Origin of the sequence: Achromobacter marplatensis, from assembly GCF_002209535.1 — a bacterium.
Taxonomy (GTDB): Bacteria; Pseudomonadota; Gammaproteobacteria; order Burkholderiales; family Burkholderiaceae_B; genus Achromobacter; species Achromobacter marplatensis.
This window is the reverse complement of record NZ_NJIG01000024.1, coordinates 1-54,968: the sequence shown is the minus strand read 5'-3', so window position 1 is coordinate 54,968 and position 54,968 is coordinate 1. Positions and strand designations below refer to the sequence as shown.

The following is a 54,968-nucleotide window of genomic DNA, read 5'->3' as shown; positions in this document are numbered from 1 at the left end:
CCAAGGGCACGCCGCCGCAGGTGGTCGATAAGCTCTATCAGGCTGCGCGCAAAGTCGTGGCGGAGCACGGGGCCGAGGTGGACAAGACGCTAGCTGGCCTGGGCGCAGAAGTCAGCGTGCTGGGACCAACGGAATATGGCGCCTATCTGCAGCAGCAGCGTGCGCTGTTCTCGCGTGCGATCGGGCTTATCCGCGAGTAGAGGCCATGCGAGGGCCCCGCCGCAAGCCGGGGCTCAGGCTGCGTCCAGGCAGTTTCGTTCGGTCAGATGCTGCAGGAACATCCTTGAGAGCGTCCGCTCGGGGCGCAGCGTACTCCACAGCACATGGCTATGCACCTGGATGTCCGGCACCAGCGGCCGATGCGTCAGGCCCGGGATCGGCAATGCGGCAAGCAGGCTGGACTCCACCAGCGCCACGCCGGCTCCATGGAATGCGAGCACGATGCCCGTCATGGAAGTCGATACTTCCAGGCGGATGTCCAGGGGGCGGTCCATGAAGGCGCTCAGGCGATGCCTGAGCAGGGCCTGTGGCACGTACGTGATGATGGGGTAGGGCGCCAGGTCTTCAATCGAAATCGCGGCCAACTGCGCCAGCGGATGCGTCTGCGGAAAAATACAGCTGAGCATCGCGCCGCCGACCCGCAGCGATTCGATGCCCTGGCGGTCTCCTTGCGTGAACGCCACGCCCAGGTCGATCTGTTCGTTGATGAGCCGTTCGGCGATCAGGTTGGAATCCATCGACTGCAGAGAGATGCGGACCTTGGGGCGCGTTTCGACGAATTCGGCGACCGCCTGCGCCAGCCACGCATTGGCGATCGGCGAGCTGGCGGCGATCGACAACGACCCCTGTATGCCCTCGGCCAGGTCTTGGCTGAAGCGCTCCAGGCCGGTGACGCGGCCGAAGATGTCCTGCACTTCGGGCAATAGCGCGCGCGCTTCCGGCGTGGGCTCCAGGCGCCCGCCCTGGCGCCGGAACAGGATAAAACCCAGGCGTTGCTCGAAGTGCTTGATCGTCGCGCTGATGGCGGGCTGCGTGACGTTGAGCAGCGCGGCCGCGCCGGTGATCGAACCGGACATCATGACGGCGTGGAAGGCTTCCAGGTGGCGTAACTGGATCCGGGACAGCATCGTGGCGTCTCCATAAGCAGGCTTTATGGCCGGCATCGTTTTCGTGATTGGCTCCCATGTTAGGCCACTCCCTAGAATCCCGGAACGCTTCATTTTCTGCAGGAGTCCCCATGTCAGCCACCCAGCAAACGGTCTATCGTCCCGAACAGGAAGACCTCTACTTTCCCGCCTACCCCACGTTTGATTCGATCCCGGCAGAGCGCTGGCATCGCCGCCAGAGACTGGCGGCGGTATGCCGGGTTTTCGCCAAATTCGGCTACGAGTACGGCTTCGCCGGCCATGTGACCGTGAGGGATCCGGAGCATCCGGATTTGTACTGGACGAATCCGTTCGCGATGGATTTCGGACGGGTCCGCGCCAGCGACATGCTGCTGGTCGACCATCTGGGCACGGTGCTGGAAGGACGCTGGGCAGTCAATCGCGCAGGTTTTGTTCTGCATTCGGCGATTCATGAAGCGAACCGCGACCTGGTGGCGTCCTGTCACGCGCACACCACCCATGGCATGGCCTGGGCCGCGCTGGGCCGCGAACTCGATCCCATCACCCAGACCGCCTGCGGATTCTACGAAGACCAGGCCCTGATCACCGAAGAAGCCGGCGCGGTGGTGGTCGAAAACCTCAAGGGCCATGCGGTGGCCCGGGCCTTCGGAAATGCCAAGATCGCCATCCATCAGAATCACGGCCTGTTTTCGGCCGGACGCGAATCGGTGGAAGAAGCCGCCTGGTGGTTCATCGCTGCGGAGCGCGCGTGCGAAATCCAGCTCAAGGCTGAGGCCACGGGTAAGCCCCTGAAACTGATCGGCCGGGAAGCTGCCCTGCATTCCAAAAAGCATCTGGCGACCCCTTTCATGGCCTGGCTGCACTTTCAGCCCATTTATGACGCAATCGTGCGCCAACAGCCCGACTGCCTGCTCTAGCTCGCACGCGGGCCCACGCCTCAAAACAAGAAATAGACTGAACTCAAGGAGACAAACCATGGCAATCGCCTTTCATCGGGGCGCCCTGCGCGCCGCCATCCTGACCGTTGCGGGCTTCTGTTCGCCGGCGCTGGCCGCCTGGCCCGGCGACAAGCCCATCGAACTGGTGGTCGGATTCGCTGCGGGCGGGGAAACCGACGTGCTGGCCCGCACCTTGGCGCCTTACCTGCAGAAGCACCTCTCGGGCGCCGCCAACCTCATCATCGTGAACAAGCCTGGCGCATCGGGCGCGATCGCCAACGCCTATGTGCAGCGGGCCGCGAAGGACGGCTATACGGTCGCGATGGTGAATACGCCTCCCATGAACTTCATGCCGTTGGTCCAATCGACGCCCTACGACCCCGACAAGTTCGCTCTGATCGGCCGCGTCGTCAGCGACCCGACGCTGTTGGTCGTGCGCGCCGACAGTCCATACACCTCGTTGAAGGACCTGGTGGCAGCGGTCAAGGCCGGACGTGCCAACGTCAGCATCGGTCAGAACGGATTGGGCAGCAATGGCGGCGTGGCACTGAGCATCTTGACGCAGGAGAGCGGCGCCGCGTTTACCGAGGTGCCATTTACGGGAACCGGCCAATCGAAAATCGCGTTGATCGGCGGCCACGTCGATATGATTTTCTCCAGTCATACGGCGGTGCCCAACCCGGCCGCAGAGCAGACCAAGCTGCGCGTGCTCGCCCAGTTCGTCGACAAGCGCGCGCCCATGCTGCCGGACGTGCCCACCGCCAAGGAAGAAGGGTTTGATGTGGTCGTCCCGTCGGATCGGGGGTTGGCAGTAGACAAGGACGTGCCGCCCGAGATTCGAGACCGCTTGCAGGCGGCGTTGGAGGCCGCGCTGAAAGATCCGGAGTTCCTGGTCGCGGCGCAGTCCTTTTCGGCCATCTTGGCCTATAAGCCGGGCTCCGCGTGGCAGCAGGACATCGATGCGGCCAAGGCGCCGCTGGCCAAGCTGGCGGCCAGCCTGAAGCAGCGCGCAGCAGGTCGCTGAAAGGGGCGTGCGCCTTGCGCGCACGCGTGGCCCGCTGCTACCCCGCTGCGGGCAGCAGCCGCATCCCGGTCCGTCTCACAAACTCTTCATACGTGATCGGCGGGCCTTCCTTTGTGCTGGCGCTGTTGGCCTGCCAGTGTACCCACGAGCGTCCCGTCGTGGCGTCGTACACGAGCTTGAAGAGATGGCTGGGCACCGCCACACCGGATCCGATCGTCTTGGGCTTATCGCCGTAGACGGGGCCGGTGAAGATGTAGACATCGCCCGAGGCGCGCATGACGTACTTGCGCGTGTCTTGCTCGATGCGGCTCCATGCTCCGCTATTGTGTATCTGGTCTTGGGGCACCATGTTGGCCAGCGAGAAGCTCTGCGCCATGGTGTCCTTGGAATACATGTCGGCGGCGGGCGCCATGTGGCCACGCGAATAGCCGGATCCCCGGTAGTCGTCCAGGTTGGCGCGTTCCGCGCTGGGCAGGCGCGCTTCGGCGTAGAACTTGTCGGTTCGCTGCAAGCCTTGGGCCTGGGTCAGCATTTTCCGGTTCAGCCGTTCGGCGACGAATACCGATGTCTTGGTCTGGCCGTTGTGCAGGATGGCGAAGCCGGAAAAGCAAAGTTCGCGCAAATTCTGACGCGCGGGGACCGCAGGCAGGTTGCCCCGTGGGAAGAACTGCGGACATTCCGCAAATCGCGTCTGGGTCAGCGCGCCGTTTTGTGCCGCCACCGGCGCATAGGTTTCCTGGGCGGGCCAACCCAAGCGGTCCAGGATGGCTTGCGGGGTGAGTTGCGCCGGCCATTGCGGCTTCAGGACATAAGTGGCTGCGCCGAAACTCGCCAGCGACGAGAGAAGGAGGGCTCGCAGGAATCGATAGGCGCGATTCCCCGCTTTGGATTGGGACCGGGCTGCCGGGCGTCTTTTGGTTGAAGCTGTTTTTTTCGCGCGAGTCATGCTGCCTGTGTGTTGCTGCAGGCCGGCGCCTTGGTGAGGCCGGCACGTCATCGGATTGTAGATGACGCGTCGCGTGGCCCCCTACAGCACCAGCTTGAAGCCGATGGCCAGCATCGCGACCCCGACACAGCCGTCCAGTACGCGCCAGGCTTTCGGGTTGGCGAAGAAGGGCCGCAACAAGCGCGCGCCGTAGCCCAGCGTGAAGAAGAATACGAACGACGCCGACATGGCGCCCAGCGCGAACGCGGTCTTGGCGCCTTCGTATTGGCTGGAGATCGACCCCAGCAGCACCACGGTGTCCAGATAAACGTGCGGGTTCAGCCACGTGAAGGCCAGGCAGGTGGCCAGCGTGGCGGCCAGGCCCGCCGTCTGTTTGGTGGAGGGAGACAGGCTGTCGTGCTGCGTTCGGAATGCCGAACGCAGGCTGCGCGCGGCGTAGACGAACAGGAACAGGGCGCCGCCATAGCGCATGGCGGGTTCCAGCCAGGGCAGGGTGTCGACGGCCAGTCCGAACCCGGCCACGCCGGCGGCGATCAGAATTGCGTCCGACACCGCGCAGGTCAGACAGATGGCGAAGACGTATTCCTGACGGAGGCCTTGGCGCAGGACGAACGCGTTTTGCGCACCGATCGCGAGGATCAGGCCAAGACTGAGCAGGAAGCCGGGAATGAAGGCGGTTGTCATGGATCACCCTGTAAAAGGGCGACAGACTAGCCGTTGCGAGAAGGTTAGAAAAACTAAATAGCCTAAACCAAGTTCAGTTTTGCTTAACAGGCGGCGCCATGCGTGCGCTGCTTAATGCGGGCGTGCCGCAACCAGGGGAGCATTCAATGTCCGCAACTGGGTTTGCAAGGATTCCAGCAGCAGCTGGATCTGTTCGGAGGTCAGCGCGTAGACCCGACCGCGGCTCGCTTCGTCCGGGGATTGAGCGGCTTGCGTGATGAAGTCCAGGCGGACCAGCAGCGAATCGTATTCCACGACGGGCATCATCGCCCAGCCTGTCACCGGCAAGACCGGCTCGCCATCCTTGAAATCTCTGTCCAGCATCTTGAAGTTCCTCTTCCGGGTTTCAGGCGGGAGCCCATGCGGGAGGGGATTTTAGGCGTTCAGCTTGGTGTAAGCAATGGGCGGACGCCGCGATAGCTGCCCGGGGGCGGCCCGGCCTGTATCGAGATGCGGTTCGAACGGACGGTGGCGTACTTCCGTTTCTGAAAAGCGAAGCACGCAACCGTCGTCAACGGTGCAGGCGGCTCAGCCGCCGCCTTGGTCCGCCGCACGCAGCAAACCGTACAGCTTGTCCTTCAACTGCAGCTTTTCCTTTTTCAGCACCTCGATGTTGGTGCCGGAGCTCGGCACGATGCCGTCTTCCATATTCTTGATTTCCTGGTCCAGATCGTTATGACGTTGGAACAGCGCCGAGAAATGCGCATTCTCGGATTTCAGCTGGGTAATGAGTTGGCGATATTCAGGGAACATTGGGGCCTCTCTTGGATACCAGTTGACGGGACCGGTGTCGCGCCAGGCACGACGCGCATCGGCGTCAATTCCATGACACGCCAACGCCCGCGCCTTGTCAACCGCGGAACCTGCCGTCACACGCCCGGCATTGACGCTACGCAAGGCGCCCCGCGGCGACAGCAACTCTGTCGCGCATGCTCACGTTTCATTACATGGGTGTTTCCGCCCGGCGATACACTCGCTTCCCCGTGGTCAGCCATAAAAGTGACATGAAACAGCGCGTGCCTATCTATCGGCAGGTCTTTGAACTCTTCCGACAGGACGGACGTATCCACGCCGGCACAGGGATGATGAGCGGCGTGATCGCGCTCTTCCTGGCGATCCTGTCTGTACTGGGCGTGCTGGCCTTCCACTTTCCGGCCTATCTGACCACGCCGGAACTGCGCGCGTTCTACTCCGTGGACGCGATGCGCACCCTGCTGTTCGGCGCGCTGCTTGTCTCGGGCTCGATCGCGCTGGCCAATACCGTGTTGGGCCGCCAGCGCTGGCTGAACATCACCGCCTTCGTGCTGGTCTGCAGCGCCGTGGCGGCCGGCGGCAGCCAGATCGTGGTGACGACGACCAATACCGGCAATCACCCCTATCTGGGTCTGGACTGGTTCATCCTGGATCTGCTGGCGTCCAGCACGGTCTTCATCATTTTCGAGAAGCTCACGCCGCTCTACCCGGGCCAGCCAGTGTTTCGCGGCGAGTGGCAGGTGGACATGAAGCACTTCCTGTTCAACCACCTGTCGGTGGGGGCGGTGCTGCTGTGCATCAACTTCTTCATCCACCGCCTGTTTTCGTGGGCGGCCTACGAACCGCTGCAAGCCGCGATCCAGTCCATGCCGTATCTGCTGGAGCTGTTCGTGGCGGTGCTGGTGGCTGATCTTGCGCAGTACGCGGCGCACCGGGTGTATCACGAGGTGCCGGTCATGTGGCGCTTCCATGCGGTGCATCACAGCACGCGCACGCTGGATTGGCTGGCAGGCTCGCGCCTGCATATCGTCGAACTGCTGATCACGCGTGTCGCCGTGCTGGGCGTGCTGTTCGTGCTGGGCTTTTCGAAGTCGGTGCTGGACGCCTACATCATCATTGTCGGTTTCCAGGCGGTGCTGATCCATTCCAACGTGAAGCTGCCGTGGGGATGGCTGCGCTACATCATCGTGACACCTGACTTCCATCACTGGCACCATTCGTCGGATACGGAAGCGATCGACAAGAACTACGCCGCGCATTTCTCGTTCATCGACTATATCTTCGGCACCGCCGTGCGCGGCGTCGGCAAGCGCCTGCCCGAGAATTACGGCATCCTGGATAACGACATGCCGGGCTCCTTCCTGGCGCAGCAGGCGTATCCCTTCCTGCGCAAGAAGTAAGCGCTTGCGCGTCCGGGCCACTGCGCCCGGAGCGCACTTTCTACAGCATCTTGACCGCGCGCCCGATGAACTGGATGGGGCCCGTGGGCTTGCCGATCGGCGAACCCGTCTTGGGTTCCAGCGTCAGCTCGAAAAGCTGATTGGGCTCCAGCGGCGGCAGCTTGTCCAGCGGGATGCGAACCGCCTCGCCGGGCTTGATCAGGCCCAACGACACGGGGCCGGCCCAACCGTCGGCCTTGGTCCAGAATTCCAGCGCGCGGTCCGCCGGGACTTCGGTGGCGGCGAGCGGCACCAGTTGCACGGCGTTCTGGCCGGCCTGAGCCTGCACCACCCAGCCCGGCGCCTGCGATTGCGGCGCCACCAGCACCACCACATATTGCGCAGCCCCCGGGGCGGGTGCTGGCTGCAGCGCCAGCGTGCTGCCCAGGATCAGCACTGCGGCCATGCCGCCGGCGGCCAGGCTGCGCCAGAAGAGCAGGCTGTCCCAAAGGCTGGACGTGGGGCGTGCGCGGGAGGGTTGGCGCTGGGCGGTTTCCGCATCGAGCGTGCGGGTGATGCGCGGCCAAAGACTGGCTGGCGGTTCCACGGGGGCGGACAGGTTCGCAAGCGGCAGCAGCCGTTCTTCCCAGCGGGCGATGGCATCGCGCAATGCGGCGTCGTGCGGCAGGCGGGCTTGTACCTCGCGGCGCGCCTGGGCAGACAAGGTGCCCAGCACATATTCGCCCGCCAGGTCGTCCAGGCTATCGGGGGATTCGTGGGCGGCGTTCATGCCAGGCACTCCTTGAGCGCTTGCAGGCTGCGCTTGATCCAGGCTTTGACGGTGCCGAGCGGCGCCCCCAGGCGCTGGGCGATCTCGCTGTGAGACAACCCTTCCACATACGCATGCAGTACGCAGTTGCGGCGTACAGGCTCCAATTGCTCCAGGCACGGGCCGATCTGGCCGGCGCTGGCGCGCCAGTCGAAGGCGTCGCGCGTATCGTGCCAGGCTTCGATGGCGTCGCGGGCATCCAGGGCAGCAGCCGTATCTTCATCGACGCCGGTCTCGCGCGCGGTGTCGCGCAGCGCGTTCAGCGCCAGATTGCGAGTGATGCTGTAGACCCAGCCGCGCCCCGACCCGCGGGACGCGTCGAAGCTGCCTGCCTGTTTCCAGATCCTGACGAAAGCGTCATGCACGATGTCCTCGGCCCAAGCGCGGTCGCGCAGCAATCGTTGGGCCACGCCAAGCAGGCGCGGGCCTTCTTGCCGGTAAAGGGCTTCCAGTGCGGGCCGGCGGCCGGCGGCGCACTCCTTGATGGCAGCTTCGTAATCGAAATCCGGGGTCAGGCGGTTCGGCATGCGAGAGCGGGAGCGGGAAGTGGGCGGCCGTGCGGACAGGGTACGCACGGTGGTCGGTTGCGCCATCTTACCGGACTCCCTTGACGCCGCCCGGGCCGACCGCATGCGGCCGGCCCGGGCGGGGCTTTTAGTTCGCTTTCCAGAAGATGTAGTCGGCCTGGTATTGCACCTGGCTCTTCTGGCCCAGCGTGGTGGGCGTGCAGGGCGTCTTCGGCGCCACGCCGCCCTTGAGCGCCACGCGCTGGATGTAGGTCACGCCCGTCAGCGCGCCGGCCCCTACGGCGGGGTTGGCCTTCACCAATTGATAGGGCAGGTTGCCGTCGCCCGATGGCGCAACCGCTACTTGCGTGCCGGTCAGCTTGGATCCGTCCATGGCTTCCCAGGTGGCCGGGGGGCCGTAGTAGGAGCCCACTTGCTTGCCCTGGCGGTCGTTCAAGACCGCCTTGGGGCCGGCGAAGACCCATTCGGTCTGGCTTTTCATGTCGGCCTTGGCGCGGCACTCATAGGTGATTTCACCCACGCCTACGGTTTCCCAGGCCACTTTGTTGCCCGCGGGCACCTGGACGCTGGCGGGAAGGTCGGTCTGCGAGTAGGCCATGGACTTGGCGCTCATCGAGCCGCAAGCGGCAAGGAGCGACACGGCGAACAGGCCGGCAACGGTGGGAATGCGATTCGAACGTTGGGTCTTCATGAGCGGTCTCCAGCGGCGTGAAAGTGCCTGTAGACGGCGCGCACGATGCGCGCCGGTACAGGTACTACACGCGGGAGGCCACATCGGATGCAGGCCGGACGCAATTATTTTGCGTCCGGCCTGAGGGGCAGGGCGTGATTACTTGGCCGACCGGTTGGCCGAGTAGGAAGCCATCAGATTGCGGTAGTCGGGGATGTGGTTGGCGAACAGGGTGCCCAGGCCCTCGACGTCATTGCGCCAGTCGCGATGCAGTTCGCATGCCACGCCGAACCACGACATCAATTGCGCGCCGGCTTGCTCCATGCGGCTCCAGGCGGCGTTGCGGGTGACTTCGTTGAAGGTGCCCGAGGCATCCGTCACGACGAACACGTCGAAGCCTTCTTCCAGGGCCGACAGCGCGGGGAACGCGACACACACTTCGGTGACCACGCCGGCGATGATCAGCTGCTTCTTGCCGGTGGCCTTGACGGCCTTGACGAAGTCTTCGTTATCCCAGGCGTTGATGTTGCCGGGGCGGGCGATATAGGGCGCCTTGGGGAATTTGTCCTTCAGTTCCTGGACCAGGGGGCCGTTGGGACCGTCTTCGAAACTGGTGGTCAGGATCGTGGGCAGCTTGAAGTATTCGGCCAGGTCGGCCAGGGCCAGCACATTGTTCTTGAACTGGTCGGGTTGGAAATCGCGCACCAGGGAAAGCAGGCCGGCCTGGTGGTCAACCAGCAGGACGGCGGCTTCGTTCTTATCCAGCTTCACATAGGGTTTGGTCATGGTTTGCTCCGTTATGTCGTCAGGTCGTGGTGCGCGGTGTGGCGCGGGGTTGAACACGTGAGTGCATGAACAGAATTCTAAATACAAGCCAATAAGCCCGGTAGACGGGATTTTCGCGCCTCAGTGTTCTATAAATCGGACGACGAGAGACCGCTTTTCAGGAAGGGAATGCCGTGGCGTTGCTGGGTCTCGTATTCGCGCCGGGCGCTCTCACGGTACTCCGCGTTCATGAAATCCAGGAGTTCGCGCACGGCGGGCAATAGCCCTCGCCGCGAGGGGAAGACGGCATGGACGGCGCCCGGCTCCGGATACCACGGCGCCCCGACCGGTACCAGCGTGCCCGCATCCAGTTCGTCGCGGATCATCATCAGGGGCAGGGCCGCTACGCCCACGCCGCGCAGCGTGGCTTGCTTGAGCGCCAGCATGTCGTCCGTGACCAGGCGGGGGGCGAACGGCACGTTCTGCCGGGCGCCCTCGGGGCCATCCAGGCGCCACTGGCATTCGCGCTGCTCGGTGCCCAGCGCCAGCGTGGGCAGTTGGCTGATCTGGCTGACGTCGGCGCCGGCGGGCAGCGTGCGCGCCAGCGCCGGGCTGGCCGCGAGAGTCTGGCAACTGGTGCCCAGGTGCTTCATCACCAGGTCGCTGCTTTCGATCGGTCCGAACCGCACACGCACCGCCAGGTCGAACCCCTCGCGCAGCACATCGACCGGGCGGGAAAAACTCTTCAGGTACACGTGCACCTTGGGGCACTTTTCCATGAAGCGCGCCACGACATCGCCCAGGAAGTAATAGATCAGCGCGGGCGGCGCGCTCATGCGAATGGTGCCTTGCGGCTCGGCATGGGTCCGGTCGATGACGTCTTGCGCGGCTTCGGCGCCGGCCAGCATCGACAAGCATTGGTCGAAATATTCCTGGCCCAGTTCGGTCACGGCGAAGGTGCGAGTGGACCGCTGGATCAGGCGCACGCCCAGGCGGTCTTCAAGCAGGGCGATGCGGCGGCTTAGGCGTGACTTGGGAATGTCCAGGGCGCGCCCGGCCGGCGCGAAGCCGCCGTTCCTGACGACCTGGACAAAGTAATAGAGATCATTCAAGTCGTGCATGGACTTTCCGCTGTTCTGATAATGGGACGTAGCGGGGAGCATATAACGCCCGCCACGTCCCCAGGCGGAAAGCCTGCGGGCAATGCCGCTTGCCGACGCTCGCCGGATCAGGCCGGCGCGCCGGCCGATTCCTCTTTCCAGCGCTGCTTGTCGCGCAGCGGCGGCGTGCCGAACAGGCGGCTGTATTCGCGGCTGAACTGCGACGAGCTCTCATACCCCACGGCGTGCGCGGCCAACGCGACGCCGGCGTCGTCGCTCAGCATCAGGCGGCGCGCTTCCTGCAACCGAAGGTGCTTCTGGTATTGCAGCGGGCTCATCGCAGTGGCCTGCTTGAAGTGGTGATGCAGCGACGACACGCTCATGTGCACGTCGCGGGCGATCTCCTCCACGCGCAGCGGCTGGGCGTAGTTGTCCCGCAGGATGCGGATGGCCTTGGCCACACGGTTGAGCTGGCTGTCCTGCAGCACCGTCTGGCGCAGCACCACGCCCTGGCCGTTCATCAGCAGGCGGTAGAGCAGTTCGCGCTTGACCATGGGCGCCAGGATGGGGATGTCGCGCGGGGTGTCCAGCAGCCTCAGCAGCCGCAGCACGACGTCCAGCAGGGACCCGCCCAGCGGATTGACGCACAGCGCGCGCGACGCTTCGGCCGGCAACAGCGGCGGCAGATTCTCGTCGCTGATCAGTTCCGCGATCTCTTCCGGGTTCAGATCCAGGCGCAGGCCCAGATACGGCAGGGTGGGACTGGCGACCGACACCTTGGCCACCACGGGCAGGTCTACTGACGAGATCAGGTAGTGGAAGGGGTCGTACTCATAGGATTCGTCACCGATCAAGACGCGCTTGGACCCTTGGGCAATGACCGCCAGCGCGGCTTTCTGCAAGCCGGGTTTGGCGCCGGTGGGCTGGGACAGGCGGTGCAGGTACAGGCCCTCGATGGGCGTATCCAGCGATCCCTCCAAATCCCCCGTCATCCGGTCCAGCGTGCAAAGCAGCTCGCGCCGCGCCGGCTCGTAGGCGATGTCCAGGGGGGCGGCGCTGGCGAAATCTCCGGGTCGAACGGTAGTAATAGGCATGGAGGCTCCTGAAGGCGTGCCGCCCGCGCGGGCGGCCGGCGGAGCAGAGGATTAAGCGGGCTCCAGTGTATGCCCAGCAACGGCGGGCTGGACAGTCGTGATTTCGGGGTGTGGAGAAATGGGCAAAAAGTTTGGAGGATCGGGCGCATGCCTGATCCTCTGCCGCTACTGCCAGAGAATCAGGCAAAAAAGGGGCAGGATCAAGCAGCGCGCGGTCGGCCTTCCGGACGCATACTGTCTCCACCCCGGCAAGCCAGCGTCCGGCGCTCCATCCCGGGGCGTGCAGGCCGGCTGCCCCCAGAAGGAGTGCAATCATGCGGTACAAGAAATTTGGCAGCACCGGCCTGTTCGTCTCGGAACTCTGCCTGGGCACCATGACTTTCGGCGGCGAAGGCGAGCTGTGGAGCAAGATCGGCGCCCTGCAACAAGAGGACGCGAACCGGCTGGTAGGTCGGGCATTGGATGCGGGCGTCAACTTCATCGACACGGCGGACGTGTACTCCGAAGGCCGGTCGGAAATGATCACCGGGCAGGCGTTGCGTGACCTGAAGGTGGCGCGCGACGACGTGGTCATCGCCACCAAGGTCTTCGGCCAGACCGGCGCCGGCGTGAATGCGCGCGGCAATTCGCGCTTGCACATCCTGGACAGCGTGAAGAAGAGTTTGTCGCGCCTTCAGCTGGACCATATCGACCTGTACCAGATCCATGGGTTCGACCCGGCGACGCCGGTCGAGGAAACCGTGCGCGCCCTGGACACCCTGGTGCAGCACGGCCATGTGCGCTACGTGGGCGTTTCCAACTGGGCCGCCTGGCAGATCATGAAGGCGCTGGGCATCGCCGAACGCCTGGGACTGGCGCGCTTCGAATCGCTGCAGGCCTATTACACGATCGCGGGCCGCGACCTGGAACGCGAACTGGTCCCCATGCTGCAAAGCGAAGGGGTGGGCCTGATGGTGTGGAGCCCGCTGGCTGGCGGCCTGCTCAGCGGCAAGTACGGCCGCGACGGGTCGGCAGAAGCCGGTAGCCGCCGCGCCGCGTTCGACTTCCCGCCGGTCGACCGCGACCGCGCCTATGACAGCATCGACGTCCTGAAAACGGTCGCTGATGCGCGCGGCGTGTCGGTCGCACAGGTGGCCTTGGCCTGGTTGCTGCACCAGCAGGTGGTGACCAGCGTCATCATCGGCGCCAAGCGTGTCGATCAGTTGGACGACAACCTGGCCGCCACCGGCATCAAGCTGACGCAGGACGAACTGGCCGCGCTGGACAAGGTCAGTGCGCTGCCGCCCGAATATCCCGGCTGGATGCATGTGCGCCAAGGCGAATTCCGGCGCAAGCAACTGGCCGAATCGGGCGAGGCATAAGCGCGGCGGCGTTCAGGACTGGACCGGGGACCAAGCGTCGACAGACGTCTCCAGGTCCAGCTTTGCCGCTAAATTGCATTGGCGTGGCAAGCGTCACGGCGGGGGCGGCATCTGCGCGGTAGTGGGCTAGTAGAATCTTTGCAGCGGCAACTCCGAAGATTTCCCATGAGCGACTCCTTTTCCCCCGATGAATCCCGCGCGCTGCGCGAGCATGGCATTGCGCTATTCGCGGATCGCGTCCTGATCTCCGTGCAGCCGCCCTTGGCCGAGACGCGCATCGCAGAAATTGAAGCAGCCTGCGCCGGCCCCTTGCCGGACGCGCTACGCGACTTGTGGCGCCTGACCGCGGGCGGCGAGCTGGCCTACGATCTGCGCGCAACAATGGACGGCAATGAAGAGGCGCTGAGCTGGGCCGAATTGTTCTATGACGGCAGCGACCACTACCGCGATCTGCAAGGGTGGATCGAACACGAACAAGCGTGCGCCGAAGAGGCTGCCGACGAAGACGGCGAAGCCTGGAACGGCAAGCTGCGCTATCTGCCCATCGGTGGTTTCGAGTATTGCGACCGAATTTATGTCACCGTCGAACCGGGCCCGCGCGCGGGCAGCATCGTGGCGTGGAAGAAAGGCTTGCCGGGCTGGACCCATGCCTTGCAGCAGGACGGCATCGCAACCATCGCGCCGGACCTGCACGCGGCATTTGCCGCGCTATGCCTTGAGACGGACCCGGAACAAGACGAGGACAGCCCCGGCGTGCGCGTGCTGGAGTACCTGGACGAACGGGTCTCGAACCACGGCATGCCGCAGGCCCTGGCGGACAAGGTGACCGCGTTCTACCTGCGTGCGAGAGTGGACTGGCGCGGCCCGCTGGCCGCCGGCACGCTGCTTGAATCACCGGGCCTGGCCAGCCTGGCCCTGCAGCACGCGCTGGCCCACGATGATGCGGCGCTGGTGCGGCAACTGGCCGAGCAGGGCATGTCCTTTGATCTGCCCCTGCGCGGCAGCGCCAAGCCAGTCGAAGTCGCGTTGATGCAGCATGCCTATGCGGCGGCCGACGCCTTGCTGCAAGCCGGCGCCCCTGTCAGCCCCACGGCGACCCATCGTTTCGACCGCCAGCCTTCGCTCCAATTGGTTCAGGGGCTGCTCGCCCACGGCGCCGTCGCCGACGCGTTGGGCGTGGCGCGCTGCGTGGCCTGCGGATCGCCCGAGGCCGCGCGCCTGGTCGCCCAGGCCTGCGGAACAGGCATTGAAACCGCTTACGCCGACGTGCGGGATTCCATGGCCAATAGCTACGAGGAAGACCTGCGCGGTGTGCGTGCGGGCAAACTGGGCCATTATCTAGGGGCCGAGGGTCTGGCCGAGCGCGTCGCCAACCTTCGGGAGTTCTCGCTGTGACGTTCAACGATCCTGTTTTGAAGGAACAAGGGTGGCCATTCCGTATTTGCGGCGGTTGACGGCCGTCAGCCGCAGCCCGCAAGCCAACCGGCATCTTGCCTACTTCCTGACCTTCACCGCCGGGGCGGTCAATGCCGGCGGTTTCCTGGCCGTTCAGCAATACACCTCGCACATGTCGGGCATCGTTTCGATGATGGCCGACCACATGGCGTTGGGCGGCATGATCGTGGTGCTGCAAGGCCTGGCCGCATTGCTCTCCTTTCTGGCCGGCGCGGCCAGCTCCGCGTTCCTGATCAATTTCGGCCGACGCTCCCATCTGGCCAGCGAATACGCCTTGCCGCTGTTGCTCGAAGCCGCGCTGCTGCTGGGCTTCGGGCTGCTGGGCGCCAACCTGGAGACCTTGCGCTGGTTCTACGTGCCGGGCACGGTCATGCTGCTGTGCTACATCATGGGCCTGCAAAACGCGATGATCACCAAGGTGTCGCGCTCCGAGATCCGCACGACGCACGTGACGGGCATGGTGACCGACATCGGCATTGAACTGGGCAAGCTGTTTTACTGGAATGTGGCCAAGGGCGATGCCCAGACCATGCCGCCCGTGCGGGCAGACCGCGCGAAGTTGATCGTGCTGAGCCTGATGGTGACGCTGTTCTTCGTGGGCGGCGTGACCGGCGCCTATTCGTTCTTCCATTTCGGCTTCGGGTCTACCTGGCCGTTGGCGCTGCTACTGACGCTGCTGGCGGTGGTGCCGATCGCGGACGACATCCGCAGCTTCATCCACCGCGCCTAGCCACAGGGGGGCTATCGCTTCGCTTTGCTCGCGGTGGAGTGGATCAGGAAGACCTGCAACGCCGCCAGTGTTTCGTAATGCAGCCGCTTCAGTCTGGCATCCTTGACGGGGTCGACCACGGCGTAACCCTTGGCGTCCACCGGGTAGGGCTCGCCCAGCAAGCGGGCGATGTCGATCTGGTAGTAGCTGGCATCCCCGTACGGCCGTTTGCCGTCGATGTACGGCATCGGCCAGAAGCGTTCGCCTTCACGCAGCACGGCCTGCAGCGACGTCGCATCCACCTCGCGCCAGACCGCGGCGCGCAGCAGCGTCAGATGCGCTTGTTGCAGCGTGAACTCGCCTTGCGCGTCGACACCGCTTTCCGGGAAGTCGAACGCCTCTTTCATTTCGGCCGGCACGGTGTAGCGCCCGGGGTGCAGCATGCCAAGAGACCCTACGTAGCGTGGCAGCAGACGGCAAACTTCCGCCAGGCGGCGAACGGCCAGCGCGTCGTCCGTGGTCTTGAGCGCGTTGCGGGCGAGGGCCAGCGTGTCGGCGCCGCCCAGCAGCGGTTGCTCGAAATCGACGGTGGGCGCGCCGGACTCGACGGGCATCCACAGCACGCGCAGCCGGCGCATCAGGGCCGCATGCTGGCTGGTATAGGCCAGGGTGTCGGACGGCCCCCCATACACCTGCCGGATGATCGCATCGCGTCCGGGCGAGGCAATGGCGCGCAGTGGGGCAACGGTCAGGCCGGCCAGAGCCAGGATCAGCGTCCGGCGTGTCATCGGATTTCCAGGCATTGCGGGCTCACTTCGGCATGCTGTTCAATTCGGACTCGGCCAGCGGGTATCCGGGTTGCAGGCGCAGCGCGCCTTCATAGGACAAGCGCGCGTCGCCTAGACGGCCAAGCCGGCGCTGCAGATTGCCCATATTGGTCAGGATCAACGCACTGGCGGGCTTGGCCGCGACGGCCTTCTGATAGGCGGCAAGTGCTTCCGCTTCGCGGTCCAAGGCGTCCAGCAACGAGGCCTGCAGGTTGTAGCCAATGCTCCAGTCGGGAAATCGTCGGGTCAGTTCCTGCGTGGTGGCCAACGCGTTAGGCAAATCGGACCGTTCGGCTTGCACGCCAGCCTTGTTGATGTAGGCCCACTTATTGTCGGGGTTGAGCTTGATGGACTGGTCGATCAGGTCCTGAGCGGCGGCGGGATTGCCCTGCTGGCTTTGCAGCTTGCCCAGGAACAGCAGGACATCCGCATTGCGCGGGTCCCTGCGCGCCATCTCTTCGCCCAGACGCTGCGCTTGCTGGCGGTCACCTGCGCGCAACGCCGCGGACACCTGCGCGTTCAATTCCTGCATGGCAGGCGGAAGCTGTTGAATGCGGGCGCGCAAGGCCTCGTTGTCGGTCTGCAGTTCGGTTTGATAGGCATGGTCCAACTGCGAGGCCGTCTGCGCCCGGAGGGCGGACGGCGCCAGGGTCAGCGCCAGTGCAAGCAGCGGCGAATACAACAGTACGGATGGCAAACGGCGGCGCAGGGTCGCAAGCATGGGGGGCGGCGGTTCCGAATGGATGGGGACAGGTCAGGTCCCTACGATACCGGAACCGCGGCCGGCGGCAAAAGCCCGGCGCGATGGCCGGGCATTTGCTCTGCCGGTTTGCCGTCGCAATCACTTCGGCATCAGCACCGTGTCGATGACGTGAATCACGCCGTTGGACTGGTAGACGTCATAGGTGCTGATGGTGGACACGCCTCCCTTTTCGTCCTTCAGGGTCAGGTTGTGTTTGCCGTTCATCATCACCCACAACTTGCCGCCGCTGGCGGTGGTCAGTTCGGTAGAGCCCCCGCCCTTCTTGATCTTGGCGGCCAGCGCGTCGAAATCCAACTTTCCGGGCACCACGTGGTAGGTCAGGATCTTGGTCAGCGTCGCCTTGTTCTCAGGCTTGACCAGGGTATCGACCGTGCCGGCAGGCAGCTTGCCGAACGCGGCGTTGGTCGGGGCGAACACCGTGAACGGGCCCTTGCCCTGCAGCGTGTCCGCCAGGCCCGCGGCCTTTACCGCTGCGACCAGCGTGGTGTGGTCCGCGGAGTTCACCGCATTGGCCACGATGTTCTTCGAGGGCATCATCGCCTGTCCGCCAACCATGACGTCGGCGGCATACGTGGGCGACAGGGTCAGGGCAGAGCAGGTGATGGCAATCGAGGCTAGCAATTTCATGACGATCTCCTTTTGTGTGGCCGTCATGAGCAGATACGGGGCGGGCACGCGATTGGATGCGCTGAGTTTCCTAGGTGTAAACCCGGATCGTACCGCCCCGGGCCTGCCGCGCGCCCATCGGTTTTACCCGGGGCGGGGGCACTACAATGCCGGGCACCGGATTGCGCGGAATCAAGCGCGCCGGCGGCGATACCCGCTACGCTGGGTGCGCCAAGGCGTCCGGGCCCCGGCCGGCCCGGTAGAAGCGATTAGCTTGCAACCGAAATACAGGAGGAGCAGACAACGTATGGACGCAGAATTCTGGTTGGAACGCTGGCGCGAAGGGCGCACGCACTTTCATCAAACCCGGATTACGCCGCTCTTGCAGAAGTACTGGCCCACGCTGGCCGTACCGCAGGGTGGACGGGTGTTGGTGCCGCTTGCCGGAAAGTCGCTGGACATGGTCTGGCTGGCGGCCCAGGGCCATTCGGTGTTGGGAGTCGAACTTTCCCAGCTCGCGGTGGACCAGTTCTTCGAAGAGAACGAGCTTCGACCCGCCACGCATGAATCCGTCTACGGCAAGCACTACGTGTCGGGCAACATCGAAATCATCTGCGGCGACATCTTCAAGCTGGATGCGCAAGTGTTGTCGCACTGCGTGGGCGTCTATGACCGCGCCGCGCTGGTCGCTTTGCCCGAGTCCATGCGCGCCGAGTACGTGCGCCATGTCTATGGGCAGTTGTCCCCCGCTTGCCGGGGCTTGCTGATCACCCTGGACTACCCGCAGGAAGAAATGGCGGGGCCGCCGTTCTCGGTGGTGGACAGTGAAGTCCAGGCGATCTTCGCAGGCGTCTCGCCTGCGAAGATCATCGACCGCCGCGACATCCTGGACAAGGAACCCAAGTTCCAGAGCGCCGGCGTCAGCCGTCTGGACACGGTGGTCTACCGCCTGGGCGTGTAGGATGGGTGAAGCGCAAGAGTCCTTAAGCTAGAACTCGGCTATTGAACGCGCGCAACCCATCATCTCGCATCAAGTCATCAGCCACCCACCGGCCACGTCCAGCACTTGGCCGGTGACGAACCGGGCCTGATCGGACGCAAAGAACAGGCAGGCGTCGGCCACTTCCTCAGGCGTGCCCAACCGGCGTAGCGCGGTCACCTGGGCCACGGCGTCATTGATGGCTTTCGGCACGCTTTTCAGCAGCGGCGTGCTGATTCGGCCCGGCGCCAGTGCGTTCACCGTGACGTCGTATTCGCCCAGTTCCGCGGCCCAATGGCGGGTCAGGCCGATCAGGCCGGCCTTGGTGGCCGCGTAGTGCGCCGCCACGATGTCGCAGTAGGCCTTGCCGGCCACCGACGACATATTGATCACGCGCCCCTGGCGCTGCTTGACCATGTGCGGCGTGGCCAGATGCGTCATATAGAACACGCTGTTCAGGTTCACCGACACCACGTTGTCCCATTCCCCGGGCGGCATCTCCCAGACCTTCAGCGCGCGGCCGTCCGTCTTGGGCGAGATGCCCACGTTGTTCACGAGGATCGTGGCTGCGCCCAGTTCGGACGTGATGCGGTCGTAAGCCGCCTGGCATTGGTCGTAATGCGCCACGTCGGCGTGCACGAACGCGACCTGATGGCCGTGCTTACGCAGTTCCTTCTCGAACGCCTGGCCCGCCTGTGAATTGAAATCGACGAGGCCAACCCGGCCGCCTTCGGCGAGGAATCCCTCGACGATGGCCGATCCGATGCCGCCCACCGCGCCGGTGACGATGGCGACCTGGTCCTGGAAGCGGCCGCTCATGCCTGTACCTTCAGCATGATCTTGCCGATGTGCTTGCTGCTTTCCATCAATGTATGCGCCCGGGCAGCTTCGGCCAGCGGGAACACTTCGTGGATCAAGGGCAGGCATTGCCCTTGCTCCATCAGCGGCACGACCTTGCCGGCGAGCGACCGCGCGATGTCGCCCTTGTCGTCGTCCGAGCGCGGACGCAGCGTCGACCCTGTGAATTGCAGCCGCTTGATCATGATCGGCAGCGCGTCGATCTCGGCCTTGCTGCCTTCCAGGAAGGCGATCTGCACCAGCCGCCCATTGACGGCCAGCAGGCGGATGTTCTTGTTGATGTAGGCGCCGCCCACCATGTCCAGGATCACGTCTACGCCGGCGCCGCCGGTGGCCTGGCGGATCTCGGCTTCGAAGTCCGCCTCCCGGTACAGCACGGCGTGATGCGCGCCGGCCTTCAGGCAAGCGTCCGCCTTGTCCTGATTGCCGACCGTGGTCCAGACCTCGGCGCCGAAGGCGCGGGCCAGTTGGATGGCCGTCAGGCCAATGCCGCTGGAGCCGCCATGCACCAGGAACTTCTCGCCGGCCGACAGGCGGGCGCGGTCGAACACGTTGGTCCAGACCGTAAAGTAGTTTTCGGGGATGGCGGCGGCGGACAGCAGATCCATGCCGTGCGGCACGGGCAGGCAGTGGCGTTCGTCGGCCAGGCAGTACTGGGCGTAGCCGCCTCCCGGCGTCAGCGCGCACACGGCGTCGCCGGCCTTCCAGGCCGTGACCTCCGGCCCCACGGCGATGATGGTGCCGGAGACTTCCAGGCCCAGATAGGGGGAAGCGCCCGGCGGCGGGGGATACGAGCCCGAACGTTGCAGCACGTCGGGGCGATTGACGCCGGCGTAGGCCACTTCGATCAAGACTTGCCGGCCGGTGGGGGCGGCCATGTCGCGCTCGGCGACGTGCATGCAATCGGGCGCGCCGCCCTTGCCGTGGTCGATGAATGTGCAGCGTAGAGTCATAAGAACGGGTCCTGGTCATCAATGGCCCAGATAGGCCTTTTTCACGTGAGGGTCGCTAAGCAGTTCGGCGCCGGTGCCGGTGCGCACGATGGCGCCGTTCTCCAGCACGTAGCCGCGGTCGGCAAGACGCAGGGTGCGGAACACGTTCTGTTCCACCAGCAGCACCGTCACGCCGTGCGAGGTGACGTCGCGGATGATGTCGAACATCTGCTGCACCAGCAGCGGTGACAGGCCCAGCGAGGGTTCGTCGAATACCAGCAGCTTCGGGTCGGCCATCATGCCGCGCGCGATCGCCACCATCTGTTGTTCTCCGCCGGACAACGAGCCGGCGTATTGCGTCAGCCGTTCTTTGACGCGCGGGAAAATGCGCAGCACCTCATCCAGCTTGCGCTGCACGATGGGGCGAGCGGCGCGCTTGTAGGAACCCATCAGCAGATTGTCGCGTACGGTGAAGTGCGGGAACAGCTGGCGGCCTTCGGGAATCATGGTGATCCCAGCGTCCACGATGTCATAGGGGTTGCGGTTGGTCAGGTCGTGGCCTTCGAATTCGACCTTGCCCTGCATGGCGGGGATCACGCCGCACAGGGTTTTGAGCGTCGTCGTCTTGCCGGCGCCGTTGGCGCCGATCAGGGTGACGATCTCGCCTGCATTGACCTCGAAGTTCAGGCCGTTCAGCACCTGGCTCTTGCCATAGCCCGACGACAGATTCGTCACCTTAAGCATCCTGATACTCCTTGCCCAAATAGGCTTCGATGACGGCGGGATTCTCGACCACGTCCTTGGGCGCGCCGCTGACCAGCACCGCGCCTTCGTTCAGGACGATGATGCGGTCCGATAGCGCCATCGTGGCCTGCATCATGTGTTCGATCAGCAGCACCGATACGCCCGAGTCGCGGATGCGGCGGATCATCTGGATGGACTTCTCGATGTCGGTGGGATTCAGCCCCGCCATCACTTCGTCCAGCAGCAGGATGCGCGGCTTGATGGCCAGCGCGCGGGCGATTTCCAGCCGCTTCATGCCGCCCACCGTCAGGCTGCGCGCTTCGGTATTCAGATACTTGACCAGGTCCGTCTGCTCGGCCACCTTCAGTGCGATCTGCTCGGCCTCATCGCGGCTGGACGTGCGGATGAAGGCGCCCAGCATGATGTTCTCAAGCACCGTCAGACCGGTGAACGGCTTGGCGATCTGGAAAGTGCGGCCCAGGCCCTTGTGCGCATACTCGTCCGGCGTCCTGCAGGTGACCCAGTTGCCGTCCGCGTCCAGCATCGAAATGCCGCCCTTGTCCGGCGACAGAAAGCCCGACAGCAGATTGAACACCGTGGTCTTGCCGGCGCCGTTCGGTCCGATCATGCCCAGGATCTCGTTCTGGTTCAGCGTCAGCGACACATCATTGGTGGCGCGCAGGCCGCCAAAGCTCTTGAACAGCTTGTCGGCCTTCAGCACCGGCTGCTCGGAACGGGTGGCGTTGTGCAACCGAAGTTCGTCGGCCAGCTTGAGCTTCTTGCGGGGCGAACCCAGATAGGGCAGGCGCGCCAGCCCGCGTTCGATGGCGGGGCCGAACGCGCCGGCCAGGCCGCGCGGAATGGTCAACACCACCGCCACCAGGATTAGGCCATAGATCAGCCCGTGCATGCCGTTACCCACGCTGGACAACCAGCCGCGCGCAAGTTCCGCGATCGGCAGCACCAGGAAGGTGCCCGCGATCGGACCGGCCACGGTGCCCAAACCTCCGATCAACGCGAACATGGCGACCTGGATCGACAGCTCCAGCGAGAACGCCGAACTGGGATCCACGAAGGTCAGGTACGTGATGTGGAAGGTGCCGATGATGCTGGTCAGCATGGCCGACACGACCGCGGCGATGATCTTCACGCGCACCGTGGGGATGCCCACGGCAAGCGCGGCGTCTTCGCGTTCCCGGATGGCGATCAGGTAATGGCCGATACGCGACTTGCGGATGTACCACGACACCCACGTCACGAACAGGAACAGCCCGAACGCGATGATCACGTAGTTGAGCTTTTCGCGGAACACGATCCACGCCCAGCCGATGTTCAGCGGCAGGCTGATGCCGCTGGAGCCGCCCGTCCAGCTTTCTTCGTGGATGACCAGCAGCCGCACCACTTCCAGGATGGCGATGGTGGCCAGCGCGAAGAACGGCCCGCGCAGGCGCAGCGTGGGATAGCTGATCAGGATGGCGACGCCGGCCGAGATGACCGCGCCGGCCAGCATGCCGAACCACGGCGAAATGCCGAAGTTCTGCGTCAGCAGTGTGGCCGTGTAGCCGCCGATGCCGTAGAAGACCGCGTGGCCCAGCGAGAGCTGGCCTGCGTAGCCGCCCACGATGTTCCACGCGACGGACAAGGACGAAAAAACGAACAGCAGGACGAAAAGGTTGGTCCAGAAGGGCGTGCCCATGACGGCGGGCACGATGAACATGACGATCAGCAAAATCAGGCTGACGTAGGCTTTGGGGCTTCGAAAGTCGGGAAACACGTCTCGCTCCTTGTGGCTCTGATCACTCTGTTCCAACGCCGAACAGGCCGTTCGGACGCAGGACAAGGATCAAGAGGAAGATCCCGAAATACACGACCTCTTTCAGGTCGGGGGCGATGTAATAGCCGGCCAGCGTATCCACGATGCCGATGATCATGGAGCCGGCGACGGCGCCGTACAGGCTGCCCAGGCCGCCCAGCACCACGATCACGAACGCCGTCAGCACGAAGTACGTGCCCACGGTCGGAAACACCGGGTACTGCGGCGCCAGCAGGCCCGCGGCGATGCCGACGAATGCCGTGCCCAGGCCGAAGGCGATGGCGTAGACGTTGTTGACGTTCACGCCCATCAGGGTGGCGGCATAGCGATGCTGGGCCACGGCGCGAAGCGCGCGTCCCAGATAGGTGCGGTGCATGAACAGATGCAGCAGCACCGCCAGGCTGATACCGACCACGAACGTGATCAACTGGCCCGTCACCATCGAGTAGTTGCCCACGTCGATGGCATTCGTGCCCAGTTCCACCGGCGCGCGATACACGTTGGCGCCGAAGATCACCAGCGCAAGGTTGAGCAGAATGGTGGATACGCCCACCGTGGCGAAAATCTGGATGTGCTGGTCGGCGTTGAGCAACGGCTGGATGATGCCTTTCTGCGTCAGCGCACCCAGCGCGAACAGGATGACGGCAACCGGAACCAGGCCTACATACGGATGGACGCCGAATTGCGCCGCGATCAGATAGACCAGGTACATGCCGATCATCAGGAACTCGCCGTGCGCGAAGTTCACGACGCGCACGACGCCGAAGATCAGCGTCAGCCCCAGGCTGATGATGGTGTACGCGCCGCCCAGCAACAGGCCGTTGATGACCAGTTGAATGAATATATCCATGGTGCAACCTCTTAGAGCGGGATGCGGCCCCGGCACGGCCGCGGTGAAAGCGGCCGCGCCGGAGCGCGCAATTCCCGGGAAACGTCAGGCGCCCCCGAGCGCCTGATCACTGGCGTCGCGCTTACTTCTTGAAGACCGGCTTGCCAAGTGCGAGGTTGCTGGGTGCGATGGTGACGAGCTTGCCGTCCTGCCACTGCATCACGTAGAACGTGGAGGCGTTGTTCTGGCCGTCTTCGCCGAAGTCGAAGGCCCAGCCGTTGGCCGTCTGGCCGGCCGGCTTCTTGTAGGCCATGACCGCGGCGCGGATCTTGTCCTTGTCGGTGGACTTGGCGTTGCCGATGGCTTCAAAGAAGGCCTTGGCGCCCACGTAGTTGGTCAGGCTGTGGCCTGATTGCGGGTCGCTCTTGTAGGTCGCCTTGTAGGCTTCCAGGAACTTGTCCAGGCCCGGCGCGCCAGCCGGATTGATGGACGACTGCGGGAAGTCAAGGTCGAACACGCCGTTCATGTCGGCGCCGACCGCCTTGGCGGTATCGGCTAGCGAATAGCCGCCGCCTGCGCCAATCACGACCTTGGGCTTGAAGCCCGCGGCGCGCGCCTGGCTGAAGAACAGGATGGCGTCGTTCTGGTAGGCCGTCTGGAGCACCACGTCCACCTTGGCGCCTTTCAGGCGCAGGATCAGGGACGACAGGTCTACTGTCTTGGCCGAGTAGGGCAGCACTTCAGCAACCGTGTAGCCCAGTTCTTGAGCACGCTTCTTTTCGGTGGCGGCCACGTCGGTGCCGTAAGGCCCGTCTTCGTGGATGATGCCGATCTTGATGTCCTTGGGGTTCAGTCCCATGCCCGGGGCGATCGTGTCATGCAGCGCATTGACCACCGACACGCCGTACAGCGCCGTATTGGGGTTGCTGCGGAACAGGTACTTGTAGCCGCGCGTGGTGATCTTGTGGGCGGTGGCGCCCAGTTCGAAATACGGCACGCCCGCCAGTTCCGTCACGGGCGACGCCGCGTACGAAATGCCGGAGGCGTAGCTGCCGAACACGCCGACCACGTTGGCCGAGATCAGGCGCTTGGTTTCCGACACGGCCTGCGTGGGGTCCACGGCGTCCGCCTTGACGATTTCGATCTTCTCGCCGTTCACGCCGCCTGCGGCGTTGATCTCGTTGACGGCCAGCTCCAGACCGCGATAGCTCTCTTGTCCCAGGAGCGCAAGCGCGCCGCTGAACGGGAAGAGGGCGCCCACTTTCATGTCGGCCGCTGCGGTGCCGCTTGCCAGTGCGCCGCACACGCCCAGCGCCAGAATAATCTTATTGAACTTGAACACGGTCTACGCTCCTTTGTCGGTATGGGATGCGGACTGTTTTTAGTGGCGTCCGTCTTTTTTAAATATATGATATATGTGCCGGCCAGGTACAAAAACCCCGCTTTGGATTCTAGTTGGGGCCGCAACAAGCCGAATCGGGGAATTCCCTAAAGCCGCATGAATAAAGCCTTAGCGGCCGATAAGGCGCGAAATGAACCGCAATATTCCGTCAGGCGGGCGTACCTGTCGGATGGTCGCCAGCGTTACTGAAAGTACGAGAAACTAGCCGGCCTAATCATATATCCTATATCATCAAACGCGCGCTTTTCCATAAAAACCCAGGAGACAGAAGCATGTTCGAGGAAGTCGATTTCGCCGGAAAACGGGTCCTGATCACCGCGGGCGCGGATGGTCTGGGCCTGGAGATGGCCAAGGTGTTCCATCATGCGGGTGCCACGGTGTTCGTGTGCGATGTGAACGAAGCGCGCCTGGCCGCGCTGCCGGCCGAATTGCCGGGCGTGCATACCGCGGTTGCGGACGTATCCGACGAGGACAGCGTGGGCGCGCTTTTCGCCGCGGTCAAGCAGAAGTTGGGCGGGCTGGACATCCTGATCAACAACGCGGGCGTGGCGGGGCCTACCGGTTACGTTGAAACCCTGTCCAAGGCGGACTGGGACCGCACGTTGGCCGTGAACATCACCGGCCAGTTCCTGTGCGCGCGCCAGGCCATCGGCCTGCTGAAGGCATCCAAGGCGGGCGTGATGATCAACCTGTCTTCCGCCGCCGGTCACCTGGGTTTTGCGGGGCGGTCGGTGTATTCCGCGTCCAAGTGGGCGGTGATCGGGTTCACCAAGTCGCTGGCGATCGAACTGGGGCCGCATGGCATCCGGGTCAACGCCATCCTGCCGGGCGCCGTCGAAGGCCCGCGCATCCGTGCCGTCATCGCAGCCAAGGCCGATACGTTGGGCCGTCCGGTGGACGAGATCGCCGCGCAGTACGAAAACCAGGCCGTGCTGGGCCGCATGGTCACGGCGCGCGACATCGCCAACATGGTGCTGTTCAACGCCAGCGAAGCCGCCCGCAGCGTCACGGGCCAGGCCATCGTGGTGGATGGCTTCACGCAGAAGCTCTACTGATGGGTACCGGCTCCCCGGCGCGTTGCGCCGCCATCATCGGAACGGGCCTGATCGGCCAGGGCTGGGCCATCGTGTTCGCCCGCAAGGGCTGGGACGTGCGCCTGTACGACGTCAATGCGGCCATGCTGGCCGAAGCGCGTTCGCTGATTCTGCAGCAACTGCGCGAACTGGAAACCCAGGGCCTGTTGGAAGACGCCAGCGGCATCATCGAGCGGGTGCACGTGGCCGGCAGCCTGGCCGACGCGGTCAAGGGCGCCAGCTACATACAAGAGAACTCGCCTGAAAAGGTCGAGATCAAGCGCGCGCTGTTTACGGAACTGGACGCCGTGGCCGAACCCGACGCGGTGATCGGCAGTTCGACCTCCAGCATCCCCGCCAGCCAATTCACCGAACACCTGCCCGGACGGCATCGCTGCCTGGTTGCGCACCCGGTCAACCCGCCTTATCTGATTCCTGTCGTGGAGCTATGCCCCGCGCCCTGGACCAGTCCGCAGGCGCTGGATGCCGCCCGCGAGGCCATGACGGCCATCGGTCAGAAACCGGTGCTGGTCCGCCGCGAAATCGAAGGCTTCATCCTTAACCGCCTGCAGGGCGCCTTGCTGCACGAGGCGTTCCGGCTGGCCAAAGCAGGCATCGCCAGCGCCGAAGACATCGACGTGACCGTGAAGGACGGCCTGGGCTTGCGCTGGTCGTTCATGGGGCCGTTCGAAACGATCGACCTGAATGCGCCGGGCGGCATTGCTGACTACTGCGCGCGGTACGGTGGCCTGTACGAGTCCATCGGTGCCGACCAGGGCGAATGCGTGGCCTGGGACGGCGCGCTGGTCGCCGCGCTGGAGGACGAACGCCGCGGCTTGCTGCCGCAGGAAGACCTTGCCAAGCGCCGCTTCTGGCGCGATGAAAAGCTGATGCGCCTGATGCGCCACAAACAAGAGAACGGAGACAACAATGGCTAAGCCCAAACAGAAAGTCGTCATTACCTGCGCCGTGACGGGCGCCATCCATACGCCCAGCATGTCGCCGCACCTGCCGGTCACCGCCGATGAAATCGCGGAAGCCGCCATCGGCGCGGCCAAGGCCGGCGCGGCGGTGCTGCACCTGCACGCGCGCGATCCGCAGACGGGCAAGCCGTCGCAGGATCCCGCACTGTTCAAGCCGTTCCTTGAGCGGATCAAGAACGAGACCGATGCCATCATCAACATTACCACTGGCGGCAGCCCGCACATGACGGTGGAAGAGCGCATGCGCCCGGCTACGACCTTCCAGCCCGAACTGGCTTCGCTGAACATGGGGTCGATGAACTTCGGCCTGTTCCCGATGCTGGACCGCTTCCAGGACTTCAAGCATGACTGGGAAAGGGAACACCTGGAGAACAGCCGCTCGCTGATCTTCCGCAACACCTATCAAGACATCGAATCCATCCTGACGCTCGGCAACGCCAATGGCACGCGCTTCGAATTCGAGTGCTACGACATCAGCCACCTCTACAACCTGGCGCACTTCGTCGACCGCGGGCTGGTGAAGTCGCCGCCGTTCATCCAATCCGTGTTCGGCATCCTGGGCGGCATCGGCCCGCACCCGGAAGACCTGATGCACATGAAGCGCACGGCAGACCGGCTGTTCGGCAACGACTACGAATGGTCGATTCTGGGCGCGGGCCGCAACCAGATGCCGCTGGCGACCATCGGTGCCGCGATGGGCTCCAACGTGCGCGTAGGCCTGGAAGATTCGCTGTGGATCGGCCCGGGGCAATTGGCGGAGTCCAACCGCATGCAGGTCGAGCGCATCCGCTCCATCCTCGAGGCGCTGAACCTGGAGGTGGCGACGCCCGACGAAACGCGCGCCAAGCTGGGCCTGAAGGGCCGGGAAAACGTGAAGTTCTGATCTGGGCGGCAGGCCGGCGCGGGTGCGCCGGCCGCGTTCAAGCGTGGCGGCGCAGCGCGTCGGCAAGCGTGGCAACATCCAGCTCGCGATCGAAATTGGCCGCGTGGCGTGCCTTCAAGGTCAGTTCCGCCGCCAGGGTCAAGTCCGCGTCGCCAGGGGTATCGGCGGCGCCCAGTTCGCGCAGCGTGGTGGGCAGGCCCACTTGGGCGTACCACTGGGTCAGGTCGGCCAGCATGCCGTCGCTGCGCTGTTCCAGGTCCAGTTGCACCAGCAGGCCGACCGCGACTTGCAGGCCATGCAATGCCGTCGCCACGCCGCCAATCTTGGGCAGCCCGCGCGTGAGTGCGTGGGCGATGGACAGGCCGCCGCTTTCAAAACCGAGACCGCTCATGAGGATCATCGCTTCCACCACGCGCTCGAACGCCGGCGTGGGCTGGCCGGTGCCCGCGGCCGCCACGGCATCCACGCCATCGGCCAGCAGGGTGCGCAGGCAGCCATCGGCGATCAGTTGCGCCGACAGCAGCGGCGCGCCGTCGTACATGTTCTTGCCGCCGTTACGTTGGCATTGCTCGGCCTCGAACTTCTTCGAGATGGCGTCGCCCAGGCCGGCGCGGAAGAAGTGCACCGGCGCGGTGGCGATGATGGCGGTGTCCACCAGCACGACCGTGGGATTGAACAGCATGTGTTCGACGGCCAGGAGGTTGTGATGTTCGTCGTACAGCACATAGTTCTTGCTGGTGGGCGCGTCGTTGGATGCCACCGTGGGCACCGTGATCAGATGGCAGTGGGCCGACTTCGCCACCGCCTTGCCCGCATCCAGCGACTTGCCGCCACCCACCGCCACCACCATGTCGATGCCGGCGTCCGAGGCTTGCGCGCGCAATTGCGCGATCAGTTCGGGCGTCAGGTCGCCATCGACGATCAGCGGCGTCAGCGCTACACCGTGTTCAGCGCACAAGGCGTCGATTCTTGGACCCAGCACGCCATGGACGTAGCGGTCGATGACCAGGGCGGCGCGGCGCCCGAACAAGGCGGCGTACTGGCCCAAGGGGGCCAGGGCGCCCGCTCCCTGTATGTAGCGGCTGGGAGCGCCAAAAATCTTCAGCATGAAGTCTTCCTATTTGCGTGGCACGGGAGGGCGGTAGTCGAGCTCTTTCTCGCGCTCGACCAACCAGTCAATCATGATTTTGCCGCCCCAGACCAGGTCGGCCTGGATGGCGCTGCGCGCCGCTTCGGAGTCCCGCGCTTCCAGCGCTTCCAGCACGGCTTCGTGGCGATGCTCGTTTTCGGAATAGTCCAGGCCGGCCGTTTTGATGTGGAAGACCTTCAGGATGGGGCCCGTGATGACCCAGAACGATTCCACCGTGCTGCGCAGGATGGGCTTGTTGCTGGCTTCCAGGATGCCGAAGTGGAACTTGCGGTTCAGGTAGCTGGCGCGCTTGGGGTCCGTCGACGTGCAGGAGATGAAGTCCCGCTGCAAGGCGACCAGATTGTCCAGCTGCTTGCGCGTGATGTTCTGCGCGGCCTCGGCCGCGCCCATGCCTTCCAGATGGAAACGGATCTGCTGGATCTCGCGCAGCTTCTCCGAATTCACGTAGGGCACATAGACCGCCGTGGCGGCCTGCATCTCCAGGCCCTGCTCGCTGATCAGGCGGAAGATGGCCTCGCGTACGGGCGTGATGGACACGCCCATTTCTTGGGCCAGTTCGCCAATGATCAGGCGTTCTCCGGGTTCGTACTGCCCGTTGATCAGGGCATTGCGGATTTCGTTGTAGACCCTGACGGAGAGGTTCTCTTTCTTTACCGGTTTGAGGCTGGGCATGACGTTTCGGGCTGGCTGTATTGAGGGAACGGGTGAATCCGGAATGAATTCTAGCCCGCCATAGCCAATTCAAGCTCAATGGGTATATTATATATCATATATCCTAACGAAGAAAGGACGCGCCATGCGCCATCACCAGGAGGCCCCCACCGAGGGGGAGGTCAGGATGCTGCGGGAGAAAGCCCGCCATATCCGGCTGGAGACAATCAGACTGATCGAAATCGCGAAGGTCGGGCATTACAGCTCGGTCTTCTCGTGCGCGGAAATCTTCGCGTCGCTGTATTACGACGTGATGCGGCTGCGTCCGGGCGAGCCCCATTGGCCGGACCGCGACCGCTTCCTGATGGGCAAGGGCCATGCCGCCGTCGGACTGTTCCCGGTGCTGGCCGACCACGGCTTCATCGACCGCGAATTGCTGGACGGCTACACCCGGCTGGGCAGCCCCCTGGGCGACCACCCAGACATGAGCAAAGTGCCTGGCGTGGATTTCAGCTCGGGCTCAATCGGGCACGCGCTGTCCAACGGCGTGGGCATGGCGGTGGGCGGGCGCATGAGCCAGCGCGACTTCAATGTCTTCGTGATGCTGGGCGACGGCGAAATGCAGGAAGGGCAGGTCTGGGAAGCGGCATTGTTCGCCGCGCATAACCGCTTGTCGCGCTTGATCGCCATCGTCGACCGCAACGGCTACCAGCTGGACGGGAAGGTGGACGACGTGATGGGCGTGGAGTCGCTCAAAGAGAAGTGGCTGGCGTTCGGCTGGGACGTCCACGAAGTCGATGGCCACAACCTGCTGGAATTGACGGCGCTGCTGCGCCGCCTGCGTGCGGACGACGCTCGCGAGAGGCCAGCGTGCGTGATTGCCAAGACCATCAAGGGCAAAGGCGTGTCCTACATGGAAACCGAGCCGGGTTGGCACCTGGGCTATCTGGCGCCGCAAGATGCGCAAAGCGCCGTCGACGAAATCCTCTCCCGCGAGATCTGAATGGCACAGGCACAAGTCCTCTCCCCCGACTCCTGGCAGTACCGCGCCCTGAATGCGGTGAACCCCGGGCTGTCCTATCTTTCCGATGCGCTGATCGAACTGGCGCAGGCCGGGCACCCGGTAGTGGCCGGATCGGCCGACCTGCAATACTCCAACGGCCTGAACCGCTTTGCCCAGGCCTATCCGGACCGCTACGTGCAGTTCGGCATTTCCGAGCAGAACATGGTGTCGGCGGCGGCCGGCCTGGCAACGACTGGCATGATGCCGTTCGTGGCCACCTTCGCCTCGTTCCTGGGGTTGCTGTGCTGCGAACAGATCCGCATGGATGTGGCCTACACCAAGCTGCCGGTCCGGCTGATCGGCCACCATACCGGCATCAGCCTGGGCTTTTACGGTACATCGCATCACGCCACTGAAGACATCTCGACGATGCGCGCGCTGGCCGGCCTGACGGTCGTCTCGCCCGCGGACGGCCCGCAGCTGGCGTCCGCCATCAAGGCCTCGGTCGACTGGCCCGAACCCATCTACTTCCGCATCGGGCGGGGCCGCGATCCGCAGGTGTACGAAGACGGCGCACCGTTCGAATTCGGCCGCGCGATCGTGCATTCGACGGGCAGCGACCTGAACATCATCGCTTGCGGGATCACGCTGCATGCCGCGTTGGCCGCGGCAGAACAGCTGCGCCAGGAAGGGTTGTCGGTCGGCGTGATCGACATGCCGACTATCAAGCCGCTGGATCGCGACGCCGTGCTGGCGGCGGCAGGGCAGGCGCGCCTGATGATGACGGTGGAAGAACACAACGTGCTGGGCGGGCTGGGTTCGGCCGTGGCTGAAGTGCTGGCGGATGCCGGCACGGGCACCCGACTGCGCCGCCACGGCATCTATGATGAATACAGCCTGATCGCCCCGCCCACCACGCTGTACGCGCACTACAAGCTGGACGCCGCCGGCATCGGCGAAGTGGCCCGCGAAGTGATCAAAACCCCAAATAAAGCCTGACCCCGGAGAACACGATGAAGGAAATCAGCGGAAACACGCGCCTGTTCGGCATCCTGGCCGACCCGATCCATCATGTGAAGACGCCCCAGCGCATGAACGAGCTGTTCGCCAAGATCGGTTTCGACGGGGTGTGCGTGCCGTTCCATGCGCGGCCCGACAATCTGGCCGCCGTGGTCGACGGCCTGCGGCGCCTGGAGAACCTGGGGGGCGTCATCATCACCATGCCGCACAAGACCGCCATCCTGGACCTGGTGGATGAGGTCACGCCGGTCGCTCGCAAGATCGGCGCAGCGAACGTGGTGCGCCGTGACGCGGACGGCCGGCTGGTGGCGCATATGTTGGATGGCGAAGGCTTCGTGCGCGGCCTGCTGACGGCGGGTGTACCCGTGCAGGGGAAAAGCGCCTATCTGGCGGGCGCCGGCGGCGCGGCCAATGCCATCGGCTTTGCACTGATCCAGGCGGGTGTATCGCGGCTGACCATCGCCAACCGCACGCCGGCCAAGGCCGAAGACCTGAAGGCCCGCATCCTGTCGCTGCATCCCGACGCCAAGATCACGGTCGGCACGCCGGACCCTGCCGGCCATGACCTGGTCGTCAACGGCACGTCGCTGGGCATGAAGGAAGGCGACGCGTTGCCGCTCGATACCAACCGCCTGACGCCGGACCAACTGGTGTGCGAAGTCATCATGCAGCCCAAGGACACGGCGCTGTTGCTGGCCGCCCAGGCCAAGGGCTGCAAGGTGCATTACGGCGCGCCGATGCTGGCCTGCCAGATCGAGCTGATGGCCGAGATGCTGGGCGTGGTTCCCGCGAAATAGCATGCAGCCGATATCAGGACGGAGTAGATAAAAAGATGGGCGACTACGATTTCATTATTGCGGGCGGCGGCACGGCGGGTTGCATCCTGGCCAACCGGCTCACCGCCGACGGCAAGCATCGCGTCCTGATGCTGGAAGCCGGCTTCGAGGCCCGCAGCATGTGGATCTCGATTCCGGCGGGCTTTTCCAAGCTGCTGGTGAACCCGGACTACAACTGGCGCTTTGCGACCGAGCCCGAAGACAACGTCCACGGCCGCACCATCGCCGTGCCGCGCGGCAAGGGCGTGGGCGGGTCCACGCTGATCAACGGCATGATCTACGTGCGAGGCCAGTCGCAGGACTACGACGGCTGGGAAGCCGCGGGTGCGACGGGTTGGGGGCATGCGCAGGCCGAACGGCTGTTCCGCAAGATCGAGCATTACGAACCCGGCGGCGAAAGCCGGGGCAAGAACGGGCCGATGCATCTGGAGGAAGTCGCCGAACGCTTTCCGGTGTCCGACGCTTTCCTGCGCGCGGCGCAAGAGGATGGCCAGCCGCTGAACGCCGACTACAACAGCGGCAACCAGGAAGGCGTGGGCTACTACCAGGTACTGCAGCATCGCGGCAGGCGTTGGAGCGTGGTGGACGGCTATATGAAGCCCGCGGCCGGCCGCCAGAACCTGAAGGTGGAGTGCGGCGCGCATGTGACGCGGCTGGTGTTCGAGGGCAAGCGTTGCGTGGGCGTGACGTATCGCCAGAACGGCCAGGAGCACACCGTGCGGGCGCGCCGCGAAACGGTGCTGTGCCTGGGGGCGGTGCAGTCGCCGCAGTTGCTGGAACTGTCCGGCGTGGGCGATCCGGCGCGGCTGCAATCCTTCAACATCCCGCTGGTGCACGCGCAGGCGCAGGTCGGTGAAAACTATATCGACCACTTCGCGACGCGCATGAATTGGCGCGTGAAGAATGCCGTGACCTTGAACGAAATGTCGCGCGGCTGGCGCCTGGCGCAACAGGTCGCTCGCTACTACACCCGCCACACCGGCATCCTGACGCTGGGCACGGGGCTCGTCCACGGCTTCGTCAAGAGCGCGCCTGACCTGCCGACGCCCGATGTGCAGTTCTTCTTCGTGCATGCCAGCTATGCCAACGCGGCCGAACGCATCCTGGACCGCCATCCGGGCATGACGATCGGCGTGGCACAGCTGCGCCCGGAATCGGTGGGCAGCATCCACATCAAATCCGCCGATCCCTTGGCGGGCCCGTCGATCCGCCCGAACTTCCTGTCGGCGCAGATCGATCGCGACAGCCTCGTCGGCGGCATGAAAGTGGCGCGCCGTATCGTGGGACAACCGGCCATGCAACGGTTCATCGAGGCCGAAGTCAGCCCCGGCGCCGCCGTGGAAAGCGACGAGCAATGGCTGGACTTCGCGCGGCGCAATGGCCAGACGATCTATCACCCCATCGGCACCTGCCGCATGGGCTCGGACGCGGCCGCCGTGACCGACGTGCGCTTGCGCGTGAACGGCCTGACGGGGCTGCGCGTGGTGGACGCGTCGGTGATGCCGAAGATGGTCTCCGGCAACACGCAGGCCGCCGTCATGATGGTGGCCGAGCGCGGCGCCGAAATGATCCTCGAGGACGCCGCTCAGGCACCCTGAGCGATCGTAGGATGGGTGAAGCGCGAGAGTTCTTAAGCAAGGACTCTCGCGTTCAGCGCGCGCAACCCATCAGGCAGCGCTTGCGTTGTAGCTAAAGTTGCCAAGAAATCACCGCTGCTTGATGGGTTACGCGCGCTGGGCAGCAGCGTTCTCGCCTAAGAACCCCCGCGCTTCACCCATCCTACGGCCTGCCGGGTTCAGCGGATCAGGAAGCCCGCGCCGACCGGGTCGTTGCGGTCGATCACCCAGCGCGCGGTGCCCAGGATGCTGGCGGTGCCCTTGACGGTGGGCCGGACGGCGCGCGTGCCGTTCAGGTCTACCTCGCCCAGCAGGCAGCCTTCAAACGTGCCGCTGCCCAGCAGGCCTTCGGATTTGATCGGCTGGTTCAGGCCCATCTTTCCGCGCGCCTCGAACATGGCCATCATGGCGCTGGTGCCCGTGCCGCCGGGCGAACGGTCTAGCTGGCCGGCGCTGAACACGTGCACGTTCTTGTAGAACGCGCCTTCGATCGTCGGCTGATGCCAGAACGTGATGAAGTTCAGATTGTTGATGTGCGCTTCGGTCGGGTGCTGGATGCGATGGCGCGCGTTCAACTGGTCACGCACGATCAGGCCCATGCGCGACAGCTCGGTGCCGTTGTCCGGCGAGATCCGCAGGTCGCAACCCGACAGGTCCACGATGCCGAAGTAGTTGCCGCCCCAGACGATGTCGGCGGACAGCTTGCCGTAGCCCGGCAGTTCCACCGGGATGTCCTGCGCCGCCACGTAGGCCGGCACGTTCTCGAAGCGCGTCCACAGCACGTTGTCGCCTTCGGATGCCACTTCCGACACGACCAGGCCGGCCGTGGTTTCAAAGCGGATCTTGGTGATGCCGTCCTTGCCGCGCGCCACCAGGCCATTGGCCACCATCGCCATGCTGACCGCGATCGTGCCGTGGCCGCACATGTGGGAATACTCGGTGCCGTCGATGTAGATCAGGCCGGCGTCGAATTCGGGACTGGACGGCGGCGTGAGGAATACGCCGAACATGTCCTTGTGGCCGCGCGGTTCGCGCATCAGCGCTTGACGCAGCCAGTCGTAGTTCTGCTCCAGGAAAGCCCGCTTTTCCAGGATGGTGGATCCGGCGGGGTAGGGGATGCCGCTATGCACGATGCACAGGGGCTCGCCTTCGGTATGGGTATAGATGACATCGAACGCGTCTTGCTTGCGCATGACTGTGGCTCCAGACAAAAGTAGGATGAGGGGAAAACCCGGGAGTCGAGAAACTATTTGCCGCGTTCGGACAGCATGTCCAGCCCGACGGTCAAATCAAGAATGACGATGGCGATCACCGCAACCACGATCGTGGCGCCCGATACGGCTGCGATGGTCGGATCTATCGTGTACTGCACGTAGTTGAAAAGCTTCACGGGGATGGTGTTCAGGTCCGCCGTGGTGTTGAAGATGGAAAGCTCCACGTTGATCCATGACGAGATGAACGCGAAGATGGAACCGGTCACGATGCCCGGCCGGATCTGCGGCAGCACCACCAGGAAGAATGTGGTCCAAGGGTTGGCGCCCAGGTCCGCGGAAGCCTCTTCCAGCGCGCGCTGCTCCGGCGTCAGCAGGGTCAGTGTTGAACGCAGCACGAACGGCGCGATGATGACGATGTGCCCGATCAACAGCGACAGGAAGCTGCGCGTCAGGCCGAAATACGCGCCGTACTGCAGCAGCGCCGCGCCCAGCACGATGTGCGGCAGCACCAGCGGCGACATCAGCACCGACGTCAGCGCCGCCTTTCCCGGGAATTCGTAGCGCGCCACCGCCAGCGCAGCGGGCACGGTCAGCACGACGGCGGCAACGGTCGCCGCCAGCGCCAGCACCGTGCTGGTGGTGAACGCGGCGACGTAGCCGGCTTCCACCAGCAGGGTGCGGTACCACTCCAGCGTCCAGCCCTGGGGCGGGAACGCCAGGTACGGCGTGGCCGTGAACGACGAGCCCAGGATCACCACCAGCGGCAGGGCCAGGTAGGCCAGCACGGCCAGCGCGATCAGGCGGATCAGATTGCGGGCGATCATCGCGCGGCTCCAGGCAGGGTGGCGGCGCGGTTCGCCAGCGCAACCAGAATCAGGGTGAAGACCAGCAGCACCATGCTCAGCGCTCCGCCGTAGTGGAAATCGAAGACCGAGCTGTATTGCTGGAAGATCAGCATGGACAAGACCGAGATCCGTCCGCCGGACAGCAACGCAGGTGTCACATACGCGCTGACCGCCAATGTGAAGACGATGATGGCGCCCGACACCACGCCGGGCAGCGTCAGCGGCCAGGTGATGTGGAAGAACGTCGCCGTCGGGCTTGCGCCCAGGTCTGCGGACGCCTGCTCGCAGGCCGGGTCCACCCGGGCCAGCGCATTGCCCACCGCCAGCACCACGAAAGGCAGCAGTACGTAGACCATGCCGATCAGAATGCCCAACTCGGTGCCGATGAAGCGCACCGGACGGTCGGCCGCGCCGACGCCAACCATCGCCTGGTTGACCAGGCCGTTACGGCCCAGCAGCACCATCCAGCCGAACGCGCGCACGATGTTGCTGGTGAACAGCGGCACCACCAGCAGGATCACGCAGAAGCGACGCCACGCCTGCCAGCGCACCACGCGCACCAGGTACCACGCGAGCGGGTAGCCCAGGATCACGCATACGACGGTGGTGAAGAAGGCCAGTCGGAAGGTCACCAGGATCACATCCCAGTGATATTGGTCGGCCAGCACGCGCAGGTACTGTTGCAAGGTCAGCGTCCCGCCGTCTGGCCCGCCCGTGATGCTGGCCAACGCCACCACCGCCAACGGCGCCAGGAAGAAGGCCGCAAAGAACAGCACGGGGGCCGCCAGCAGCAGGCCAGGCGAGAGCCAGGCGCGCCGGTTCATGGCTGTTCACCGATCAGGTGCAGGTGCTCCGGCGCGAAGGCCAGGTGCACCGTCGTGCCCGGGCGCAGCTCGGCAGGCGCAATGCCGCCATGGCGCGCCACCACCGACTGGCCGCCGATGTCCACGTGGATCATGCTGTGACTGCCCACGTTGATGACGTCCGTGACCGCGCCGGTCAGCGTGTGCGCGGACGCTTCGGCGCTCAGCCGCAAGTCTTCGGGCCGCAGCACCGCCACGCCGCGCGCGGGCGCCGGCTTGCCGCCCAGCGGCACGCGCAGGCCCTGGGCCTCCAGCTGCAGGGTGCCACCCTCTGTCGCGGTGAAAGCCATGAAGTTCGCGTCGCCGATGAACTCCGCCACGAAGCGCGTGGCGGGCTGGCGATAGATGTCCGTGCCTGCGCCCACCTGTTCGATGCGCCCCGCATGCATGACGACGACCCGGTCGGCCATGGTCATCGCTTCTTCCTGATCGTGAGTGACGAAGATGAAGGCGATACCCAGCTTGGCTTGCAGGTGCTTGAGCTCCAGTTGCATGCGCTTGCGCAGCTTCAGGTCCAGCGCCGACAACGGTTCGTCCAGCAACAACAGCTTGGGCTGGTTGACGATGGCGCGCGCCAGCGCCACCCGTTGCTGCTGGCCGCCGGACATCTCGCGGGGGTAGCGCGGGCCGAAGTCCGCCAGCCCCACCATGTCCAGCGCCGCGCGGGCGCGCTCGGCGGCCTCGGCCTTTGATGCGCCTTGGCGCCGCGGGCCATAGGCGACGTTCTCCAGCACGGTCATGTGCGGAAACAGCGCGTAGTTCTGGAACACCGTGTTAAGCGGACGATGGTGCGCGGCCAATCGGCTGATGTCCTGGCCGTCGATCAGGATGCGGCCCGATTCGGGCTTCAGGAAGCCGGCGATCGAGCGCAGCAAGGTGGTCTTGCCGCAGCCGCTGGGCCCCAGCAGGGCGACGAACTCCCCCTGCTGGATGTCCAGGTCGATGTGGTCCAGCGCCTGGTAGGCGCCAAAGCGCATCGACACGCCTTCGATGGTGAGCAAAGCGGACATGATTGATCCCTGGACCCTAGCGCTTGCGGGCAACCTGGCGGTTCCACGCGTCGGTGACTTCGGCGCGGCGGCTGTTGATGAGGTTCCAGTCGAAGAGGCTCAGGTTCTTCACCGAGCCCTCGGCGCCCCACGGCAGCTTGCGGGCTACGTCCTTGGGCACCTGCACGTCCTTGACGGCCGGCCCCAAGTACAGGCGCGTGGCCAGGCAAGCCGCGGCGTCTGGCGTCAACGCGGTATCGATGAACTTCTTGGCGGCCGCCGCATTAGGCGCGCCCTTGACCAGATGCAGGCGGGCATCCGTAGCCCACGCGCCTTCCTTGGGCACGGCGAAGCCGATAGGCAAGCCCTTGTCGATCAAGTCCCACGCGCCCACGTTGAAGTGCGCGCCGATGATGGCCTCGCCGCTTTGATAGGCGTTGCTGGCCGCGCCCGAGCTGTCGAAGAACAAGGCGGTGTCCAGGGTGGCCAGCTTGGCGTATAGGGGCGCCAGGTTTGACGGGTCGATGGCCCAGACGCGCGCCAGGAAGAAAATGAACGGCACGCCGGACGAATTCGCGGGCGAGGGCACGGCGACGGCGCCGGCATACTCGGGCTTCCACAAGTCCTTCCAGCTGGTCGGCGCCTGCGGCACTTCCTTGGTGTTGTAGGTGATGCCCAACGAGTAATAGCCCGTGCTGACGGCATAGGCTGCATCGCCGTTGCGGTATACGCCCTGGTCGATGACGTTCTTCAGGTTGGGGATGGCCGCGGGGTCCAGCGTGTCCAGCACGCCGGCCTGGGCGGCCAGTTCGCTGATGCCGCCGTCCATCCAGGCCACGTCGATCGTAGGCGCGTTCTTCTGCTGCTGCAGCTTGGCCAGCGTGGTGGTCGATGTGCCGACTTCCGGCACGACCGTCACGCCGGTGGCCTTGGTGTAGGGGTCGGCGACGCAGGCGCGGAACGCGTCGCCCCAGTTGCCGCCGTACCAGGCGACGGTGATCTTCTGCTGCTGCGCCATCGCCTGCGTGGCCAGCAATAGCCCGGCGCCCAGCAAAGCGGCGCGGACTGCGCTGCGGGTAGGTGTTGCCATGTCGGATTCCCCTTGTCGATTTATCGGCTTGTCGCGGGTGTCGCTGGAGCAGGGTGCTCCAGGACGGAACCGTGACGTTGCCATACCTGCATCTTGGGCGATCCCCGGGAAAACGAGCTTGAAGGCGCGGGACAAAAACTTGAATAATTGCGTCATGACTGACGTCGAAATCACCGCCTCCGCCACTTCCCCCTATGAGGACGCCGCACAAGGCCTGCCCCCGGGGAAACCCGCACTGACCATCGGTATCGTGCTGATGGACCAGTTCACGCTGGCTGCCTTCGCTGGTTTGGTGGACGTGCTGCGCCTGGCCGGCGACCACGGCGGACGCAGTCGGCAGATCCATACGGCATGGCGCGTCATGAGTTGGGACGGCAAGCCGCGCTGCTCCAGCGCCGGCCTGACCATCGATGTGGCCGACAGCCTGCCCGACGACCCCGCCCAGTTCGATTACGTTGCCGTGTGCGGGGGCAACGACTACATCAACGGCCGCATGCCCGAGCCGCTGCGCGACTGGCTACGGCTGGCGGCGGCGCTGCGGGTGCGCTTGTTGGGCATCTGCACCGGCACCTTCGCGCTGGCGCAGGCCGACGTGATCGGGCCCCGCACGGTATGCGTGCATTGGAATGTGCTGGATGCGTTCCGCGAGCGTTTTCCGCAGACCCGCGCGGTGGTGGACCGCCTGTTCGTGGACGAGGGCGACCTGATCTCCTGCGCGGGGTCCACCGCGGCGATCGACCTCGGCCTGTATCTGGTGGCCCGCCATTGCGGGCGCGACAAGGCCCAGCAGGCGATGCGGCACATGATGCTGCAGGGCGTGCGCCCAGGCCGGGTGCCGCAGGCGCATTTCCGCACCGACCTGTCCGGCATCCAGGACCTGCGCGTGCGCCAGGCTGCGCACTTTATCGAGCAGCGCATCGACAACCCCCCGCCGCTGGACGCCATCGCGCGCTACGTCGGGGTCGGACGGCGGCAGTTGGAGCGCGCGTTCCGCCTTGCCACGGGCATGTCGCCCATGGCATTCCAGCGGCAACTTCGGCTGGAATATGGAAGCTGGTTGTTGCTCAATAATCCTTGCAGCATCACGCAGATTGCGTTGGACTGCGGTTTTGCGGACGGCGCGCACTTCTCGCGCGACTTCCGGGCGCACTTCGGATTATCCCCGCGCCAGTATCAACAGGCCCGAGGCCAGCAGGCTATCGGGCAAGAGGGCGGTGTCAGCGTATTCCCTGCCTAGCCTTCGCTTACCCCAAGGAGACGGCATGACGTATGACCTCTGGTATTGGGACGGTATTCCCGGGCGCGGTGAGTTCGTGCGCCTGGCGCTGGAAGCGGGGGGTATCCCCTATCGCGAACGCGCGCGCGAACCCGGTGCCTCGGAAAATTCACTGATCGAAGACATGCAGTCGCCGCGTAAGCATCCGCCTTTCGCGCCGCCTTATCTGGTGGCCGACGGGATGACGCTGGGCCAGACCGCCAATATCCTGCTGTTCCTGGGAGAAAAGCACGGCCTGGCCCCGGAATCGCTGGAAGGACGCCTTTGGGTGAACCAGCTTCAGCTGACCATCGCCGATATGGTGACCGAGGCGCACGATACGCATCACCCCATTTCCGCCAACGATTATTACGAAGACCAGAAAGAAGAGGCTGCGCGCCGGGCGCGTAGTTTCCGGGAAGAGCGCATACCGAAATTCCTGGCGTATTTCGAACGCGTGCTCGGCGGGCCGACGGCGTGGTTGGCCGGCGGCAAGCGTTGGACCTACGTCGACCTGTCGTTGTTCCATCTGGTTGACGGCCTGCTCTATGCGTTCCCGAAACGCATGGGGACGGTAGCATCGGATTATCCGAACGTGATGGCCTTGCACGCGCGCGTGGCGTCGCTGCCGGCATTGCAGCCCTATTTTGATAGCGGCCGGCGTTTGCCTTTTGGCGAGTGCATATTCCGCCAATATCGCGAACTGGACGCCGCCTGACGTCCGAGTCATCGGCGGCTGCGGGGAGGGGTTAACGGCCGCGCGTCGGCAGTTTCCGAGCGGCGCCTGATGCTACCCGCATTTTCATCTGTCTATTGATAATGGGGTCATCGACCGCCCATTAATAAACGGCGCGCTTCAAACAGCGAAAAATAGATAGCGGATTGGTATTAACCCTGAACGGCACAATAAGCACGGGCTGATTGCGCTGTTGAAGGTCGCTGAATCATTATCCGATGCGAGGGTGCGCCGCGATTTTTTCTGCAAAGCGGTCGGTAATAGGTTGAGAATCGATCATTTTTAGGATTAAATATTTTCGACTGGATACATTCTCGATTTTTTTAATTTTGGTCCAGGCCTGCCGTTACCGCAGTGGCGACGGACTACCAGGTAGCAAGTGCATGCGGCGCGGCGTGCACTGACTGAGTTTGGGACGCGCCAAGCAGTTCTGATTCAGAGATTCCGCTTGTCGACCGTTGTCAGAAACTTCGTCCCATCCTTGGCAGGAGAAGCCACCATGCAATGGATCACCCTAAGGCGCCTGTTCCGCGGCGAACGCGGCATGCAGAAGGCGGATTTGTACGGCCAGATCTCGGCTATCCATAAAGCGCAGGCCGTCATCGAATTTGATCTGGAAGGCCACATCCTGATGGCCAATCAGAATTTCCTGGACACTATGGGTTATTCCCTGGATGAGATCCTGGGACAGCACCACCGCATGTTCATCGATCCGGATGAGCGCGAATCTGCCGAGTATCTCGCTTTTTGGGAAAAGCTCGGGCAGGGCGCTTATGACGCGGGCCGTTACCGCCGCGTTCGTCGCGATGGCCGGGACGTTTGGCTGCAAGCGTCCTATAACCCCATCTTCGATAAGCGCGGTCGGCCGCTCAAAGTCGTCAAGTACGCCACTGATATTACCGATCAGCAGCAGCGCCAGGCGGACACTGAAGGCCAGTTGGCGGCGATCTCCAAGGTGCAGGCGATTATCGAGTTCGAATTGGACGGCACGATCATCCGCGCCAATGACTTGTTCCTGAATGCCGTGGGCTACCACGCCGCTGAGGTGGAAGGCCGGCATCACAGCATGTTCGTGCGGCCCGAAGAGGCGCGCTCGGCCGCCTACCAGGAATTCTGGCGCAAGCTGCGCAGCGGCGAACATGACACGGGCCAGTACCTGCGCATCGGCAAGGGCGGGCGCCAGGTGTGGATCGAAGCCAGCTATAACCCGATCCTCGACGCGGAAGGCCGGCCTTTCAAGGTCGTGAAATACGCCACCGACATCACCAAGCGCTTCACCGCCGCGCAGACCCTGCGGGTGGCCGTGCAGGGCCTGACCGAAAATGCCGAGCGCGCCAGCCAGGCCAACGCTCTGGCGCTGGACGCCAGCAAGGTCGCCGAGCAGGGCGGCAAGACGGTGAAGGGCGTGGTGCAGACGATGGGGGCCATCACCGATAGCTCGCGGCGCATTTCCGAGATCATCGGCGTGATGGACGGCATTGCCTTCCAGACGAACATCCTGGCGCTGAACGCCGCCGTGGAAGCCGCCCGCGCCGGCACGCACGGCAAAGGTTTCGCGGTGGTCGCGGCCGAAGTCCGCAGTCTGGCGCAAAACAGCGCCGCCGCTGCGAAAGAGATCAAGGGATTGATCACGACCTCCGTCGAGCAGATAGAAAGTGGCGCCGGTCAGGTGCAGTCGGCCGGCACCACGATGGAAGACATCGTGGCCTCATCGCGCCGCGTCACTGAAATCATGGCGGAAGTGGTGAACGTGTCGTTGGCGCAATCGGCCAAACTGGCGGATGTCACCGAAGACATCACGCAGATGACGGCAGAAGCCGCCCAGACCTTGCGGGCCACCCAGGAAGCCGCGGATGCGCAGGCTGCGCGCAAAGACCATCGGCCTGTCGGGGTGGTCAAGCCCGTGACGGCGGCCGTGCGGGCCAGGCAGGCGGCCAATACGCCGCTGCCGCCCAAGCCGGTGTTGGAGTACGTGCGCTACTGACGTCCGGCCGGGCAGGGGCCCGCGCGAGTGCGCTATAAAGACGGTATTGTCTGAATCCCAGGCCTGGGCCGGATCGCTTCCGCCCGGGCCGCATTATTTGCGGCACCGTCCATGACCGAATCCGAAGCCCTCGCCCTTGCCTCGCACCGCCACTACAAGGGCGGTCTCTACCTGTATGTGGGTACCGCCCGTCATTCCGAGACCGAAGAGTCCATGGTGGTGTACGAACACCTGTGGCCGCACGCGCGCGGCCTGTGGGTGCGGCCCGCCACGCTGTTCTTTGGCCAATTGGCCGACGGTTCGCCGCGCTTCGCGCCGTTGCACCCGACGGAGTAAATACGGTGACGTTCTTCAACCGGCGGCCTCGCGCCAGCGGCGCGACGTCTCGCACGACCGTCAACCGCGCGCAAGCCTCGGCTGCGCTGGATTCGGCCTTGCAGGCGCTGCGCGGCCCGTTCATTGTGGCCGACTTGGAAACCACCGGCCTGTCCACCGCCACGTGCGAAATCCTGGAGTTCGCGGCTGTCCGGGTCGAAGCGTCCGGCATGCTGGCCCGCGAATATACACAAGTGGTTCGCACGAGGTCGCCCGTGCCGTCTTTCATCACGCGGCTGACCGGCATTACCCAGGCGGAAATCGACCGCCATGGCGTGCCGGTGGTGCAGGCGTTTTCGTCCTTCCTGGAATTCGTGGAGGACTTGCCGGTATTCTTCCACAATGCGTCGTTCGACCGGCGCTTTCTGGGCGCAGCGGCTGACCAGACCGGCCTGCCGTTTGCGAATCCCACGCATTGCACGCTGGCGCTGGCGCGGCGGGCCTGGCCGGAACTGCCGTCGCACAAGCTCGAGATCCTGGCGCGTCATGTGGGCGCCTCGGACCCCACTCACCGCGCGTTGGCCGACGTGCGCACGACGGTGGCCGTCGCGCTGGCAGCCAGTTCACGTCTGGCCGCGGCCTGACGCAGCGCCTGCTATCTGGAAAATTCGATGTCCGACCTGGAACAGATCAAACTCGCCGTGCGGGCCTTCACGGCAGAAAGAGCGTGGCAGCCCTTTCATTCGCCCAAGAACCTGGCGATGGCCCTGTCCGGCGAGGCCGGCGAGCTGGTGTCCCTGTTCCAATGGCTGACCGAGGCCGAATCGCGCAATATGGCGGCGGAACGCCTGGTGGACGCTGCCGACGAAATTGCGGACGTGCAGATGTATCTGGTGGCGCTGGCGGATCAGCTGGGCATCGACATCGCCGACGCCGTGGCGCGCAAGATGGTCAAGAACGCGCAGAAATATCCGGCGGACCGTTTTGCCGGCAGCGCCCGCAAGTACGACGATCCGCCTGAAGAGAGCTGACGGTCAGATCACTTTCTGTTCGTGATGGACCTGGGGCGGCTCGACGAAGAAGCCTGCCACCAGCTTGCGCCATTCCTGGAAGTCGGGCGATTCCCGAAAATCCACCATGTGGTTCTCGACGGTTTCCCACTCGACGACCAGCGTGTAGCGCTGCGGCTGTTCAATGCTGCGATACAGCTCCATTCCATGGCATCCACGGGCGCGCAGAAACAGCGGTTTGGCCTGTGCAACGCCTGCCTCGAACAGCGCTTCCTGTCCTTCGCGGACATGAATGCTGGCAATCTCCTGGATCATGACGGTGTCTCCAAATAATTGGGGCCGGGTGAGGCCCGACCGGCCGGAGTAGTATGGCTGAAAATTCCAATTCCATCCTGTCCGATTTCCTCGAGCCGTGACCTTGACTCGTCTCATTGCCGTCCGCCTGCTGTGGTACGCAGGCATTGCCGTTATCGCCGTTATGGCGCTGGCGCTCAACACGCAGTTCAGTGTGGTGGTACTGCTGTCGGCCATCGCCATCTACATTCCCTTGTCGGTCCTGTGCTTGCCGCTGATGGCCTGGCTGTGCTGGAGCCGCGGTTTGCGTGCCCCGGTCAAAGGCCTGGCTCCCGTGTGGCCTGCGTGGCTGGCCGGCGGTTTAGGCATCCTGCTGCTGGCCAGCTACCACGTGCTGGCGGACCTGGATCTGGCGGAGTGCGGCTTCCTGCTGGTTCTCGTCGCGGGCGATCTCTGGCTGCTCCGCCGGGAAGCCGCGCAGTTCTTCAACCCGGTGCCTGCTCGTTCTGGCTGACAGTAAGCCTAAAGGCTATCAACGGATTGCCTACCGGCGTGCGCGCTAGGCACCTTGTCCGAGCCCAAGACGCGTCGCCCCATCCTTAAAGTTGAGCCCCCCTGCATCGCGCAGGGCTCCCCTGCCTTTTTCATCGTCCATACGCATGGCGTGGCGCTCGCGCGCTCGTCTGTTCCGCTTGCCGATTGACAGACAGGCCTCGTCCACAAAGACCCGGTCGCCCGTTTAACCGATATCGACATGCCTAGGACGGAGCAATCATTCCGTACCAATACATAAGTCCCACGCCACTCGTCTATGTGCGGGCACGGGGGAGGGACGTAGCGGTCCGCGCCGGTCGGCCACCGGCACCTGTGCATCCGCATGAAGCGGATCAGGAGGAGCTCAAATGAAAAAGCTCGCAGCAGTCGCAGCCATGACCTTGTTTGCCGCATCGGCCTATGCCAGTGGGCCGGGCATGCCTTCCGTGTCGATCACCGGCCATGCCGGCACGATCAATGGCACGGCGTCATCCGTCTCCACCGGCAGTTCGGTGGTGGCCACGCAAGTCAATGGCTACGGGTCTTCCAGCCAGACGTCGTTTGGCGAAACGGGCGGCGTCGCGCAAGTCGGCGGCACGTTCAACCGGGACGGTACGCAAGTGGTCACCAGCACGCGCCAGTACGCCACCAGCGAGTCGTACGGCAACGTGACGGGCAACGCACCCATTATGGTGGGCGACAGTATCGCCAATGGCGGCGCGTCATTCGGCAAAACCGATACCGCCGCGTCGGCGACGGGGACTTTCGTTGCCGGCAATATCGGCGCGTTTGGGTCGATCGGCGGTGTGGGCGGGGTGGGCCACATCTCTGGCTTTAATCACTGACCCAATTATCCGGACGGCTTCGGCCGTCCGGTCGAGGGGACATCATGAAAACCATAGTGCTTGCAATCTCCCTGTCGCTGGCGGCGTGCACGGCCGCGGCGCAGACCAGTAACTCCAGTTCCACGACTTCCGCGTCATCGGGGGCGACCAATGCCGGCAACAACCAGGGCATCACGCTGAATTCCAATAACAGCGGTTCCAGCACCGTGAAGACGGTTCCGCCGGTGGGGGGCCAAAGCTTCTATGGTTCGTTCTCGTCGGACAGCTGCATGGTGTCGGCAGGCGGCGGCGGCTCGGTGGTGGGCTTTGGCATGAACGTTGCCATACCGATTGAAGACCAGAAATGCAGCCTGCGGCGTAACTTCGAGCGCACGATGCAGGCGGCCGCCTCCACCAAGGACGCGGATCGCTCGCGCCGGCTGGAAACCGCGGCCATCGACATCCTGTGCCAGACCGACGACCGCACCAAGGCGGCGCTGGTGGCGCAAGGGCTCTGCACCAATCCGGCGCTGACGACGGCCGATCATCGTTTCGATACGACTGCGGTTGCGCAGTCCTCGCCCACGACGGCCACCGTCGCGGTGCCGCCCGCGCCGGTGCAAGGCCAGACCCAGGCGCCAGCGCCGGCAGTGCAGGGGTATCCGGTGCAAGCCGTTCAAACCACCGCGCTGGCATCGCCGCCCTTGCGCAACCCGCGGCTTGAGCGGCAGCAGTTCGCCGACCTGTACTCGCCCGGCTGACACCTCGAGGCGTTGTGGGGCAAGCCGGATCAGGTGGCGGAGGCGGGCGGCAGGATGGCGGCGGGCGCCGCCACCGCCGCCGGCTGCGGCGCCGACGCCAGCTGCGGCGCCGACGCCAGCAGCATGGTGGGGGGCGAAGACACTTCCAGGCCGGCGTCGTTCAGGCGCTTGAGCACCGTGAACAGCATCGCGCTGCGCACGCCGTAAGACGCGCGCGGCGACGAGACATAACCCTTGGCATTGAAGATCAGGTTGCCCCCTTCGATGCCGTCCAAAAACACGTTGGGCGCGGGCGTGTCCAGCACGTCCTCATGGTCGGCAAAGGCCTGCAGGATCAGTTCGCGCACTTGCTCGGCATCCGTCGACAGCGGCAGAGGCAGCTTGATCTGCACCAACCCCAAAGGGTTCGATCGGGTCACGTTGCGCACTGTCTTGGTCACGAATTCCGAGTTCGGCACAATCACCGTGGAACGGTCGCCCATCTGGATTTCGGTGGCGCGGACATTGATGCGCAGGATGTCGCCCTCGACGCCGCCCAGCGACACCCAGTCGCCCACCTTGACCGGGCGTTCCGCCAGCAGGATCAGGCCCGACACGAAGTTCTGCACCACCGCTTGCAGGCCGAAACCGATCCCCACCGACAGCGCACTGGCGATCCACGCCACACGCTCCAGGCCGATGCCGGCCGCCGACAACGACAGCGCCACCGCCAGCACGAAGCCGGCGTATCCGAACAAGGTCGCGGCCGACAGCTGCATGCCCGGATCCAGTTCGGTCGTCGGCAGGTAGCGGTTCGACAACCAGCGCTTGAGCATTTTCACGCTCAGCAGCGACACGCCCAGCACCATCAGCGCTTGCAGCACCGCGCCGGGACGGATCTGCGCCTCACCGATAGCCAGGCCTTTGCGCAGTTGATCAAAGCGCTGCAGCAAATCTGCCGGCCCTTCACCGAAGGGTGCCAGCAGCAGGATCACCGCCAAGAGGCCCACGGCCACGCGGCCGACGCCTGACAGCAGCACGGCAGCCTGATCGCGCAGGCTGGGGCCGTCGTTCTCGCCTTCGCGATGCGACGTGCCCAGCAGCGTGCTGAAACCGTCCTCGATCAGCGTCGACACCAGGTAGGCGGAAGCCAGCACGATCAGCGTCCAAAGCACTTGCTTGGTCAGGAACGCGCCGAATGCCACATAGCCCGCCAGCAGACTGGCCAGGCCCAGGATCAGCACGGCCCACACCGTGCCGAGCAAGAGTGAAACCCAGAAGGGCGCGGGCGCGTCGTTTTCCTGGATGCTCAGGCGGCGCAGCCTGCGGCAGATAGCCAGCACGATGGCCATCGTGGTCATGATGATCACGGCGACGATGCCGGTCAGCGTGATGGTTGTCGTCAGGCTGGCGTTCAGTAATACGGGCAGGCGCTCGGCCAGCCAGATCATCACGACCAGCGTGCCCAGCAGATTGGGCAGCCAGTTCAGGCGCGTCGCCACGGCATCGCTGATGGGTGGCAGGCGCCAGGACGGGCGGTGCGTCGACAACAGCGCGTTGCCCAGACCCGAGACATAGCCACCGAAACAGACGGTCGCCACCAGCGTGGCCAGCAACGCTCCGGTGTTGTCGGACAGCTGCGAATTCCAATCCAGGCCGGCATGGATCAATAGTGCGATCACCCCAGGCGTGGCCACCGATAGTGTCAACTGCGCCACGGCCAGGAACGAGCGCCGCAGCCGGCCGGGAGGTACCCGAGTTGCGGTCAGGCGTAGGAACATCCGGCCGATCCAGATGCGCAGCGCGATCGTCAGCGCCGCCGCGGCAACCAGCAGCAGCCATCCCCATTTCGGTGTCTGTCCGATCGCAGTGGAAAGGTCGTCGCCCAACGCTTCAAGGCGCTCCAGGTCGCGGGGGAATTCCTCGTGGAACTCCACCCAGAACTGTTTGGACAGGAACGAATTGCGCCGCTCTCCCAGGCGCGCCTGGAACTGTGTGCGGCGCTGCGCCGAAATCTGTTCCGCCGTCTGGGCGGCATCTACCGACAGCAGGCGGGCCAGCTTGATCTGCGCATCCAGCGCGCGGCTGCTCTTTTCCAGCTGCATGCGCTGGGCCGCCACGTCCGGGGCTTCTTTGGCGCCTTCGGGCGGCGTGCCCAGCTCGCTTAACCGCGCGGTGAGGCTGGTCAACTGGGGGGCAAGCGCCTCGCTGGCCGCGTCGGCCTTGGACTGGATGTCCAGCGCGTCGCTGCGCTGTTTGACGAGCGTGGCGTCGTCGGTCTCGTCGGCGACGCGTTTGCGGATGTCGTCAATCTGCTTGCGGGCGGCCGCCAGCAGCGTTTCGGTTTCCGCAGGATTGGCGGGCGGCGCCGCGAAAGCGGGCATTACACAGAGCGCCAACAACAACGCCGCGACAAGCGCGGCGAGATGGGCGGTTAAGCGCCGGGGGAGTAAGAGCGGGAAGGTGCGGATCGGGTTCATATTCTTGTGCGAGACACTCGCGTCGAGGCGGCAGCATAACAAGCTGCGGACCACTCCGTTGCAACAAAAACTAGTACTGTGTCCCCTATTTTTCCACTGAACTTCGAAGGCGCCTCCCGTCGGCGCCCAGGGGGCGGAAACAGGGCCGCATCGGATCCGCGGAATGCGCGGGCCGTCTGATGCGTCCCGGCACGAAATCCACGTTTACCACGCCAACGTTTGGAATCAACTCGGACGCGTCAGCCCGCCTCGGGAGAGGGATTTTTTAGGCTTGCCTAGCACCGCGTCGCAGACGTCCAGCCAGGCGCGCGCGGCAAAGGACAGATAGCCGGATTGCAGCCAGATGTGGCCCACCTCCCATTGCATGCCAGACTTGGCCAGTTTCGCCGTGCTGAGTCCCCGCGTTTTCATGCGTTGCATCAGCGGCTCGGGCAGCAGCGCAACGCCCAGGCCGGCGGAGGCCATCGCAACCAGAAAGTCCCAATGCGCGCTCTGCGCGGCAATGCTGGGCTGAAAGCCCGCATCGGCAAAAGCTTGGCGCAGGCGCCGTGTGACGGCGAAGTCGTCAGTGGGGATCAGTAGCCGCGCGTCGCGCAGGGCGCTCAAGGGCAGGGACGTTTTGCCGGCCCACGGGGCATCCGGCGGGCCGATGACCCAGATGGGATAGCTGCCGAACAACTGGGCGGCCAGTCCGCCGTCGGGCGCGACAGGCAGGATGGTGGCGCCCACCTCCAGTTCCCCGTTGGCGACCAGGCCTTCGACGGCCTGGCCCGTGCCCTCGCGTAAGGTCAGATGGATGCCGGGATGAAGCTCCCGGAAGCGCTTGACCACCGGCGTGAACAGCAGGTTGATCATCGGCGGGATGCCGACCTCCAGCGCGCCGCGGTGCAGATCGGCGGTCTGGCGCAGTTCTTCCGACAGTTGCCGCATCGTTTCCAGCACCTGCAGGCCGCGCTGGTACATGACCCGCCCGGTATCCGTCGGCCGCGCGGTGTGGCCGTCGCGGATCAGCAGCGGCGTGCCCGCTTCTTCCTCCAACTGCCGAATCATCTTGCTCACCGTCGATTGCGTGACGAACAGGGCTTTGGCCGCCTGCGTGAAGCTGGCATGCCTGACCGTTTCGACGAAATAGCGCAACGCACGCACGTCCATGGCTTGGAAACTCCCTAGGCGCGTTGTGCGCAAAAACCTCAAACGATGAAAAAAACGACTGATTTGAATGATTTTAAGTCATTACGAGATTTAAGCAGGCCTTCCTATACTGCCGAAAATTCATCCCGGTGCAGGCCTTGAGCCCGTGCAGGGATATCGGGAAACGCCGCGAAAGACGGCGCCCGGGCGCTGAAAGGCGGCCTCGCCGCGCCCGGCCGCAAGCCGTTGGCCTTTAAATTTGGAGACACCATGCATCTCGACCGTATCCGCCACCCAGGGCTGCGCGCCAAGATCACATCCGCCGATCAGGCGGCATTGCTGGTTGAAGACGGCATGACCGTCGGAATGAGCGGTTTCACGCGCGCCGGGGACTGTAAGTCCGTGCCGGCGGCGCTGGCTGCACGCGCCGAGCGCGAGCCGCTGTCGATCACGCTGATCACCGGCGCGTCGCTGGGCCACGATACCGACAAGATGCTGGCCCAGGCCAATGCGCTGTCGCGCCGCATGCCGTTCCAGGTCGACACCACGTTGCGCCGCAAGATCAATCAAGGCGAAATCGCCTTTATCGACCAGCATTTGTCCGAAACGGTCGAACAGCTGCGCGCCGGCCATATCGGGCCGATCAACGTCGCCATCATCGAAGCCGCCGCGATCACGGAATCGGGCGCCATCGTGCCGACGATGTCGGTCGGAAACTCGGCCTCGTTCGCGCAGCAGGCCGACAAGATCATCATCGAATTGAACGTGGGCGTGCCCGCCGCCATTGAAGGGCTGCACGACATCTATGTGCCCGCGGATCGCCCCGCGCGTCAGCCGATCGGCCTGGTGTCGGTGGACCAGCGTATCGGCCAGCCCTTCATTGAAGTGGACCCGGCCAGGATCGCCGCCATCGTCATCACGCACGAGCCCGACAGCCCCTCCAATGCCTTGCCGCCGGACGACGACACCAATGCCATCGCCGCCCATATCAATACGTTCCTGCGCGGAGAGGTGGACGCGGGCCGCCTGACCAACGCGTTGCTGCCGCTGCAGGCGGGTATCGGCACCATCGCCAACGCCGTGCTGCACGGCTTCGAGTCGTCGGACTTCGATAATCTGACGATGTACTCCGAAGTGCTGCAGGACAGCGCCATCGAACTGCTGGACCAGGGCAAACTCGCCTTCGCGTCGGCCTCGTCCATCACGGTGTCCAAACCCGTGTACGACAAGATCCTGGCCAATATCGACCACTATCGCGAACGCATCGTGCTGCGTCCGCAGGAAATCAGCAACGCGCCCGAGATCGTCCGCCGCCTGGGCATCATCGGAATCAACACGGCGCTGGAATTCGACATCTACGGCAACGTGAACTCCACGCATGTGGGCGGCACGCACATGATGAACGGCATCGGCGGCTCGGGTGACTTCGCGCGCAACGCCCATCTGGCGATCTTCGTGTCGAAATCGATGGCCAAGAACGGCGACATCTCCAGCGTGGTCCCGATGGTGTCCCACGTGGACCACACCGAACACGATGTGGATGTGCTCGTGACCGAGTGCGGCCTGGCGGACTTGCGCGGCCTGGCGCCGCGCGAACGCGCCCGCGCCATCATCCAGAACTGTGTGCATCCTTCCTACCGCGACGCCCTGCAGGACTATTTCGACCGCGCCTGCCAACGCGGCGGCCAGACGCCCCATCTGCTGGAAGAGGCGTTTTCGTGGCACCAACGCTTCAATGAAACGGATTCGATGCAGCCGGCGAAGTCGCCCGCGCGCAAGGCGGCCTGAGGGCACGCAACGTTGGCTGCCGCCGTCGCGGCGTCCGCCAGGCTATTCGAGCGAAGCGAATCCTGGCTTGCGGGGAGTGCTCCCGCCGGGCGCCGTGTTTGGGTAGGGGTAAAGGAGCGAAAGCTGCTTTACCTTTTTTTTCGCGTCGAGTTCGCGGGCAAGGCGTCAGGTTCCGCAGGCGTGGTGACGAGCGCGCAGCGCGACAGCTCCAGCTCGTCGCGTAGCCATTGCTTTAACGCCACCAATGGCGCCCACTCCCGCAGGCTCGGCGGATAGACCAGGTGGTAGGTCTGCGCCTGTTCATATTGCACGCTCATTGGCGATATCTGCACCAGGCGCCCGGCGCAGAGGGCATCGGCCGCCAGCAGTTCGCGGCCCAGCGTAATGCCCAAGCCTTGTTCAGCCGCTTGCAACATCATCCCCGCATCGTTGAACGTGGCCACGGGCATCACCGGCGTGCGCAGGCCCGCGGCATTGAACCAGTGCTGCCACATTTCGCGTTCGCCCAGCAGCGGTTGGCGGGCCAGGGTCTCCGGAGAATTGTCTTCCAGCTTTGCCGCAGTCTCTGGCGACGCCAGCGCAATCAACGGCAGTGGCATATCGAACAAGGGCTCGGACTCCACGCCCGCCCAGGGGCCGCGACCAAACCGCAGCGCGGCATGAAAGCCGTCGCGCACCAGGTCCACCACTTGTTGGGACGTCTCGATTTCCAGCGACAGTCCCGGATTCCGCACGCGCCACCGCGCCATGCGGGGCAGCAGCCAGCGCTGCGCAAAAGAGGGCAGTACCGACACGCGCAACCGTTGTTCGCTGCCGGTGGCAGCGGCAGCCGCCGCCATCACGCCTTCGTCCAGCACCGCTAGCGCGCTCTGCACGCTGCATAGCAGCGCAGCGCCCGCGCTATTCAAAACGATCCCGCGCCCGCTGCGTTCAAACAGCGGAAAGCCCAGCTGTTCCTCCAACCCCTTGATCTGCTGGCTGACCGCGCTATGCGTCAGATGCAGCCGGTCGGCAGCGGCGCGCAGGTTCTGCAACTCGGCGACGGCACGGAAGGCGGGCAGGGTGTTCAGGGGTAAACGCATAGGAAATTTCGCAGAAGGCCAATATTTGGTTAGCTTAACTGACCAATGCACGGAAAACAATTCGATTTTCACCCGCTTCCTGGGCGACTACGCTTACCAAAATGTCGAAATTCCAGGAGCCCATCATGTCTGCCCAAACTTGCACCTCACCGTCACCCTCGTTCCGTCCGCTACGGCAGCCCGCGCAACCGGCACCGTCGCCGACCTCCGCAGTCAGAAGCGCACCAACGGAAAGTGGTGCTGTCGACGGCGCGTCGCCGCGCGGCTGGCTCGGCAAGCTCTGGGCCGCCTACTGCAGACGGCGTGAAGCGGCCCGGTTACGCAACCTGGCCGTCGATATGGACCCGCATATCCTCCAAGACGTGGGCGCGCCGAGCTGGCTCGTCAACGAAGCCACCCTGCAACGCGACCTGGCACGCTTGAAGCACACGGACTACATGCGTTGGTAGCTTCCTTCGCGACGCGAAGGGCATCGGAGCGGGCGCCGGTTCTCCCTGGTTGGGGGCCGGCGCTTCGGCTTTGGTAAGCCGGTGTTGATGACGCTTCTATATATAGAGAGATGAGGGAGTCGGAAATGAGGGGGTAGCCTCTCTATATATAGAGCGACTCCAGCTTCTCGCGCCATGAGTGTCGAAACTGGAGAAGGTTTTGCTTCAGTGGCATGACAGCCCCAAAACCTGTGCTATAGTCTCGCTCCTTCGCAGTTCAGACGTTTTTTGAACTGCGAAGCCAAGCAAGCACAACAGGCAAGGCAAGGTGAAAACCCGGGGCAACCCAGCCAAGTCTGCCGCGAACGGGTTCAGGAATGAGCGCCAAGCGGTTATTGCAAGGATTGCAGCAAATCAGGCAAAAGCCAGTTGCGTAATCTGCAAAAATCGTGCTATAGTCTTGGGCTTGGCTGGTGATGTTGATTCAGGGTTTACCCGGATCTCTCGCTAGCCACCTGAGCAGTAACCAACCCCAGGATTCTGGGCTGTCCGCGAAAGCGGCGGGGTTGCAAGATAGGATGCAAGTCAGGCAAAAGCCGGTTGCATAATCTGCAAAAGTTGTGTTATAGTTTCAGGCTTGGCAGTTGCCGAAAACTTAGGGTTAACCCGAATGGGTGCTTCTGATGTTTCGATAGCTGCTAAAGAGAGCAGATCCGAAGGGGTCGCAAGCAAGAAGGCGGTGGCGCGAAAGCGAACGAAGCTGACTTGACAAGCGATAAAAACTCCTTCATAATCTCGCCTCTCTGCTGCTGACACAGCGGGCGACGCAAGGCAAAAGCCGCAGCGAAGCAAGCGAGTTCAGCAAGTGGCAGTAAAGAAAGTAAAGAATTTAGCAGTACCGCTCTTTAACAATTAAACAACCGATAAGTGTGGGCGCTTGATGCGATGCACTGTGATTAGGTTAGGCGTTAAACCCTGATCTTCTCACAAGCACAATG

55 protein-coding genes and 1 pseudogene (1 of these 56 running past the window's edge) are annotated in these 54,968 nt (G+C 64.3%); 25 read left to right on the top strand and 31 right to left on the bottom strand.

Annotated features, from left to right (window positions below):
• On the top strand, positions 1–200 hold the 3' portion of the coding sequence (locus CEY09_RS29430) for a tripartite tricarboxylate transporter substrate binding protein (protein WP_088591312.1). It extends 766 nt beyond the left edge of the window; 200 of the gene's 966 nt are visible here — the last part of the coding sequence; its start codon lies off the left edge, out of view; the stop codon is at positions 198–200.
• Between the two features lie 33 nt (positions 201–233).
• On the opposite strand, the gene CEY09_RS29425 is transcribed toward CEY09_RS29430, so the two are convergent.
• Complete coding sequence (locus CEY09_RS29425; RefSeq protein WP_158218689.1) at positions 234–1,127, bottom strand: LysR family transcriptional regulator; 894 nt, start codon at positions 1,125–1,127, stop codon at positions 234–236.
• A 110-nt stretch (positions 1,128–1,237) separates the two neighbouring features.
• On the opposite strand from CEY09_RS29425, the gene CEY09_RS29420 reads away from it, so the two are divergent.
• A complete protein-coding gene (locus CEY09_RS29420) occupies positions 1,238–2,044 on the top strand; it encodes a class II aldolase/adducin family protein (RefSeq protein WP_088591310.1) in 807 nt (268 codons plus the stop codon).
• Between the two features lie 58 nt (positions 2,045–2,102).
• Positions 2,103–3,089, top strand: coding sequence for a tripartite tricarboxylate transporter substrate binding protein (locus tag CEY09_RS29415; protein ID WP_088591309.1), 987 nt, complete (start codon positions 2,103–2,105; stop codon positions 3,087–3,089).
• Positions 3,090–3,126: 37 nt separating this feature from the next.
• Here CEY09_RS29415 and CEY09_RS29410 read toward each other — a convergent pair whose 3' ends face one another.
• The 4 genes from CEY09_RS29410 to CEY09_RS29395 form a co-directional block, all read right to left on the bottom strand.
• A complete protein-coding gene (locus CEY09_RS29410) occupies positions 3,127–4,035 on the bottom strand; it encodes a DNA/RNA non-specific endonuclease (RefSeq protein ID WP_234818425.1) in 909 nt (302 codons plus the stop codon).
• 81 nt (positions 4,036–4,116) lie between these two features.
• Entirely contained in the window at positions 4,117–4,719 is a 603-nt protein-coding gene (locus CEY09_RS29405; RefSeq protein ID WP_006227829.1) for a LysE/ArgO family amino acid transporter, read from the bottom strand.
• A 111-nt stretch (positions 4,720–4,830) separates the two neighbouring features.
• The gene (locus CEY09_RS29400; protein ID WP_088591307.1) at positions 4,831–5,082 is read right to left on the bottom strand and encodes a hypothetical protein; all 252 of its coding nucleotides are present in this window, start codon (positions 5,080–5,082) and stop codon (positions 4,831–4,833) included.
• A 204-nt stretch (positions 5,083–5,286) separates the two neighbouring features.
• Positions 5,287–5,511, bottom strand: a complete 225-nt coding sequence (locus CEY09_RS29395; RefSeq protein ID WP_006227831.1) for an HP1242/YdcH family protein — start codon at positions 5,509–5,511, stop codon at positions 5,287–5,289.
• 251 nt (positions 5,512–5,762) lie between these two features.
• Here CEY09_RS29395 and CEY09_RS29390 point away from each other — a divergent pair, with 251 nt between their 5' ends.
• Positions 5,763–6,911, top strand: a complete 1,149-nt coding sequence (locus CEY09_RS29390) for a sterol desaturase family protein (protein WP_088591306.1) — start codon at positions 5,763–5,765, stop codon at positions 6,909–6,911.
• A 40-nt stretch (positions 6,912–6,951) separates the two neighbouring features.
• Here CEY09_RS29390 and CEY09_RS29385 read toward each other — a convergent pair whose 3' ends face one another.
• The 6 genes from CEY09_RS29385 to CEY09_RS29360 form a co-directional block, all read right to left on the bottom strand.
• The gene (locus CEY09_RS29385; RefSeq protein ID WP_088591305.1) at positions 6,952–7,680 is read right to left on the bottom strand and encodes an anti-sigma factor; all 729 of its coding nucleotides are present in this window, start codon (positions 7,678–7,680) and stop codon (positions 6,952–6,954) included.
• Positions 7,677–8,246: a sigma-70 family RNA polymerase sigma factor gene (locus CEY09_RS29380; RefSeq protein ID WP_088591330.1), complete on the bottom strand. Its 570-nt coding sequence runs from the start codon at positions 8,244–8,246 to the stop codon at positions 7,677–7,679. Before CEY09_RS29380 ends, CEY09_RS29385 begins: the two co-directional genes overlap by 4 nt.
• Before the next feature lie 127 nt (positions 8,247–8,373).
• Complete coding sequence (locus CEY09_RS29375) at positions 8,374–8,937, bottom strand: DUF3455 domain-containing protein (RefSeq protein ID WP_088591304.1); 564 nt, start codon at positions 8,935–8,937, stop codon at positions 8,374–8,376.
• 138 nt (positions 8,938–9,075) lie between these two features.
• A complete protein-coding gene (ycaC, locus tag CEY09_RS29370) occupies positions 9,076–9,702 on the bottom strand; it encodes an isochorismate family cysteine hydrolase YcaC (RefSeq protein ID WP_006227836.1) in 627 nt (208 codons plus the stop codon).
• A gap of 128 nt (positions 9,703–9,830) precedes the next feature.
• Entirely contained in the window at positions 9,831–10,802 is a 972-nt protein-coding gene (locus tag CEY09_RS29365) for a LysR substrate-binding domain-containing protein (protein ID WP_088591303.1), read from the bottom strand.
• Between the two features lie 107 nt (positions 10,803–10,909).
• A complete protein-coding gene (locus CEY09_RS29360) occupies positions 10,910–11,875 on the bottom strand; it encodes an AraC family transcriptional regulator (protein ID WP_088591302.1) in 966 nt (321 codons plus the stop codon).
• A gap of 314 nt (positions 11,876–12,189) precedes the next feature.
• On the opposite strand from CEY09_RS29360, the gene CEY09_RS29355 reads away from it, so the two are divergent.
• From CEY09_RS29355 to CEY09_RS29345, 3 genes and pseudogenes are all read left to right on the top strand, one after another.
• Positions 12,190–13,236 carry an aldo/keto reductase gene (locus CEY09_RS29355; protein ID WP_088591301.1) on the top strand — a complete coding sequence of 349 codons (1,047 nt, stop codon included), beginning with the start codon at positions 12,190–12,192 and terminating at the stop codon, positions 13,234–13,236.
• Positions 13,237–13,401: 165 nt separating this feature from the next.
• Entirely contained in the window at positions 13,402–14,631 is a 1,230-nt protein-coding gene (locus CEY09_RS29350) for an SMI1/KNR4 family protein (protein WP_088591300.1), read from the top strand.
• Positions 14,632–14,662: 31 nt separating this feature from the next.
• Positions 14,663–15,400, top strand: a pseudogene (locus tag CEY09_RS29345) (YoaK family protein); the annotation flags it as partial.
• A gap of 32 nt (positions 15,401–15,432) precedes the next feature.
• Here the strand turns inward: CEY09_RS29345 and CEY09_RS29340 are convergent.
• From CEY09_RS29340 to CEY09_RS29330, 3 genes are all read right to left on the bottom strand, one after another.
• The gene (locus CEY09_RS29340; RefSeq protein ID WP_167390184.1) at positions 15,433–16,188 is read right to left on the bottom strand and encodes a hypothetical protein; all 756 of its coding nucleotides are present in this window, start codon (positions 16,186–16,188) and stop codon (positions 15,433–15,435) included.
• Between the two features lie 22 nt (positions 16,189–16,210).
• A complete protein-coding gene (locus CEY09_RS29335) occupies positions 16,211–16,948 on the bottom strand; it encodes a tetratricopeptide repeat protein (RefSeq protein ID WP_088591297.1) in 738 nt (245 codons plus the stop codon).
• A gap of 120 nt (positions 16,949–17,068) precedes the next feature.
• Positions 17,069–17,617: a fasciclin domain-containing protein gene (locus CEY09_RS29330; RefSeq protein ID WP_088591296.1), complete on the bottom strand. Its 549-nt coding sequence runs from the start codon at positions 17,615–17,617 to the stop codon at positions 17,069–17,071.
• Positions 17,618–17,903: 286 nt separating this feature from the next.
• Between CEY09_RS29330 and CEY09_RS29325 the strand changes: the two genes are divergently transcribed.
• Positions 17,904–18,557, top strand: a complete 654-nt coding sequence (locus tag CEY09_RS29325; RefSeq protein ID WP_088591295.1) for a thiopurine S-methyltransferase — start codon at positions 17,904–17,906, stop codon at positions 18,555–18,557.
• Positions 18,558–18,626: 69 nt separating this feature from the next.
• Here the strand turns inward: CEY09_RS29325 and CEY09_RS29320 are convergent, their stop codons facing one another.
• From CEY09_RS29320 to CEY09_RS29295, 6 genes are all read right to left on the bottom strand, one after another.
• Complete coding sequence (locus CEY09_RS29320; protein WP_088591294.1) at positions 18,627–19,394, bottom strand: SDR family oxidoreductase; 768 nt, start codon at positions 19,392–19,394, stop codon at positions 18,627–18,629.
• On the bottom strand, positions 19,391–20,386 hold the full coding sequence (locus tag CEY09_RS29315) for an NAD(P)H-quinone oxidoreductase (RefSeq protein WP_088591293.1): 996 nt from the start codon (positions 20,384–20,386) through the stop codon (positions 19,391–19,393). The genes CEY09_RS29320 and CEY09_RS29315 overlap by 4 nt, the downstream gene beginning before the upstream one ends.
• A gap of 18 nt (positions 20,387–20,404) precedes the next feature.
• The gene (locus CEY09_RS29310; protein ID WP_006227847.1) at positions 20,405–21,109 is read right to left on the bottom strand and encodes an ABC transporter ATP-binding protein; all 705 of its coding nucleotides are present in this window, start codon (positions 21,107–21,109) and stop codon (positions 20,405–20,407) included.
• Positions 21,102–22,883, bottom strand: a complete 1,782-nt coding sequence (locus CEY09_RS29305; RefSeq protein WP_088591292.1) for a branched-chain amino acid ABC transporter ATP-binding protein/permease — start codon at positions 22,881–22,883, stop codon at positions 21,102–21,104. The genes CEY09_RS29310 and CEY09_RS29305 overlap by 8 nt, the downstream gene beginning before the upstream one ends.
• Positions 22,884–22,905: 22 nt before the next feature.
• Positions 22,906–23,772, bottom strand: coding sequence for a branched-chain amino acid ABC transporter permease (locus tag CEY09_RS29300; RefSeq protein ID WP_006227849.1), 867 nt, complete (start codon positions 23,770–23,772; stop codon positions 22,906–22,908).
• A 121-nt stretch (positions 23,773–23,893) separates the two neighbouring features.
• Entirely contained in the window at positions 23,894–25,093 is a 1,200-nt protein-coding gene (locus CEY09_RS29295) for an ABC transporter substrate-binding protein (protein WP_006227850.1), read from the bottom strand.
• Positions 25,094–25,425: 332 nt separating this feature from the next.
• On the opposite strand from CEY09_RS29295, the gene CEY09_RS29290 reads away from it, so the two are divergent.
• The 3 genes from CEY09_RS29290 to kce are packed head-to-tail and all read left to right on the top strand — an operon-like array spanning position 25,426 to position 28,092.
• Positions 25,426–26,208 carry an SDR family oxidoreductase gene (locus CEY09_RS29290; RefSeq protein WP_006227851.1) on the top strand — a complete coding sequence of 261 codons (783 nt, stop codon included), beginning with the start codon at positions 25,426–25,428 and terminating at the stop codon, positions 26,206–26,208.
• Positions 26,208–27,164 (top strand): 3-hydroxyacyl-CoA dehydrogenase, encoded by a 957-nt coding sequence (locus tag CEY09_RS29285; RefSeq protein WP_088591291.1) that lies wholly within the window; start codon positions 26,208–26,210, stop codon positions 27,162–27,164. The genes CEY09_RS29290 and CEY09_RS29285 overlap by 1 nt, the downstream gene beginning before the upstream one ends.
• Entirely contained in the window at positions 27,157–28,092 is a 936-nt protein-coding gene (kce, locus tag CEY09_RS29280; protein ID WP_088591290.1) for a 3,5-dioxohexanoate:acetyl-CoA acetone transferase, read from the top strand. The genes CEY09_RS29285 and kce overlap by 8 nt, the downstream gene beginning before the upstream one ends.
• A 37-nt stretch (positions 28,093–28,129) precedes the next feature.
• On the opposite strand, the gene CEY09_RS29275 is transcribed toward kce, so the two are convergent.
• Positions 28,130–29,200, bottom strand: a complete 1,071-nt coding sequence (locus CEY09_RS29275) for a glycerol dehydrogenase (RefSeq protein ID WP_088591289.1) — start codon at positions 29,198–29,200, stop codon at positions 28,130–28,132.
• A gap of 9 nt (positions 29,201–29,209) precedes the next feature.
• Positions 29,210–29,914: a GntR family transcriptional regulator gene (locus tag CEY09_RS29270; protein ID WP_006227855.1), complete on the bottom strand. Its 705-nt coding sequence runs from the start codon at positions 29,912–29,914 to the stop codon at positions 29,210–29,212.
• Between the two features lie 124 nt (positions 29,915–30,038).
• On the opposite strand from CEY09_RS29270, the gene CEY09_RS29265 reads away from it, so the two are divergent.
• The 4 genes from CEY09_RS29265 to CEY09_RS29250 are packed head-to-tail and all read left to right on the top strand — an operon-like array spanning position 30,039 to position 34,350.
• Entirely contained in the window at positions 30,039–30,896 is an 858-nt protein-coding gene (locus tag CEY09_RS29265) for a transketolase (protein WP_088591288.1), read from the top strand.
• On the top strand, positions 30,897–31,895 hold the full coding sequence (locus tag CEY09_RS29260; RefSeq protein ID WP_088591287.1) for a transketolase family protein: 999 nt from the start codon (positions 30,897–30,899) through the stop codon (positions 31,893–31,895).
• A gap of 14 nt (positions 31,896–31,909) precedes the next feature.
• Entirely contained in the window at positions 31,910–32,713 is an 804-nt protein-coding gene (locus CEY09_RS29255) for a shikimate dehydrogenase family protein (protein ID WP_088591286.1), read from the top strand.
• Between the two features lie 35 nt (positions 32,714–32,748).
• Positions 32,749–34,350 (top strand): GMC family oxidoreductase, encoded by a 1,602-nt coding sequence (locus CEY09_RS29250; RefSeq protein ID WP_088591285.1) that lies wholly within the window; start codon positions 32,749–32,751, stop codon positions 34,348–34,350.
• A gap of 197 nt (positions 34,351–34,547) precedes the next feature.
• On the opposite strand, the gene CEY09_RS29245 is transcribed toward CEY09_RS29250, so the two are convergent.
• Genes CEY09_RS29245 through CEY09_RS29225 form a run of 5 tightly spaced genes read right to left on the bottom strand, consistent with a single transcriptional unit; the run spans position 34,548 to position 39,369 of the window.
• Positions 34,548–35,561: a proline racemase family protein gene (locus CEY09_RS29245; protein WP_006227860.1), complete on the bottom strand. Its 1,014-nt coding sequence runs from the start codon at positions 35,559–35,561 to the stop codon at positions 34,548–34,550.
• A 53-nt stretch (positions 35,562–35,614) separates the two neighbouring features.
• Entirely contained in the window at positions 35,615–36,406 is a 792-nt protein-coding gene (locus CEY09_RS29240) for an ABC transporter permease (RefSeq protein WP_006227861.1), read from the bottom strand.
• Positions 36,403–37,251: an ABC transporter permease gene (locus CEY09_RS29235; protein ID WP_088591284.1), complete on the bottom strand. Its 849-nt coding sequence runs from the start codon at positions 37,249–37,251 to the stop codon at positions 36,403–36,405. Before CEY09_RS29235 ends, CEY09_RS29240 begins: the two co-directional genes overlap by 4 nt.
• Positions 37,248–38,300: an ABC transporter ATP-binding protein gene (locus CEY09_RS29230; protein ID WP_088591283.1), complete on the bottom strand. Its 1,053-nt coding sequence runs from the start codon at positions 38,298–38,300 to the stop codon at positions 37,248–37,250. The genes CEY09_RS29235 and CEY09_RS29230 overlap by 4 nt, the downstream gene beginning before the upstream one ends.
• 16 nt (positions 38,301–38,316) lie before the next feature.
• Complete coding sequence (locus tag CEY09_RS29225; protein WP_035214238.1) at positions 38,317–39,369, bottom strand: ABC transporter substrate-binding protein; 1,053 nt, start codon at positions 39,367–39,369, stop codon at positions 38,317–38,319.
• 154 nt (positions 39,370–39,523) lie between these two features.
• On the opposite strand from CEY09_RS29225, the gene CEY09_RS29220 reads away from it, so the two are divergent.
• From CEY09_RS29220 to CEY09_RS29195, 6 genes are all read left to right on the top strand, one after another.
• Entirely contained in the window at positions 39,524–40,606 is a 1,083-nt protein-coding gene (locus CEY09_RS29220) for a GlxA family transcriptional regulator (protein WP_006227865.1), read from the top strand.
• Positions 40,607–40,631: 25 nt separating this feature from the next.
• Positions 40,632–41,342 carry a glutathione S-transferase gene (locus CEY09_RS29215; RefSeq protein WP_088591282.1) on the top strand — a complete coding sequence of 237 codons (711 nt, stop codon included), beginning with the start codon at positions 40,632–40,634 and terminating at the stop codon, positions 41,340–41,342.
• Between the two features lie 517 nt (positions 41,343–41,859).
• Positions 41,860–43,344 (top strand): methyl-accepting chemotaxis protein, encoded by a 1,485-nt coding sequence (locus tag CEY09_RS29210; protein ID WP_088591281.1) that lies wholly within the window; start codon positions 41,860–41,862, stop codon positions 43,342–43,344.
• A 111-nt stretch (positions 43,345–43,455) separates the two neighbouring features.
• Positions 43,456–43,680 carry a DUF1653 domain-containing protein gene (locus tag CEY09_RS29205; protein ID WP_006227868.1) on the top strand — a complete coding sequence of 75 codons (225 nt, stop codon included), beginning with the start codon at positions 43,456–43,458 and terminating at the stop codon, positions 43,678–43,680.
• 5 nt (positions 43,681–43,685) lie between these two features.
• On the top strand, positions 43,686–44,303 hold the full coding sequence (locus CEY09_RS29200) for a 3'-5' exonuclease (protein WP_006227869.1): 618 nt from the start codon (positions 43,686–43,688) through the stop codon (positions 44,301–44,303).
• Positions 44,304–44,330: 27 nt separating this feature from the next.
• A complete protein-coding gene (locus tag CEY09_RS29195; protein WP_088591280.1) occupies positions 44,331–44,690 on the top strand; it encodes a nucleotide pyrophosphohydrolase in 360 nt (119 codons plus the stop codon).
• Between the two features lie 3 nt (positions 44,691–44,693).
• Here the strand turns inward: CEY09_RS29195 and CEY09_RS29190 are convergent, their stop codons facing one another.
• On the bottom strand, positions 44,694–44,984 hold the full coding sequence (locus tag CEY09_RS29190; RefSeq protein ID WP_088591279.1) for an antibiotic biosynthesis monooxygenase family protein: 291 nt from the start codon (positions 44,982–44,984) through the stop codon (positions 44,694–44,696).
• A gap of 97 nt (positions 44,985–45,081) precedes the next feature.
• On the opposite strand from CEY09_RS29190, the gene CEY09_RS29185 reads away from it, so the two are divergent.
• The 3 genes from CEY09_RS29185 (at position 45,082) to CEY09_RS29175 (ending at position 47,082) form a co-directional block, all read left to right on the top strand.
• Positions 45,082–45,477: a hypothetical protein gene (locus CEY09_RS29185; protein WP_167390183.1), complete on the top strand. Its 396-nt coding sequence runs from the start codon at positions 45,082–45,084 to the stop codon at positions 45,475–45,477.
• Between the two features lie 388 nt (positions 45,478–45,865).
• Positions 45,866–46,342: a hypothetical protein gene (locus tag CEY09_RS29180; protein WP_035214242.1), complete on the top strand. Its 477-nt coding sequence runs from the start codon at positions 45,866–45,868 to the stop codon at positions 46,340–46,342.
• 44 nt (positions 46,343–46,386) lie between these two features.
• Positions 46,387–47,082: a hypothetical protein gene (locus CEY09_RS29175; protein WP_088591277.1), complete on the top strand. Its 696-nt coding sequence runs from the start codon at positions 46,387–46,389 to the stop codon at positions 47,080–47,082.
• Positions 47,083–47,111: 29 nt separating this feature from the next.
• Here CEY09_RS29175 and CEY09_RS29170 read toward each other — a convergent pair whose 3' ends face one another.
• Complete coding sequence (locus tag CEY09_RS29170; protein ID WP_088591276.1) at positions 47,112–49,541, bottom strand: DUF3772 domain-containing protein; 2,430 nt, start codon at positions 49,539–49,541, stop codon at positions 47,112–47,114.
• Positions 49,542–49,766: 225 nt separating this feature from the next.
• Entirely contained in the window at positions 49,767–50,693 is a 927-nt protein-coding gene (locus tag CEY09_RS29165; protein WP_088591275.1) for a LysR family transcriptional regulator, read from the bottom strand.
• A 249-nt stretch (positions 50,694–50,942) separates the two neighbouring features.
• Between CEY09_RS29165 and CEY09_RS29160 the strand changes: the two genes are divergently transcribed.
• On the top strand, positions 50,943–52,460 hold the full coding sequence (locus CEY09_RS29160; RefSeq protein ID WP_088591274.1) for an acetyl-CoA hydrolase/transferase family protein: 1,518 nt from the start codon (positions 50,943–50,945) through the stop codon (positions 52,458–52,460).
• Positions 52,461–52,588: 128 nt separating this feature from the next.
• On the opposite strand, the gene CEY09_RS29155 is transcribed toward CEY09_RS29160, so the two are convergent.
• Positions 52,589–53,542: a LysR substrate-binding domain-containing protein gene (locus CEY09_RS29155; RefSeq protein ID WP_006227878.1), complete on the bottom strand. Its 954-nt coding sequence runs from the start codon at positions 53,540–53,542 to the stop codon at positions 52,589–52,591.
• Between the last annotated feature and the right edge of the window lie 1,426 nt (positions 53,543–54,968).

Excerpts from the sequence above, each read along its gene's own strand:
- CEY09_RS29165 (WP_088591275.1), bottom strand. The coding sequence starts at position 50,693 with ATGGACGTGCGTGCGTTGCGCTATTTCGTCGAAACGGTCAGGCATGCC.
- CEY09_RS29365 (WP_088591303.1), bottom strand. The coding sequence starts at position 10,802 with ATGCACGACTTGAATGATCTCTATTACTTTGTCCAGGTCGTCAGGAAC.
- CEY09_RS29250 (WP_088591285.1), top strand. The coding sequence starts at position 32,749 with ATGGGCGACTACGATTTCATTATTGCGGGCGGCGGCACGGCGGGTTGC.
- CEY09_RS29335 (WP_088591297.1), bottom strand. The coding sequence starts at position 16,948 with ATGCTTGCGACCCTGCGCCGCCGTTTGCCATCCGTACTGTTGTATTCG.
- CEY09_RS29270 (WP_006227855.1), bottom strand. The coding sequence starts at position 29,914 with ATGCCCAGCCTCAAACCGGTAAAGAAAGAGAACCTCTCCGTCAGGGTC.
- CEY09_RS29400 (WP_088591307.1), bottom strand. The coding sequence starts at position 5,082 with ATGCTGGACAGAGATTTCAAGGATGGCGAGCCGGTCTTGCCGGTGACA.
- CEY09_RS29210 (WP_088591281.1), top strand. The coding sequence starts at position 41,860 with ATGCAATGGATCACCCTAAGGCGCCTGTTCCGCGGCGAACGCGGCATG.
- CEY09_RS29415 (WP_088591309.1), top strand. The coding sequence starts at position 2,103 with ATGGCAATCGCCTTTCATCGGGGCGCCCTGCGCGCCGCCATCCTGACC.
- CEY09_RS29155 (WP_006227878.1), bottom strand. The coding sequence starts at position 53,542 with ATGCGTTTACCCCTGAACACCCTGCCCGCCTTCCGTGCCGTCGCCGAG.
- CEY09_RS29255 (WP_088591286.1), top strand. The coding sequence starts at position 31,910 with ATGAAGGAAATCAGCGGAAACACGCGCCTGTTCGGCATCCTGGCCGAC.
- CEY09_RS29195 (WP_088591280.1), top strand. The coding sequence starts at position 44,331 with ATGTCCGACCTGGAACAGATCAAACTCGCCGTGCGGGCCTTCACGGCA.
- CEY09_RS29425 (WP_158218689.1), bottom strand. The coding sequence starts at position 1,127 with ATGCTGTCCCGGATCCAGTTACGCCACCTGGAAGCCTTCCACGCCGTC.
- CEY09_RS29385 (WP_088591305.1), bottom strand. The coding sequence starts at position 7,680 with ATGAACGCCGCCCACGAATCCCCCGATAGCCTGGACGACCTGGCGGGC.
- CEY09_RS29350 (WP_088591300.1), top strand. The coding sequence starts at position 13,402 with ATGAGCGACTCCTTTTCCCCCGATGAATCCCGCGCGCTGCGCGAGCAT.
- CEY09_RS29180 (WP_035214242.1), top strand. The coding sequence starts at position 45,866 with ATGAAAAAGCTCGCAGCAGTCGCAGCCATGACCTTGTTTGCCGCATCG.
- CEY09_RS29340 (WP_167390184.1), bottom strand. The coding sequence starts at position 16,188 with ATGACACGCCGGACGCTGATCCTGGCTCTGGCCGGCCTGACCGTTGCC.
- CEY09_RS29215 (WP_088591282.1), top strand. The coding sequence starts at position 40,632 with ATGACGTATGACCTCTGGTATTGGGACGGTATTCCCGGGCGCGGTGAG.
- CEY09_RS29420 (WP_088591310.1), top strand. The coding sequence starts at position 1,238 with ATGTCAGCCACCCAGCAAACGGTCTATCGTCCCGAACAGGAAGACCTC.
- CEY09_RS29225 (WP_035214238.1), bottom strand. The coding sequence starts at position 39,369 with ATGGCAACACCTACCCGCAGCGCAGTCCGCGCCGCTTTGCTGGGCGCC.
- CEY09_RS29325 (WP_088591295.1), top strand. The coding sequence starts at position 17,904 with ATGGACGCAGAATTCTGGTTGGAACGCTGGCGCGAAGGGCGCACGCAC.
- CEY09_RS29290 (WP_006227851.1), top strand. The coding sequence starts at position 25,426 with ATGTTCGAGGAAGTCGATTTCGCCGGAAAACGGGTCCTGATCACCGCG.
- CEY09_RS29315 (WP_088591293.1), bottom strand. The coding sequence starts at position 20,386 with ATGACTCTACGCTGCACATTCATCGACCACGGCAAGGGCGGCGCGCCC.
- CEY09_RS29395 (WP_006227831.1), bottom strand. The coding sequence starts at position 5,511 with ATGTTCCCTGAATATCGCCAACTCATTACCCAGCTGAAATCCGAGAAT.
- CEY09_RS29205 (WP_006227868.1), top strand. The coding sequence starts at position 43,456 with ATGACCGAATCCGAAGCCCTCGCCCTTGCCTCGCACCGCCACTACAAG.
- CEY09_RS29300 (WP_006227849.1), bottom strand. The coding sequence starts at position 23,772 with ATGGATATATTCATTCAACTGGTCATCAACGGCCTGTTGCTGGGCGGC.
- CEY09_RS29265 (WP_088591288.1), top strand. The coding sequence starts at position 30,039 with ATGCGCCATCACCAGGAGGCCCCCACCGAGGGGGAGGTCAGGATGCTG.
- CEY09_RS29240 (WP_006227861.1), bottom strand. The coding sequence starts at position 36,406 with ATGATCGCCCGCAATCTGATCCGCCTGATCGCGCTGGCCGTGCTGGCC.
- CEY09_RS29235 (WP_088591284.1), bottom strand. The coding sequence starts at position 37,251 with ATGAACCGGCGCGCCTGGCTCTCGCCTGGCCTGCTGCTGGCGGCCCCC.
- CEY09_RS29320 (WP_088591294.1), bottom strand. The coding sequence starts at position 19,394 with ATGAGCGGCCGCTTCCAGGACCAGGTCGCCATCGTCACCGGCGCGGTG.
- CEY09_RS29275 (WP_088591289.1), bottom strand. The coding sequence starts at position 29,200 with ATGCTGAAGATTTTTGGCGCTCCCAGCCGCTACATACAGGGAGCGGGC.
- CEY09_RS29170 (WP_088591276.1), bottom strand. The coding sequence starts at position 49,541 with ATGAACCCGATCCGCACCTTCCCGCTCTTACTCCCCCGGCGCTTAACC.
- CEY09_RS29360 (WP_088591302.1), bottom strand. The coding sequence starts at position 11,875 with ATGCCTATTACTACCGTTCGACCCGGAGATTTCGCCAGCGCCGCCCCC.
- CEY09_RS29355 (WP_088591301.1), top strand. The coding sequence starts at position 12,190 with ATGCGGTACAAGAAATTTGGCAGCACCGGCCTGTTCGTCTCGGAACTC.
- CEY09_RS29245 (WP_006227860.1), bottom strand. The coding sequence starts at position 35,561 with ATGCGCAAGCAAGACGCGTTCGATGTCATCTATACCCATACCGAAGGC.
- CEY09_RS29405 (WP_006227829.1), bottom strand. The coding sequence starts at position 4,719 with ATGACAACCGCCTTCATTCCCGGCTTCCTGCTCAGTCTTGGCCTGATC.
- CEY09_RS29380 (WP_088591330.1), bottom strand. The coding sequence starts at position 8,246 with ATGCCGAACCGCCTGACCCCGGATTTCGATTACGAAGCTGCCATCAAG.
- CEY09_RS29410 (WP_234818425.1), bottom strand. The coding sequence starts at position 4,035 with ATGACTCGCGCGAAAAAAACAGCTTCAACCAAAAGACGCCCGGCAGCC.
- CEY09_RS29260 (WP_088591287.1), top strand. The coding sequence starts at position 30,897 with ATGGCACAGGCACAAGTCCTCTCCCCCGACTCCTGGCAGTACCGCGCC.
- CEY09_RS29330 (WP_088591296.1), bottom strand. The coding sequence starts at position 17,617 with ATGAAATTGCTAGCCTCGATTGCCATCACCTGCTCTGCCCTGACCCTG.
- ycaC (WP_006227836.1), bottom strand. The coding sequence starts at position 9,702 with ATGACCAAACCCTATGTGAAGCTGGATAAGAACGAAGCCGCCGTCCTG.
- CEY09_RS29375 (WP_088591304.1), bottom strand. The coding sequence starts at position 8,937 with ATGAAGACCCAACGTTCGAATCGCATTCCCACCGTTGCCGGCCTGTTC.
- CEY09_RS29390 (WP_088591306.1), top strand. The coding sequence starts at position 5,763 with ATGAAACAGCGCGTGCCTATCTATCGGCAGGTCTTTGAACTCTTCCGA.
- CEY09_RS29190 (WP_088591279.1), bottom strand. The coding sequence starts at position 44,984 with ATGATCCAGGAGATTGCCAGCATTCATGTCCGCGAAGGACAGGAAGCG.
- CEY09_RS29230 (WP_088591283.1), bottom strand. The coding sequence starts at position 38,300 with ATGTCCGCTTTGCTCACCATCGAAGGCGTGTCGATGCGCTTTGGCGCC.
- CEY09_RS29310 (WP_006227847.1), bottom strand. The coding sequence starts at position 21,109 with ATGCTTAAGGTGACGAATCTGTCGTCGGGCTATGGCAAGAGCCAGGTG.
- CEY09_RS29220 (WP_006227865.1), top strand. The coding sequence starts at position 39,524 with ATGACTGACGTCGAAATCACCGCCTCCGCCACTTCCCCCTATGAGGAC.
- CEY09_RS29160 (WP_088591274.1), top strand. The coding sequence starts at position 50,943 with ATGCATCTCGACCGTATCCGCCACCCAGGGCTGCGCGCCAAGATCACA.
- CEY09_RS29175 (WP_088591277.1), top strand. The coding sequence starts at position 46,387 with ATGAAAACCATAGTGCTTGCAATCTCCCTGTCGCTGGCGGCGTGCACG.
- kce (WP_088591290.1), top strand. The coding sequence starts at position 27,157 with ATGGCTAAGCCCAAACAGAAAGTCGTCATTACCTGCGCCGTGACGGGC.
- CEY09_RS29285 (WP_088591291.1), top strand. The coding sequence starts at position 26,208 with ATGGGTACCGGCTCCCCGGCGCGTTGCGCCGCCATCATCGGAACGGGC.